The organism is Grimontia indica, from assembly GCF_000333895.2.
Taxonomy (GTDB): Bacteria; Pseudomonadota; Gammaproteobacteria; order Enterobacterales; family Vibrionaceae; genus Enterovibrio; species Enterovibrio indicus.
In genome coordinates this window covers 57,672-115,342 of the sequence record NZ_ANFM02000039.1, presented here as the reverse complement: position 1 = coordinate 115,342, position 57,671 = coordinate 57,672, and the positions used below count along the sequence as shown (strand labels likewise).

46 protein-coding genes (2 of these 46 cut by a window edge) are annotated in these 57,671 nt (G+C 49.5%); 21 read left to right on the top strand and 25 right to left on the bottom strand.

What is annotated here, in order from left to right:
• Positions 1-318, bottom strand: the start of a protein-coding gene (locus D515_RS20495) for a LacI family DNA-binding transcriptional regulator (protein ID WP_002541238.1). Its footprint begins 747 nt before the window's first position; the window shows 318 of its 1,065 coding nt (coding positions 1-318); it begins with the start codon at positions 316-318; its stop codon lies beyond the left edge, outside the window.
• Positions 319-547: 229 nt separating this feature from the next.
• Between D515_RS20495 and D515_RS20490 the strand changes: the two genes are divergently transcribed.
• The 12 genes from D515_RS20490 to D515_RS20435 all read left to right on the top strand — a co-directional run bounded on the left by D515_RS20490 (position 548) and on the right by D515_RS20435 (position 11,518).
• A complete protein-coding gene (locus D515_RS20490; RefSeq protein ID WP_002541236.1) occupies positions 548-769 on the top strand; it encodes a hypothetical protein in 222 nt (73 codons plus the stop codon).
• A 22-nt stretch (positions 770-791) separates the two neighbouring features.
• A complete protein-coding gene (locus tag D515_RS20485; protein ID WP_002541235.1) occupies positions 792-1,946 on the top strand; it encodes a TRAP transporter substrate-binding protein in 1,155 nt (384 codons plus the stop codon).
• A 90-nt stretch (positions 1,947-2,036) separates the two neighbouring features.
• Positions 2,037-2,549: a TRAP transporter small permease gene (locus D515_RS20480; RefSeq protein ID WP_002541234.1), complete on the top strand. Its 513-nt coding sequence runs from the start codon at positions 2,037-2,039 to the stop codon at positions 2,547-2,549.
• A gap of 8 nt (positions 2,550-2,557) precedes the next feature.
• On the top strand, positions 2,558-3,868 hold the full coding sequence (locus tag D515_RS20475) for a TRAP transporter large permease (RefSeq protein ID WP_002541233.1): 1,311 nt from the start codon (positions 2,558-2,560) through the stop codon (positions 3,866-3,868).
• A gap of 86 nt (positions 3,869-3,954) precedes the next feature.
• Positions 3,955-5,259, top strand: coding sequence for a histidinol dehydrogenase (hisD, locus tag D515_RS20470; RefSeq protein WP_002541231.1), 1,305 nt, complete (start codon positions 3,955-3,957; stop codon positions 5,257-5,259).
• A gap of 21 nt (positions 5,260-5,280) precedes the next feature.
• Entirely contained in the window at positions 5,281-6,057 is a 777-nt protein-coding gene (locus D515_RS20465; protein WP_002541229.1) for an SDR family NAD(P)-dependent oxidoreductase, read from the top strand.
• 23 nt (positions 6,058-6,080) lie between these two features.
• Positions 6,081-7,088 carry an alcohol dehydrogenase catalytic domain-containing protein gene (locus D515_RS20460; RefSeq protein ID WP_002541228.1) on the top strand — a complete coding sequence of 336 codons (1,008 nt, stop codon included), beginning with the start codon at positions 6,081-6,083 and terminating at the stop codon, positions 7,086-7,088.
• 107 nt (positions 7,089-7,195) lie between these two features.
• Positions 7,196-7,483, top strand: a complete 288-nt coding sequence (locus D515_RS20455) for a UxaA family hydrolase (RefSeq protein ID WP_002541227.1) — start codon at positions 7,196-7,198, stop codon at positions 7,481-7,483.
• Positions 7,484-7,485: 2 nt separating this feature from the next.
• Positions 7,486-8,655 carry a UxaA family hydrolase gene (locus D515_RS20450; protein ID WP_002541226.1) on the top strand — a complete coding sequence of 390 codons (1,170 nt, stop codon included), beginning with the start codon at positions 7,486-7,488 and terminating at the stop codon, positions 8,653-8,655.
• Between the two features lie 98 nt (positions 8,656-8,753).
• Positions 8,754-9,767 carry an Ldh family oxidoreductase gene (locus D515_RS20445; RefSeq protein WP_002541225.1) on the top strand — a complete coding sequence of 338 codons (1,014 nt, stop codon included), beginning with the start codon at positions 8,754-8,756 and terminating at the stop codon, positions 9,765-9,767.
• A 14-nt stretch (positions 9,768-9,781) separates the two neighbouring features.
• Complete coding sequence (locus D515_RS20440; protein ID WP_002541224.1) at positions 9,782-10,813, top strand: YeiH family protein; 1,032 nt, start codon at positions 9,782-9,784, stop codon at positions 10,811-10,813.
• Between the two features lie 198 nt (positions 10,814-11,011).
• Positions 11,012-11,518: a DUF2199 domain-containing protein gene (locus D515_RS20435; RefSeq protein ID WP_002541223.1), complete on the top strand. Its 507-nt coding sequence runs from the start codon at positions 11,012-11,014 to the stop codon at positions 11,516-11,518.
• 11 nt (positions 11,519-11,529) lie between these two features.
• Here D515_RS20435 and D515_RS20430 read toward each other — a convergent pair whose 3' ends face one another.
• The 6 genes from D515_RS20430 to D515_RS20405 all read right to left on the bottom strand — a co-directional run bounded on the left by D515_RS20430 (position 11,530) and on the right by D515_RS20405 (position 21,591).
• A complete protein-coding gene (locus D515_RS20430) occupies positions 11,530-12,411 on the bottom strand; it encodes a transglutaminase family protein (RefSeq protein ID WP_002541222.1) in 882 nt (293 codons plus the stop codon).
• Entirely contained in the window at positions 12,408-14,975 is a 2,568-nt protein-coding gene (locus D515_RS20425; RefSeq protein WP_002541221.1) for a circularly permuted type 2 ATP-grasp protein, read from the bottom strand. Before D515_RS20425 ends, D515_RS20430 begins: the two co-directional genes overlap by 4 nt.
• Before the next feature lie 69 nt (positions 14,976-15,044).
• Positions 15,045-18,362 (bottom strand): transglutaminase family protein, encoded by a 3,318-nt coding sequence (locus tag D515_RS20420; protein WP_002541220.1) that lies wholly within the window; start codon positions 18,360-18,362, stop codon positions 15,045-15,047.
• Positions 18,359-19,303: an alpha-E domain-containing protein gene (locus D515_RS20415; RefSeq protein ID WP_002541219.1), complete on the bottom strand. Its 945-nt coding sequence runs from the start codon at positions 19,301-19,303 to the stop codon at positions 18,359-18,361. Before D515_RS20415 ends, D515_RS20420 begins: the two co-directional genes overlap by 4 nt.
• Positions 19,303-20,760, bottom strand: a complete 1,458-nt coding sequence (locus tag D515_RS20410; protein WP_002541218.1) for a circularly permuted type 2 ATP-grasp protein — start codon at positions 20,758-20,760, stop codon at positions 19,303-19,305. Before D515_RS20410 ends, D515_RS20415 begins: the two co-directional genes overlap by 1 nt.
• A 441-nt stretch (positions 20,761-21,201) precedes the next feature.
• Positions 21,202-21,591 carry a hypothetical protein gene (locus D515_RS20405; protein WP_002541217.1) on the bottom strand — a complete coding sequence of 130 codons (390 nt, stop codon included), beginning with the start codon at positions 21,589-21,591 and terminating at the stop codon, positions 21,202-21,204.
• 222 nt (positions 21,592-21,813) lie between these two features.
• Between D515_RS20405 and D515_RS20400 the strand changes: the two genes are divergently transcribed.
• The 3 genes from D515_RS20400 to D515_RS20390 all read left to right on the top strand — a co-directional run bounded on the left by D515_RS20400 (position 21,814) and on the right by D515_RS20390 (position 27,331).
• Positions 21,814-24,756: a methyl-accepting chemotaxis protein gene (locus D515_RS20400; RefSeq protein WP_002541216.1), complete on the top strand. Its 2,943-nt coding sequence runs from the start codon at positions 21,814-21,816 to the stop codon at positions 24,754-24,756.
• Positions 24,757-24,841: 85 nt separating this feature from the next.
• Entirely contained in the window at positions 24,842-26,521 is a 1,680-nt protein-coding gene (locus D515_RS20395; protein WP_002541215.1) for an Hsp70 family protein, read from the top strand.
• 273 nt (positions 26,522-26,794) lie between these two features.
• Positions 26,795-27,331 (top strand): hypothetical protein, encoded by a 537-nt coding sequence (locus D515_RS20390; RefSeq protein WP_039850398.1) that lies wholly within the window; start codon positions 26,795-26,797, stop codon positions 27,329-27,331.
• A 114-nt stretch (positions 27,332-27,445) separates the two neighbouring features.
• Here D515_RS20390 and D515_RS20385 read toward each other — a convergent pair whose 3' ends face one another.
• The 5 genes from D515_RS20385 to D515_RS20365 all read right to left on the bottom strand — a co-directional run bounded on the left by D515_RS20385 (position 27,446) and on the right by D515_RS20365 (position 33,716).
• Positions 27,446-30,238, bottom strand: coding sequence for a hypothetical protein (locus D515_RS20385; RefSeq protein ID WP_002541213.1), 2,793 nt, complete (start codon positions 30,236-30,238; stop codon positions 27,446-27,448).
• Entirely contained in the window at positions 30,235-31,014 is a 780-nt protein-coding gene (locus D515_RS20380; protein ID WP_002541212.1) for a DUF1266 domain-containing protein, read from the bottom strand. Before D515_RS20380 ends, D515_RS20385 begins: the two co-directional genes overlap by 4 nt.
• Before the next feature lie 130 nt (positions 31,015-31,144).
• Complete coding sequence (locus tag D515_RS20375) at positions 31,145-31,780, bottom strand: YdcF family protein (protein WP_002541210.1); 636 nt, start codon at positions 31,778-31,780, stop codon at positions 31,145-31,147.
• Positions 31,781-31,879: 99 nt separating this feature from the next.
• Positions 31,880-33,232, bottom strand: a complete 1,353-nt coding sequence (locus tag D515_RS20370; RefSeq protein ID WP_002541209.1) for an ABC1 kinase family protein — start codon at positions 33,230-33,232, stop codon at positions 31,880-31,882.
• A gap of 148 nt (positions 33,233-33,380) precedes the next feature.
• Positions 33,381-33,716: a zinc ribbon domain-containing protein YjdM gene (locus D515_RS20365; protein ID WP_002541208.1), complete on the bottom strand. Its 336-nt coding sequence runs from the start codon at positions 33,714-33,716 to the stop codon at positions 33,381-33,383.
• A gap of 481 nt (positions 33,717-34,197) precedes the next feature.
• Here D515_RS20365 and D515_RS20360 point away from each other — a divergent pair, with 481 nt between their 5' ends.
• Positions 34,198-35,832, top strand: a complete 1,635-nt coding sequence (locus D515_RS20360) for a methyl-accepting chemotaxis protein (RefSeq protein WP_002541207.1) — start codon at positions 34,198-34,200, stop codon at positions 35,830-35,832.
• A 332-nt stretch (positions 35,833-36,164) separates the two neighbouring features.
• The gene (locus tag D515_RS20355) at positions 36,165-38,111 is read left to right on the top strand and encodes an EAL domain-containing protein (protein WP_239644003.1); all 1,947 of its coding nucleotides are present in this window, start codon (positions 36,165-36,167) and stop codon (positions 38,109-38,111) included.
• Here D515_RS20355 and D515_RS20350 read toward each other — a convergent pair.
• The 5 genes from D515_RS20350 to D515_RS20330 form a co-directional block, all read right to left on the bottom strand.
• Positions 38,108-38,728, bottom strand: coding sequence for an HAD family hydrolase (locus tag D515_RS20350; RefSeq protein ID WP_002541205.1), 621 nt, complete (start codon positions 38,726-38,728; stop codon positions 38,108-38,110). The two genes, D515_RS20355 and D515_RS20350, sit on opposite strands and share 4 nt — an antisense overlap.
• Positions 38,729-38,731: 3 nt before the next feature.
• A complete protein-coding gene (locus D515_RS20345; RefSeq protein ID WP_002541204.1) occupies positions 38,732-39,247 on the bottom strand; it encodes a GNAT family N-acetyltransferase in 516 nt (171 codons plus the stop codon).
• A 29-nt stretch (positions 39,248-39,276) separates the two neighbouring features.
• Positions 39,277-39,600 (bottom strand): hypothetical protein, encoded by a 324-nt coding sequence (locus D515_RS20340; protein ID WP_152442407.1) that lies wholly within the window; start codon positions 39,598-39,600, stop codon positions 39,277-39,279.
• A 5-nt stretch (positions 39,601-39,605) separates the two neighbouring features.
• Entirely contained in the window at positions 39,606-39,935 is a 330-nt protein-coding gene (locus D515_RS26035; protein ID WP_002541202.1) for a hypothetical protein, read from the bottom strand.
• Between the two features lie 150 nt (positions 39,936-40,085).
• Entirely contained in the window at positions 40,086-41,228 is a 1,143-nt protein-coding gene (locus tag D515_RS20330; RefSeq protein WP_002541201.1) for a patatin-like phospholipase family protein, read from the bottom strand.
• A gap of 289 nt (positions 41,229-41,517) precedes the next feature.
• On the opposite strand from D515_RS20330, the gene speB reads away from it, so the two are divergent.
• Complete coding sequence (gene speB / locus D515_RS20325) at positions 41,518-42,432, top strand: agmatinase (RefSeq protein WP_002541199.1); 915 nt, start codon at positions 41,518-41,520, stop codon at positions 42,430-42,432.
• A gap of 20 nt (positions 42,433-42,452) precedes the next feature.
• Here the strand turns inward: speB and D515_RS20320 are convergent, their stop codons facing one another.
• The gene (locus D515_RS20320) at positions 42,453-43,340 is read right to left on the bottom strand and encodes an alpha/beta fold hydrolase (RefSeq protein ID WP_002541198.1); all 888 of its coding nucleotides are present in this window, start codon (positions 43,338-43,340) and stop codon (positions 42,453-42,455) included.
• A gap of 189 nt (positions 43,341-43,529) precedes the next feature.
• Here D515_RS20320 and D515_RS20315 point away from each other — a divergent pair, with 189 nt between their 5' ends.
• Both D515_RS20315 and D515_RS20310 read left to right on the top strand, forming a co-directional pair.
• On the top strand, positions 43,530-44,006 hold the full coding sequence (locus tag D515_RS20315; RefSeq protein WP_002541197.1) for a 2-thiouracil desulfurase family protein: 477 nt from the start codon (positions 43,530-43,532) through the stop codon (positions 44,004-44,006).
• Between the two features lie 307 nt (positions 44,007-44,313).
• The gene (locus D515_RS20310) at positions 44,314-45,336 is read left to right on the top strand and encodes a LacI family DNA-binding transcriptional regulator (protein WP_002541195.1); all 1,023 of its coding nucleotides are present in this window, start codon (positions 44,314-44,316) and stop codon (positions 45,334-45,336) included.
• A gap of 74 nt (positions 45,337-45,410) precedes the next feature.
• On the opposite strand, the gene D515_RS20305 is transcribed toward D515_RS20310, so the two are convergent.
• The 6 genes from D515_RS20305 to D515_RS20280 form a co-directional block, all read right to left on the bottom strand.
• Positions 45,411-48,869, bottom strand: coding sequence for a hypothetical protein (locus D515_RS20305; RefSeq protein WP_002541194.1), 3,459 nt, complete (start codon positions 48,867-48,869; stop codon positions 45,411-45,413).
• A 118-nt stretch (positions 48,870-48,987) separates the two neighbouring features.
• On the bottom strand, positions 48,988-49,956 hold the full coding sequence (locus D515_RS20300; protein WP_039850396.1) for an ABC transporter ATP-binding protein: 969 nt from the start codon (positions 49,954-49,956) through the stop codon (positions 48,988-48,990).
• A gap of 14 nt (positions 49,957-49,970) precedes the next feature.
• Positions 49,971-50,924: an ABC transporter ATP-binding protein gene (locus tag D515_RS20295; protein ID WP_002541193.1), complete on the bottom strand. Its 954-nt coding sequence runs from the start codon at positions 50,922-50,924 to the stop codon at positions 49,971-49,973.
• A complete protein-coding gene (locus D515_RS20290; protein WP_420835379.1) occupies positions 50,924-51,853 on the bottom strand; it encodes an ABC transporter permease in 930 nt (309 codons plus the stop codon). The genes D515_RS20295 and D515_RS20290 overlap by 1 nt, the downstream gene beginning before the upstream one ends.
• Before the next feature lie 53 nt (positions 51,854-51,906).
• Positions 51,907-52,881, bottom strand: coding sequence for an ABC transporter permease (locus tag D515_RS20285; protein ID WP_039850395.1), 975 nt, complete (start codon positions 52,879-52,881; stop codon positions 51,907-51,909).
• A 40-nt stretch (positions 52,882-52,921) separates the two neighbouring features.
• A complete protein-coding gene (locus D515_RS20280; RefSeq protein ID WP_002541191.1) occupies positions 52,922-54,556 on the bottom strand; it encodes an ABC transporter substrate-binding protein in 1,635 nt (544 codons plus the stop codon).
• Positions 54,557-55,394: 838 nt separating this feature from the next.
• Here D515_RS20280 and D515_RS20275 point away from each other — a divergent pair.
• Positions 55,395-56,093, top strand: a complete 699-nt coding sequence (locus D515_RS20275; RefSeq protein ID WP_039850394.1) for a hypothetical protein — start codon at positions 55,395-55,397, stop codon at positions 56,091-56,093.
• Positions 56,094-56,162: 69 nt separating this feature from the next.
• Here the strand turns inward: D515_RS20275 and D515_RS25770 are convergent, their stop codons facing one another.
• Positions 56,163-57,671, bottom strand: partial view of a glycoside hydrolase family 17 protein gene (locus D515_RS25770; RefSeq protein WP_152442406.1) — the final stretch only. Its footprint extends 5,718 nt past the window's final position; only the last 1,509 of its 7,227 coding nucleotides appear in the window; its start codon lies off the right edge, out of view — the gene reads right to left on this strand; it ends in the stop codon at positions 56,163-56,165.

Sequence of the window (57,671 nt, the reverse complement as noted above, 5' to 3'; positions counted from 1 at the left end):
TTTTTCCTGCAACCTACGTTGAAAAGCCTGAATACCTTCCGCAAAGATCGCGTTGTCTAAGGTGGGGACGATAACACCGATGGTTCGCGAACGTTGTGAGGCCAGCGCTTGAGCAGCACCATGGGGAATATAGCCAAGTGATTCAATCGCCGACCGAATCAAGGCGCCCCGCTTCTCACTCACAGACGTAGGGTTTGCCAAATAGCGGGATACCGTCGCCGTCGACACCCCTGCTGCAATCGCAACATCTTCCGCCGTTGGCGCATCTGACGGTCGTTTTTGTAAGCGCTTACGCGCTGATTGAGTCTCTTTTGTCATAGAAAGTTATATCGTTGACTCACTTTTGGGATTTATAAACCGCAACTTACCTAATTATAGCGTTACACAAAAATTTTACCGCCAAAAACTTGACAGTCGTTCGGCCTCTCTTCTATCTTCACAATGTAAGCGCTTACATTTAACAATCATTTTACAAGATTGGTGAGTGCTATAACTACAAAATGGCGACTGCAAGCCAACACGACTGATAACAGCGAGGCAATGCAACATGACGTTAAGGAAACGCTACATACTACCCGCGGTGCTTTTTTCACTCTATTTCCTCAATGTGATTGCCACCAAATTTCAGATCGCTTCTGGGTCCACATCCATAGTTCGTGTCGGTGATGTCGGGGAGTTCCTTTTACTTCTCCTTGCTTCACTGACTTTCGTCGTCGCTATGTTGTCAGCCGAAAAGGAAGCTGATGGCCGTGCGACAGAATTACGATAAAAAGCAGAAAGGAAGTAGATATATGTCTGTTCACCATAAGGATGACTCCCCACAAAGTGCAGAGCGTCGCCGTTTCCTGGAAATTGCAAAAAAAGCAGGTTTTACGGCAGCTGTCGTCGCAGGTGCCTCGGGGGCCTTGTTGACCTCAACCACCGCACACGCTGCGGCTAATGAAGAAAAAGAACGACAGAAGCGAGCTAAATACACCATGACGATTGCTACGGCATACATCATTGGTGCATCCCGCAGCTACCCTATCATGCAGCTGGATTTCAAAGAAAACATCCAGAACATGACCAACGGTGAAGTTTACGTAAAACTGGCACCGGGTGGTCAACTGGGTGCGGGTGGCGCATTAGCGCAAAAAGTACAGGCAGGTACCATTCAGGCCGCGCAACACTCTCTCTCTAACTTTGCACCGTTTGCACCTGCTGTCGATCTCATCAACATCCCTTACTGGTGTGGTGAGAACCAGAAGTTCGTCAATCTGGTAACGTCTGACGCTTGGAAGAACGAAATCCACCCGAAAGTAGAGGCGAAAGGCTTCAAACCGCTTTGGTATGTGGTGATCGACCCACGCGTTGTCGCGATTCGTAATGGTCTTGAAGGTCCAATCAAAACCCCAGATCAAATGGAAGGCATCAAATTCCGTGTACCGGGTTCGAAAATCCTTCAGCAGTTCTACCGTCTGTTGGGCGCAAACCCGACGCCAGTTGCCTGGGGTGAAACACCGTCAGCAATCAAACAAGGCGTGGCAGATGCCCTTGACCCTTCGGTAGAAGCGCTGAATGTCTTCGGCTTCAAGGATGTGCTTTCCTGGGTCACCTTCAACCGCTCAGTACCAGACTCACAAGTCTTCTCTTGTAACTTAGAGTGGTTTAACAGCCTACCGGGCCACATTCAGGAAGGTATTGAGTTCGCCAGTGAAGTCACCTCGTTGCAAAACTTGGCAAAAGTCCCTGCTGCACGTGCCTATGCCATGGCTGAACTGAGCCGTGCTGGTGTGCAGTTCTATGCGCCAACTGATGACGAAATGAAGTTGTGGGCTGACAAAGCCGGACACCAGCTACCCGCTTGGGAATCGTTCAAAAACGAACTTGCCGGCTCTAAAGCGGCATTCGACAAGCTGCTCGCAGCGGCGAACGAAAACAAAGGTCCATTCGTTCACGACGTTTAATAGCTGAGTAAACCGCCATTTGGGTGGACGTTTCTCCTAGCGCACCCAAATGGCTCCCACTCTCTCTGAAACGGACGTTGGACGAACGCAATGAATTTCTTAAAACAAATCGACGAAAACGGTGAGCGCTGGTTGCTGTTGTTCTTCTACACCACCATCGTCATTACCATCGCCATGGAAGTACTGAGACGCTTTGTCTTCAGCTATTCCTCCATTTGGGGCGAAGAAGTTGCAAGGTATGCCTTTATTTATCTGGCGTGGGTCGGTGCATCCGCGGCCGTAAAAGAGCGCGCGCACATACGTATTGATGTCTTGCTGCATTACCTGCCCAACCGAGGCAAGGCAGCCATTTATCTGCTTGGGGATGTCGCCACACTGGTTGTCGCATTATTCGCGCTCTATTGGTCAATCCACCCTATTGAAATATCAATGAAATTTGGGTCTGTGACCCATGGTTTGGGGATCAGTCAGGCTTGGTTTCTTGCCGCTGTTCCGCTGGGATTCTCCATGATGATATTCCGACTGATGCAGTCTATGCGCCGGGATATCCGCAGCCTCACACAGAATACGCCTGTGTTCGAAGGCAACAAGCTGTTTGATTAGGAGGTCTCATGCTGAATTATTACTCGCAACAGGTCTCCGTCGATCTTGGCTGGGAATTCTATGGCCCTGTTATTGCCATGCTGGTACTCATCGCACTTGCGGTACCGGTATGGGTATCACTGGGTTTGGGCTCAATAGCCCTCTTATTTATCACCGAAGTGCTACCTCTGTCCTTGTTTGGTGAATCTCTGTTCGACGGTATTGATGCCTTCGCGCTGATTGCCGTCCCACTTTTTATCCTGACAGGTGATGTTCTGGTGAGAACCGGTCTCTCGAACAAGCTCCTTGACGTGGCAGAAGCCAGTGTTGGTGGCGCGAGAGCAGGTTTTGGTAGTGCAACTGTTTTAGGCTGTGGTTTCTTCGCCTGTATCTCAGGTTCGGATGCGGCAGGTGCAGCAGCAGTAGGCCGAATGACCATTGACCGTCTGGTGGCGCAGGGTTATCCAAAGCCTTATGCCTGTGCGCTGGTCGCGGCAGGTGCCTGTACTGGCATCCTGATCCCGCCGTCAATTGCTTACATCATTATCGGTCTGGTGTTGGGTATTTCCGCGTCGACGCTGTTCTTGGCGGCCGCAGTACCGGGCGTGATGGTCATGTTCGCCATCATGATGACTAACGTGGTAATGAACCGTATCTACGGTTATGAGAACGCCAGACAAGGCTTCTCAATCAAGCGCTGGTTTTCTGTAGTGGTTGATGCGCGCTATGCCCTGTTAGTACCTGTCATCATCCTTGGTGGTATTTACTCAGGTGTGTTCACTCCAACAGAAGCAGCCGCAGTGGCTGTGGTTATCACCATCATTATCGGTCTTTTCCAGGGCACGCTGAAAATCAGCGATTTCCCAAAAATGTTGGAAAGTTCAGCCAAAGTAAACGGCGTCATTCTGCCCATTATTGCGCTGAGCCTGCCATTGGCACAGACTCTGGCTGCGCTCGATGTACCACAGGCTTTCGTGGAAACCATGACATCGTTTACCGATAGTCGCACAGCACTGATTCTGATCATGATTGGTATTTTGATCATCTCAGGCTGCTTTATGGAAACCACGCCAAACATTCTGATTTTATCGCCAATCCTGCTGCCACTGGCACGTGAGATCGGCATGGAAGATGTGCAGTTCTGCATCATGATGGTTACCGCACTGGGTGTCGGCTTCATCACACCGCCACTTGGGCTGAACCTCTTTGTTGTATCCGGATTAACGGGGACCTCGGTTCTGAAGATTGCCGCGCGATCGGGGCCCTACGTCATATCCATGTTAACGGTGGTATTGCTACTGGCATTTATCCCCGAATTGTCGCTCTGGGCACTCGACTAACCCAACGTATCTAACCCTTCCCTGGCTTGTTGCCGACAAGCCAGACAGGGAAGTTGCGCCCAAAATTTAACGAGGAAATTATCGACATGGCTGTTAAGTATCTGAAAAAAGCAGAAAAAACTGCTGCAACAGGTGAAGACGATGTTCGCGCAATCGTGGCGGACATGCTCAAGGATATCGAGCAGGGTGGAGAAGAAACCTGCATCGAGTACACACGTAAATTCGACAACTGGCATGGCGACATTGTCGTCTCTCAGGAAGACATCGACGCGGCAGCAGCGAAAGTACCAGAGCAATTGAAGAAGGATATTCAATTTGCCTATGAGCGCGTTCGCGACTTCGCTCAGGCACAGTTAGACAGCTTGAGTGAATTTGAAACTGAACTTTCGCCGGGCTTGTTTGCAGGTCAGCGTTTGATCCCTATGCAAGCCGCAGGCTGTTATGTGCCAGGTGGCCGCTACTCACACATTGCATCAGCAATTATGTCTGTGACCACTGCAAAAGTGGCGGGCGTTGACCATGTTATAGCGTGTTCACCTCCGGGCCGTGAAGGCGGTATCCATCCTGCCATTCTTTACACCCTAAGCCTGTGTGGTGCTGACACCATCCTGAACTTGGGTGGCGTCCAAGGCATCGCTGCCATGGCATTCGGTCAGTTCACTGGCCACCCGGCCGACATTCTTGTTGGTCCGGGTAACCAGTTCGTTGCTGAAGCCAAACGCCAGCTTTATGGCCGTGTGGGTATCGACATGTTCGCAGGGCCTTCTGAAGTCATGGTGATTGCAGACGCAGACGCCGATCCAGAACTGGTCGCTGTGGATTTAGTGGGTCAGGCAGAGCACGGTCCTAATACCCCGGCTTGGCTGCTAACGGACTCAGAAGAGTTGGCTGAGAAAGTCATGAAACGTCTGCCTGAGTTAATTGCAGATCTGCCAGAGCTCAACAGCAAATCAGCAGAAGCTGCATGGCGTGATTATGGCGAAGTCATTCTTGTCGACACCAAAGAAGAAGCCGTAAAAGTCAGCGACGAATACGCCTCTGAGCACCTCGAAGTACACGCTGAAGATCTGGATTGGTGGCTGCAAAACCTGCGCAACTACGGCTCCCTCTTCCTTGGCGAAGAAACCAATGTGGCATTTGGCGATAAAACTTCTGGGCCAAACCACATCCTGCCAACCAAAGGCGCTGCCAAGTACACCGGCGGCCTGAGTGCGGGCAAGTTCATCAAGGTGGTGACCTATCAGCGCTCCACAAAGGAAGCGAGCAAAGATGTGGCACAGGTGACTGCGCGTATTTCCCGCCTTGAAGGCATGGAAGCACACGCGAAAACCGGTGATGCACGACTCGCGAAATACTTCCCTGATGAGCAGTTCAACCTGCAGCCAGAGTAAGTAAAACGAAGAGGGACTGAGATGACGGGCAGCATGATAAATCAACTATTCAACCTTGAAGGTCAAGTCGCATTGGTGACGGGAGCGGGTTCCGGTATCGGACAACGCATGGCTTATGCCCTCGCCAAAGCGGGCGCAAAAGTGGTGCTCTCCGGACGCCACGCAGAAACACTGGCACAAACGGCGGTCGCCATTGCCGGTGAAGGCGGAGACGCCGCCATCGAAACCGTTGACCTTAACAAGCGCGAAACGCTGCCCCGATTCATTGAAAAGGTGTCATCACACTTCGGCGCGCCAGACATTCTGGTGAATGCCGCTGGCGTCAACCTGCGCCAACCAGCCGATGACATCACGCTGGAAAGTTGGGACATGACATTAAACCTCAATCTGTCTGTTCCCTTCTTTCTCGCCAAAGCCTGCTTGCCAGGCATGCGGGAAAAAGGCCGTGGAAAAATCATCAATATCGGCTCGCTGCAAAGCTATCGCGCCTTTGCCAATTCAATTCCCTATGGCGCATCAAAAGGTGGTGTGGCGCAGCTGACAAGGGCAATGGCGGAAGCCTGGTCAAAGGAAGGCATTACCACCAATGCTATTGCACCTGGGTTCTTCCAAACACCACTGACAGAAAAAGTGTTCAGTGACGATTCCCTCTCCAAGCACCACGCATCAATGACAGCGGTTGGGCGCAATGGAGAGCTGAGCGACTTCGATGGACTGACGGTGTTTTTGGCATCCAAAGCCTCGGATTACATCTCAGGTCAGATGATTTCTCTTGATGGCGGTTACACCGCGAAATAGGCAAGCAGTAAGGAATAACAATCATGGATATGAAAGCGCTGGTTTACACAGGTCCAAACCAAATGACCTACCGAAACGAGGAAATGCCGACACCACGTGAAGACGAAGTGCTGGTCGAGATCCGTGCTGTCGGAATTTGTGGGTCTGACTTGCACGCTTACCTCGGCCACGACGAGCGCCGCCCTGCCCCGCTGATCCTCGGGCATGAAGGAGCAGGCATCGTCCACGGTGGTGAATGGGACCAAAAAGCTGTGGTCATCAATCCACTGGTCAGCTGTGGAAAATGCGATTACTGCCTGACAGGCCATACGAACCAATGCCAATCGCGAGAGATCATTTCCATGCCGCCTCGTGAAGGCGCATTCGCCGAATTTATTGCGATTCCCAAACGCAATCTGGTGCTAGTACCGGATGGCATGTCACTCAGCACAGCATCACTGGTTGAACCTATCGCCACGGGCTGGCACGCCGTCACCAAAGGCGCAGAGCTCAGCAAACGTCCTTTGGTGGAAAGCAAAGCATTGGTTTATGGCGGTGGTGCCGTTGGGCTTGCAGCCGCGCTTTCTCTTGCTGCACAAGGCTGCAAACAAATCTATCTGGCAGAAACCAATGCCCTACGCCGTGAAACCGTGGAAAAGGCCAATGTCGCCACTGTTTTCGATCCGCTGACCGATCAGGTCGTCGGCGAGAACACCATGGATCTCGTCGTGGATTGCGTGGGCAACAAACACACACGAATGGGTGCATCAGCGGCGGTTAAACCCGGTGGCGTGATCATTCATGTGGGACTGCAAGACAGTCTGGAAGGACTGGATGTTCGTAAGTTCACCCTTCAGGAAGTCACCTTCGCAGGCAGTTACACCTACACCATGCAGGACTTCAAAGCGACGCTAGAAGCCATGCATAACGGTGCGCTTGGCGCACTGGACTGGATTCAGGAGCGCCCGCTTAGTGATGGAGCGAACGCTTTTGACGATTTACTTAACGGACGTATCGCCGCTGCAAAAGTGGTGCTGCTCCCCGAAGGGTAAACAAACACCGAGGCAAGGTTGGTGAACCAGATTGCCCAAGCTGTATGCCAGCCACGCCAAGGATATATGGAAGTAAGTTTTAAACCTTGATTCAAAAGGAGATGAAAATGCAAGCACCGGACTTTCTCGTCCATGACTCGTCTGACACTGTCGGCGTGATTGTGGTCGAGGGCCTCGAAGCAGGCCAAACGCTAACCGGATGGGTGATGGACACAGATGCCACCATCGAAGTACTCGCGCTGGACGCAATCCCTCTCGGCCACAAAGTGGCGCTGAGCGACATTAAAGACGGCGACACCATTCTCAAGTATGACAACGATATCGGTAAAGCTGTCGCAGACATCGCGAAAGGCGGTCACGTACACGTACACAATGTGAAAACCAAGAGGTGGTAACCATGAGCAAATACACATTTATGGGCTACCGCCGCGAAAATGGCCGTGTCGGTGTGCGCAATCACGTCATCATTCTGCCATTGGACGATCTGTCTAACGCAGCATGTGAAGCTGTTGCTAACAACATCAAAGGCACTCTGGCGCTGCCACACCCGTATGGCCGCCTGCAATTTGGTGAAGATTTGGAGCTGCACTTCCGTACCCTGATTGGTACAGGTTGCAACCCGAACGTGGCTGCGGTTGTGGTTATCGGTATCGAACCGGGCTGGACCAGCCGTGTGGTTGAAGGCATCAAAGCTTCTGGCAAGCCTGTACAAGGCTTTGCGATTGAGCAAAACGGTGACATCAACACGATTGCTGCCGCTTCCCGCGTAGCGAAAGAATACGTTCATTACGCGAGCGAACTGACCCGCGAAGAGTGCGACGTGAGCGAGCTGTGGGTTTCAATGAAGTGTGGCGAATCTGACACCACATCTGGTCTGGCAGCGAACCCAACCGTGGGTAACCTGTGTGACAAGTTCTCAGCAGAGGGCGCAACGCTGTGTTTCGGTGAAACATCAGAGCTGACCGGTGCAGAGCAAATCTGTAAGACCCGTGCAGTGAGCCCGGAAGTTGGACAGAAGTTCCTGGACACTTGGCAGGCATACATGGACGAAGTTATCGAACCACACAAAACGTCTGACCTGTCTGACAGCCAGCCAACCAAAGGCAACATCGAAGGCGGCCTGACCACCATCGAAGAGAAGGCGTTTGGTAACTACCAGAAGATCGGTAAAACCACGCAGTTCGTTGATGTTCTGACCCCAGCAGAGCGCCCAGAAGCAGGCCCAGGTCTGTACTTCATGGATACCTCTTCTGCGGCGGCAGAGTGTGTGACGCTGCAGGCAGCTGCAGGCTTCGCGGTTCACCTGTTCCCAACAGGGCAAGGCAACGTCATTGGTAACCCTATTGTGCCGGTTATCAAAATCACTGCGAACCCACGTACCGTGCGTACTATGGGTGAGCACATCGACGTGGACGTTTCTGGCATTCTGCGCCGTGAGCTGAATCTCGACACGGCGGGTGATGCGCTGATCGACATGACGCTGCGCACCGCAAATGGCCGTGCAACGGCAGCGGAAGCGCTTGGTCACCGCGAGTTCGTTCTGACCAAACTGTATCGAAGCGCATAAGCATTTCGCTTATTCGGCGCGGCAATCATTTGATACAGCAAGACCGACGCTGGGGAAACCCAGCGTCCTTTTCCTTACCCCAATCGCAGGAGCCAGTTATGCCTGTGTTTATCGACCCTTCGGAAGCTAAATCCCTGACCGCACAAGCGCTGGAAAACGCTGGCGTTTCGTCAGCTAATGCCAAATCTGTCGCCAATGCCTTGATTCAGGCTGAAATCGATGGTCAATCAGGTCACGGACTCGCCCGTCTTGCGGCCTACATTGAGCAGGTAAAATGCGGAAAAGTGATGGGTGATGCGACCCCTAAGGTGGATACCCCAAAACCCGCAGTTTGTCATATCAATGCAGAACTCGGTTTTGCCTTTCCTGCTATGGACAAGCTCGTATCCCTGCTTCCCGCCATGGCAAAAGCCCAAGGTATTGCGTTAGCCACAGTGAATCGATCGCACCATTTTGGACAGGCCGGATTTCACGCAGAGCGAATCGCCAAACAAGGTTGTATCGCCTTAGTGTTTTCAAACAGCCCGAGCGCTATTGCGCCTTGGGGTGGAAAAAAAGCCCTCTTTGGCACTAACCCTATCGCATTTGCCTGCCCGCGTGACGGCGCACCGCCGCTGGTCATTGACATGAGCTTGAGCAAAGTAGCCCGAGGTAAAGTGTTAGTCGCTAGAAAGAATGGCGAATCTATTCCAGAAGGTTGGGCGATTGATGCCCAAGGCAGGCCCACTACCGATGCCGATGCTGCTGTAAAAGGCTCCATGCTACCGATTGGTGATGCCAAAGGGGCAGCTTTAGCGCTGATGGTAGAGATTCTCTCGGCAAGCCTCACCAGCGCGCTTTATGGCTTTGAAGCTTCAAACTTCTTCGATACCGAGGGAGAGCCGCCCGCAATCGGTCACGCCGTCATTGCCATCGACACTTCTGTTTCTGGAACACAATTTGCTGAACGCCTTGAGTTACTCCTCAACACCATGTGTGAGCAGGAGGGTGTTCGCTTGCCCGGACAACGTCGAATTGTCCGCCGTGAACGCGTGCTCAAAGAAGGGTTACACCTCTCCGATGCCACCATAAAAGGACTGCGGGAATTAGCTCAACTATCAAATAATCAATAACATGGAAGTTATTCATGCAATCACAATTAAAACAACGTCTCCCTAATTGGCAATCACTGAGCCAAAGTGCCCGTACCCTTGCGCCTGGTCTTTTACTTTCCGTCACCGTTGCTGCTGCAGCCACCTTTCTCGCTGCACATTATGGTGCACCGCAAATGCTGTTTGCCCTTTTGCTGGGCATTGCGTTTCACTTTCTCGCTGATGATTCCAAGTGTCAGGCAGGCGTAGAGTTTGCCGCCAAAAAAGTACTCCGATTTGGCGTGGCGTTACTTGGTCTTCGCATCACGGTGGAAGAAATGACTTCTCTCGGCTGGGAAGTGTTGGTCTGGGTAGCGCTTGGTATTGCGCTCACTATTTCTATCGGCATGTTAGTGGCGAAAATTCTCGGCCGCCGCATTCAGTTTGGTGTGTTGACGGGTGGCTCAGTCGCTATCTGTGGCGCATCTGCTGCGCTGGCCATTTCGGCCGTTCTACCCAAACACCCGTTCAGTGAGCGCAACACGCTGTTCACGGTTATCGCGGTCACCGCATTCAGCACCATTGCTATGGTCATCTACCCCATCTTCGTTAACCTTTTAGGCTTTGATGACCGACTGGCTGGTATTTTCATCGGCGGGACCATTCACGACGTCGCACAGGTTGTTGGTGCGGGCTATTCTATTTCCCCACAAGCCGGTGAGTTCGCCACCATCACTAAACTGCTGCGCGTGGCGTTACTGGTTCCCGTGATTCTGGTGATTTCCCTTTACTTCCGAAGCCACCCCGACAAAGACAGTGAGAAAGCCGATATCCCACTGCTTCCGTTTTTCGTTGTCGGCTTCTGTATTTGTGTCGCCATTAACAGCGCTCATATCCTGCCGGTTGGCGTGACCAACACCCTATCAGGACTCTCATCCTGGTGTCTGGTTTCGGCAGTTGCTGCCTTGGGGATTAAAACCTCTGTGAAGAAGCTCTTCACCATCGGCTACGAGCCGATTCTGATGGTGGTGATTGAAACTGTCGCCATTGCAGCTTGGGTATTAGTTGGGATTTATTGGTTCTTCTAGCAGCCCATAAAATCTAAATCCCAATCTTGCTGTAACTTCCTTCAACGTAATCTGCACATAATGTCTTCTGTACGGTGCAGAAAACGTTGAAGGAAATCAGTTTTGACGTTGGCGACTTTTTTAAAAACGTATGACCGCTAAGATCTGATATTAGATACTTTTAAGTAAATCCGGAGATACTTGGGATGGGAATTTGATATGGCCGGTATATTCAGTTTTAAGTGTTCAAGCTGCGAAGAAATACATGAAGGCTCTCCAAGCTTCGCGTATCGTGCACCTGACCCTTGGCTTGATCAACCAGAAGAAGTTAGAGAAGCAGGTAAGCTGGGAGATGACCTCTGCTACTACAAAGATGAAGACGGTTACCACTATTTCGCAAGGGTCATTTTAGAGATCCCAATTCATGGCGCGACAGACCCTTTTATGTGGGGAGTGTGGGTATCTCTTAGCGAAAAGAGTTACGACCACTACATTGCCACTTGGGACGAACCCGAAGATGGCATGGGGTATTTTGGATGGTTCTGCAATCGCCTCCCTTATTATGAAAGCACTCATTCTCTTGCCACCGATGTGGCACCACAACCCGATGGACAACGACCCACCTTAACTTTGCATGAAACCAAACATGAGCTTTATGAAGACTTTACTCATGGCATCAGCATCGAAAAAGCCCAGAAAATTGCTGAGATCTGCATGCATGGTTGAGTGGCCTGTAACTAAATCCTCACCACATCCACAGCCACGCTTAGGCTGTGGATGTCACCACCTTCAAATACCACACCTTGTAGCGGTGTGATATCAGCATAATCCCTGCCCCATCCTGTCACGATATGTTGGTCGCTAGCGATCAGGTTGTTCGTCGGATCGAACTCCACCCAGCCCACATCAGGGACGAAAATCGCGAACCAGGCGTGAGAGGCATCTGCGCCCACAAGCCTTTCCTGTCCAGGAGGCGGCAAAGTTTCGATGTAACCGCTCATATAGCGAGCAGCGAGACCCACCGAGCGTAGGCAGCCAATCGCGAGTTGGGCGTAGTCCTGACAAACGCCGCGCTTTTGCTCCAGCACTTGCTCTGGTGGCGTGGTGACATCCGTCGCAGCGGGATCGAAGGTGAATTCATTGAAGATTTTGCTGGTCAACGCCATGGTGGCTTTCAGCACGGGTTGATCGTCTTGAAACAACTCATCAACGAAAGCAGCAAGATTGTCCGAACGCTGGATTTGTGCTGAATCCGACACAAACTCACTCGCCATTCTGGCTTCCTCGTTCTCTGTACGTTTTAGAATATTCCTCAACTCGCCGCAGGTTAGCGCGTGAGTATCAATCATTTCGCTCCATGGCGTCGGCTGAACATCCAGATAACTGACAACGTCAATCGTCAATGTCTGGTGCGGTTCCTGAATCGAGAAGTAAAACGTCTTGTTGCCGTAGTAATCCACACCTTCGTTTTGGTAAACAGGCGAAGGCGTCACATTCAGCCAGTGGTTATAACAACGCTGATTATCAGTATCGCGCGGCACAAGGTGCGCCATGTTGTAGCAAAGCGTCACAGGCGCACTGTAGGAGTAGGTTGTTTTATGTTGGACCCGGAATTTCATACGTCCAATTTCCATTTAGGTTTGATGAGCTGTTGCGGTCCAGCGGTGTGGTCGAAGTACTTGTCTGCGATGAGTGATGTGAACTGTTCCAGATTCGCACTGACGCTGTTCAATTGCGCTTCAAGCGCTTCGCGTCGATTGTCTTCGTTAGCTGTTGATAGCGCATTGAGGTCGACCTGTTGAATGTCACTCAGGGTTTTGAGGATCACGCGGTTTTCAGGTGTCCAGCCACCCGGAACGTAAGACTGATGCTTAGGTAACATGTCGAGGAATTCGCGAAGCCTTTCGATTTGGTACACCAGCGCCCTTGGGTTGGTGCGGTCAATCATCAGCAGATCGAGACCAAAAGGCACTCGCGCTTTAGTGCGGTATCTGCGACGGAATGAGATCAGCGCTTCCACGCTCAGTAATACCGACTCCAACACCTGTTGTTGCGGCAGGCTTGGCAACTGCTCCACCAGCGTGGATTTCAACAAGGTAACGGTCTGAATCGCACGCTCTGTGCGTTGCCCCATTTGCAGGAACAACCAGTCGTGTCCACGCAACATACTTTCATTGCTTAAACCGGAAAGCGCCAGCAGCGACGTGACCAATCCGTCCAACGACTCCTCCGGTGCTTCCGGTAAACCATTCATGAAAGCACGGTCGATTTCGTAGAGGTTGTCACGCAGGCGGTTAAGGATGATGCGGGTATCCGCCGACAGACGTTCCCTCACCTGCTCGCCACAAGCCAGCATCGCCAAGAGGTTTGACTTGATGGAACCGACACGATTGCCACTGGTCACCAAGTCTGCCAGTTCACCTTCTGGACTTTCGAGAAGGTCTTCATCACCTTCCGTGAAGCCCGGTAAACAGCGGGTTTGCAGAGAAACCGCTTTTAGCAACGTATCCCGGCTTTCAGTCTCCAGAAGCTCCAAACCACTTAGCTGCTTGAACACCACCCGGATAAGGCGAATGCTCATTTCTGCGCGTTCGGCGTAACGACCAAACCAGAAGAAGTTATCGACCACACGGCTAGGCAGGTTGCCTTCCTGCACAAGTTCAAAGCCCGCACGCTCTAGCAATGACTGGTGAGTGTGGTCAGGTTTGTCTGCGGTAATCCAGAAGTCTTTGCTGCGGGAACCAGAAAGGTGGGTGACGACATAATCATCCTGCGCATCCGCCACACGGCTCAAACCGCCCGGCATCACTGCATAGCTTTCCCCATCTGCCACACTGAACGCTTTCAAGAGGCTTGGACGGCTTTCCAGCGAACCGTCACACCAAACAGGGATCAATGAACCCGGCACATAACTTTGCGCCACATAGTTATTCGGATTTTCACGGATCTTCGCCAGAATGACCTGCTTTCCCGCTTCGTCGAGGCTGTGACCATAAACAGACATGCCTTGGGAGCGACGGTACGCGGGTTTAATAATCAAGGAATCCAGATGGGTTTCAACGTATGCCAACGCATCTGGATGACCACACCAATAAGAAGCAACGTTCTCGAGCTTCAATGGCTCATTGAGGTAAAACTCACACAGCTTTGGCAGGAAAGACATCAAGGCTGGCGATTCCAACACAGCGCTACCTAGCGGGTTCGCCAGAATCACATTCCCGCTGCGTACCGCTTCCAACAACCCTGGAATCCCATACATAGAAAAGGCACTGAGTTCGACCTGATCACAGTCGTTATCGTCTGTTCGACGCAGAATCACATCCACGGGTGATAGGCCGTTGATAGACTTCAACCAGACTTTCCCGTTTCGGACAGTTAAATCCCCGCCTTGCACCAAGGGATAGCCTAAGTAGTTCGCGAGATAAGTATGTTCGTAATAGCTGCTGCTGGAAGAACCTGGTGTGAGAACCACAATCTTCGGGTCATCGGTTTTGTGAGCGGCCAGCTCTGTCAGCGTATTTCGCAGCGTTTGGAAGAAACTCGAGTGGCGTTTTACATAACTGTGGCGGAAGATTTTGGAGTGAACGCGGGAAATCACCGAACGGTTTTCCAGCGCATACCCCATTCCTGCTGGCGTCTGCGTCTGGTCACCAATCGCCACAAAGTGACCGGAACTGTCGCGGATTAAATCCGTCGCTTGCAGGATAAGGTGTTTTTCGCCCGGCATACGGATGCCGTAACACTCCCGAATAAAATCAGGGTGACTAAAGACAATTTCAGGCGGGATGATGCCTTCTTTGATCAGCCGTTGTTCACCGTATATGTCCTTCAGGATGCGGTTAAACAACTCCGCTCGCTGGCTAAGTCCGGCTTCAACCTGTTGCCATGCCTCAGCGTCGATCACATTGGGGAGAATATCCAGCGACCAGACATCTGGCGACAAGGGATCGTTTTTCAGATCGTACGTCGCCCCATCATCACGCAGAATACGCTGCGCGCGGCGATGCAGTTCGTCTAACCTTTCGGCGCGAAGCCCGGAAAAATGGGAGAGAATCGGCTCCCAATGCGCACGGACTTTTTTGTTCCCTTCGTAAACTTCATCAAAGGCGTCTCCATTGCCTTGCTGAAGATAAGTGAGGGGCGAAACCGCCCCTTCAAGCTCAGTATCTGAGTCATTCATCATTGTTGTTTTAGAAACCTTCCTGTTTTCTTCGTAACGAAGGATACCTCATTCAAACTAACAGTCGGGAATTCAGCTCACTCTAGTGTTCCGTTTTCTCAAATCTAAGGTATTCGGATACTCAAAGCTCACCTCCTCCTTCTGAGGAGACATAGGCTTGGCAACCTCTTCATTCGGATAGAACCTACGCAATGCATCAAAGGCTGGAGGCGGCATCAGCGGCCCCTGCGTAAAGCCATCGTCATTGAAACGCGTAATACGGCGTCCTTCCGCTTCGTTGCCATTCACCGGGAAGGTATCGTAGTTACGTCCACCTGGGTGACTGACATGGTAGGTACAACCACCGACCGACAAACCGTTCCAGGTATCCACCAAATCAAAAACCAAAGGCGCATCCACACCCAATGTCGGGTGAAGCGCGGAAGGTGGTGACCAAGCACGATAACGCACAGCAGCAACAAACTCCCCTTGTCTGCCTGTCGGGCGAAGCGGCACACGGCGACCATTACAGGTCAGCATATAACGCGAGTCTGTGAGTCCACTCAGTTTGATCTGAATACGCTCGACCGACGAATCCACATACCTGCTGGTACCGGATTGAGTCACTTCTTCGCCCAATACATGCCAGGGTTCTATCGCCCAGCGGATTTCGATTTCCATATCATCCAGCTGTAATCGACCGTAATGCGGGAACCTGAATTCTTCAAACGGCGCGAGCCATTCCAGCTTGAACGGGAAACCATGCTGCTGAAGATCGTCCACCACCTCTTTGATGTCTTCCCACACAAAGTGCGGCATCATGAATTTATCGTGAAGCGAGGTGCCCCAGCGCACCAATGGCTTGTGATACGGCGCTTTCCAGAACCTCGCAGCCAGACAGCGAATCAGCAGGTTTTGTACCAGAGACATGCGTGCATGAGGCGGCATTTCAAACCCGCGGAATTCGAGCAGCCCTTGTCGTCCACTCGCTGTACCTGCAGCATAAAGCTTGTCGATACAGAACTCCGCGCGGTGAGTATTACCGGTAATGTCCACCAGCAGGTTTCGCATTAGTCTGTCTGCGAGCCAAGGTTGGTCGACCAAGCCATCAGGGAAGTTCTGGAAGGCGATTTCCATCTCATACAAGGCTTCATCACGCCCTTCATCTGCACGCGGTGCCTGACTGGTTGGGCCGATAAACATGCCAGAGAACAAGTAAGAAAGCCCCGGATGATGCTGCCAATAGTTGACGAAGCTGCGCAGCAAATCCGGACGGCGCAGAAACGGACTGTCAGCAGGCGTGACGCCACCCAAAGTAATATGGTTCCCGCCCCCGGTTCCTGTATGGCGACCATCCAACATGAACTTTTCTGCGCCAAGGCGACATTCATGGGCGGCCTGATACAAGGTTTCGGTATTCTCAACCAGCTCGTTCCAGCTACGGGAAGGATGAATATTCACTTCAATCACACCCGGGTCTGGCGTGATCAGGAACTTCTGTAAACGGTGATCTTTCGGAGGCTCATAGCCTTCAATCACCACCGGCAATTCCAGCTTCTTCGCCGTTTCTTCGACGTGATGAATCAGTTCAACATACTCTTCCAGCGTGTTCATCGGCGGCATAAACACATGCAGCCTGCCATGCCTTGGTTCCACACAAATCGCGGTGCGAACCACACTGACATACCGCTTTGGTGCATCCGCATCTTCCGGTGAGATATTTTCTTGAGAGTAAACAGGCAGCTCTTCTCGCGGTTCAAACGGATCACGTTCTGGAATGATTTCTTCCGGCGTCGTAGCGGGTAAAGATTCGAGCGGAAGGCGGAACCCCATTGGGCTATCGCCCGGTACCAAGGTGATCACGTCAGAACGCATCGGCCATTTGGAGCTGTACCAGCCCGAACCGGAATGGGCGATGGGCAGGATATAGCCCGTCACGCTCTCTAAGCCTTTGCTGAGTATGTTGGCAAGGCGGCGTCTTTCGAGATCATCCGTGAGTTTGGCTTTCTTCGGGTTCACGCCATCCGGCAAACCCCGCTCCAGCCAAAGATAATAGAGCGAGTCTTCAAAGCTTGGCTGAACAAACATAGAAGACAGCCCCAAGGATTGACTCAGTGTTTTACTGAAACGCTCTGCGTCTTGAATGTCATGCCCATAATCTTTATCGACGCGGGCAAGCAATGCCGGATCGCGCCACAGCGCTTCACCATCAGTGCGCCAGAAACAACCCAGCGCCCAGCGCGGAAGCTCCTCACCGGGATACCACTTGCCCTGCCCATAATGCAGCATGGCGTGAGTGGCGAATTCATCTTTCAAGCGAATCAGCAGATCTTTTGCCAGACGCAGTTTGTCGTCACCCAGTGCTTTGGTGTTCCACTGGTCCGAATCCATATCATCAACAGAGACAAACGTCGGCTCACCGCCCATGGTCAGGCGCACATCTCCTGCTTCCAGCTCAGCATCTACTGCATTTCCCAGCGCTTTGATGTTTTCCCATTCATCATCGCTATAAGGTTTGGTGACCCGAGGGTCTTCATGGATGCGCGTGACCGTATTGCTGTAATCAAAGGTGACTTCACATTTGTCTGTGCCACCTGTAATTGGCGCAGCGGAGATGGGATCTGCGGTACAAGCCAGTGGAATGTGCCCTTCTCCGGCAAGCAGACCACTGGTTGGATCCAGTCCTACCCAGCCTGCACCAGGCAAATAGACTTCACACCAGGCGTGGAGATCGGTGAAGTCTTCTTCAGGGCCAGAAGGGCCATCAAGGGCTTTCACATCAGCAGTAAGCTGAACCAAGTATCCCGAGGCAAAACGCGCCGCCAATCCTAATCGGCGAAGGATTTGCACCAACAGCCATGAGGTATCACGGCAGGAACCTTTCTTCAGCGTCAGTGTTTCCTGACAGGTTTGCACGCCCGGTTCAAGGCGAATGCCATAGCTGATTTCATTTGCCAGTTGGCTGTTTAAGCCAACAAGGAAATTAACGATTGGCGTTTCACTCCGGTCAATCGCCGCCATCCATTTATCAAGCTCAGGGCAATCTTCGGATGTTTTCAGATACGGCGAGAGCTCTTCGAGTAACAGCGCATCATATTTGAACGGGTAATGCTCGGCGTATTCCTCAATAAAGAAGTCGAAGGGATTAATGACCGTCATATCGGCGATCACTTCCACTTCAAATTCCAACTTGCGCGTCTTCTCAGGGAACACCAAGCGCGCCTGATAGTTACCAAACGGGTCTTGCTGCCAGTTGATAAAATGATCTTCCGGCGTGACTTTCAGAGAGTAAGCATGAATGTGGGTACGCGAATGAGGCGCAGGCCTCAGCCGCAGAATATGCGGCGAGACATGGACATCGCGATCAAACTCGTACGACGTTTTATGTTGGATCGCAACGCGAATTGTCATGCAGCCTCTCCGTGTTTGAAATCAAACCAGGTATCGCGGATCTGGCTTTGCAGATCGATAAGCGCCAACTGGATATCATTGAGATACTCACTGAGAGACAGGTTGATATCGTCCTCGCTTTCCACCTCGTAGGTTTTGGCTCGCAGCGCTTCCGCAGACTCAGCAACCGCTTCATAGCGTGGCAGGTAAGTCGACGCGGTTTTGATTTGGCGCAGGCAGAATTTCAGCGAACGTGGAAAGTTTTGGTCACCCAGCAGGAACTGACACGCCACCACACTATCTATGCCCGTTTTCATGGTGCGCTGACAGGTCAAATAGCCACTTTGCGATTTCAGTACCTTCGACCAAATGGCTTGGTCCAATACCACTTTCTCTTCGGGCAAGGCGTTGACGGAGATGATGACCGCTGAATCCAGAATGCGCGTGCACATGTCTGCCCTTTCGGTATAGCGCCCCATCACATTAAAGCTCCAGCTTTCGTCACGGCTCATTGTGTCTGCCAGCAATCCATTGATTTTTTGGCAACTCTCGATGATCGCATTCAGATAGGCGTGGCGATTCGAGCGGTTGATGCCTTGCTGAATGTTGTTCTTTGCGTACTGGCAAAGCTCGTTGATCAGCTCCCACATTTCTTCCGGAACTACGTCACGCGTGGTGCGGATGTTTTCTTTCACCATTAGCAAGGAAGACAACAACGAACTTGGGTTATCTTCTTTCGCCAGCAGAAAGCGCATGACGTTTTTCTCACCCTGATCTTTATAGATAGCGCCGAATTCTTCGACGCAGCCATTTATTTCAATCAGGTTGTACCAAGAAACTTTCACGTCGCGTGGCAGATCAAACAACACTTCATCGTACACGCTCACCAAGCGGGCGATGTTCTCTACGCGCTCCAGATAGCGCGCACTCCAAAACAGGCGTTCTGCAACTCTCGATAGCATCACTTCGCTCCTTTTGTTCTAACAATCCATGTGTCTTTACTGCCGCCACCTTGTGACGAGTTGACCACCAGCGAGCCTTTCTTCATGGCGACGCGGGTTAATCCACCGGTAGTGACATAGGTTTTCTTGCTTTGCAGGATGAACGGACGTAAATCGAGATGGCGCGGTTCCAGTTTTCCGCGTCCCACCAGCGTCGGTGCCGTTGAGAGTTTTAAGGTAGGTTGTGCAATGTAATTACGTGGGTTTTCTTGAATCAGTTTGGCAAAGAGTTCCTGATCTTTTTTGGTGGAGTGCGGTCCCACCAGCATGCCATAACCGCCTGATTCATTAGCGGGTTTCACTACCAACTTGTCGAGGTTTGCCAGCACATATTCGCGCTGTTCTTTGTCTTCACACAGGAAGGTTTCCACATTCGGCAGAATCGGCTCTTCATTGAGGTAGTAACGAATCAATTCCGGCACGTAGGCATAAACCACTTTGTCGTCTGCCACACCTGCGCCCGGAGCATTAGCCAGCGCTACGTTTCCGGCTTTCCATGCACGCATCAAGCCCGGCACACCCAGCATAGAGTCTTTGTTGAACACTTCCGGGTCGATAAACTCATCGTCGATACGGCGATAGATGACATCGACACGCTCGGGTCCATGAATGGTTTTCATGTACACGCAGTCGTTGTCGTCGACAAAGAGATCGTTACCCTCCACCAGCTCAGCACCCATTTGTTGGGCAAGGAAAGCATGCTCAAAATACGCGGAGTTATAGATGCCCGGTGTCAGTACGACGATTTCTGGCTGCTTCACTTTGCGCGGCGACAGCGCTTTCAATGTTTGGAAAAGCTCAGACGTGTAAGCGTCGATGGGAAGAATGTCATCATTCTCGAACAACTCCGGCAACACACGTTTAGTGACAGCACGGTTTTCCAGCATATAGGAAACGCCGGACGGAACGCGGAGGTTGTCTTCCAGAACATAGAATTCGCCATCACCCGCGCGCACCAAATCGGTGCCACAAATGTGTGCCCAAACACCGTATGGTGGCGAAACACCGACGCATTCTGGTCTGAAGTTTTTGGATTCTTCGATGATATGAGCGGGGATAATGCCGTCTTTAATGCAGTTTTGATCGTGGTAGAGGTCGTCGATAAAGCGGTTGAGTGCGGTGAGTCGTTGCTTGAGTCCTTTTTCTGCGATGGCCCAATCGTCAGCATCTATGGTTCGGGGAATAATATCGAAAGGCCAGGCCCGGTCTATGTTTCCTTCATCTGTATATACGGTAAAGCTGATGCCCATGTCCTCAATGGTGGCTTCAGCCGCCTGCTTGCGTTTTTCCAGTTCATCCGTTGAAAGATCTTCTAGGTATCTAATCAATCGGTCAGAGGAAACGCGGTAATTTCCTTTACTGTCCACCAGTTCGTCGAAGAACTCTCCACTGTCGTACATCGTCATCAAATCACTCATGGCGGTTCTTCCTTTTTTTGCGATCCACCTATCTGACTCTACGCCCATCCTTATTGTGAAAACTTGACGAATTTCGCGATTTTATTCTGATTTTTTGCATGTTTTTCAAGGCGATCGACTAACCATTTGGACAAAGCACTTAGCAAAAGCACACAAGACTCATTAATGAATCACTTTTGTCGGCATATATAGTCTACACATGAAAGGAATAGGGACTTTCTGATGGCTAAACAAATATGCGCCATTAATCGGCAATAAATGACAAATAACGCCCTTATCATCGGGCGAACAAAGTCAGATATTTTAGGATATTAGTTGACCGAAAACGTTTTAGGAGAGAGGTTCTGCCCCAATAAGGTGCAATTAAGTTGGCTTTTACTGCCATTCTTTCAATTGTTCATTTTTTAATCAGTTTACCGCCATTTCCCTGCAAAGAGGCATTTAATCTTTCACGGGCAATCTGGACTGGATTTCCTTCATCAAGCCTTCCGGGTCTCGGTAGGCATAATAATTCACCACAATACGTTTCTCGCCAGCAGAAATGACAATAGAAAAGTCATTCGATTTAGAGCTTGTGACCTCACGCCAGTGAATTCGATTTTTACCCTTCTCAACATACTCGTCGGTCACACGGGTATTTTTCGAATCAAACACCCAGAACAAAGAAACAAAAATGCCGACAAACGCCAGAAAACCATACAAGGCATTCATCCAAATGCTATGCTCTTCGCCCCCCAGCACTAACTGCAGGTTTAGCACGCCAAATGTCATGCCCAACATCAGGATGACGAAGGAAAGTGGCTTGTTCAGAATCGCGTAATTCTTGTCCATGTCGGAAGATTTTTCACTCACTGATAAAAACTCTCAATTTGAATCTATCCATAAGACCGCGCATGTTACTGAAAATTCATTAACTATTGTGCCTGTCTAATTACACAGTAGCGGGTTTTCTTCCTACACTCTTAACAATGCGACACTGATTTGACTCGGAGGGGGCGACCTGTGCTCGAAAATTGGAAACGACAATTTGAGGATTATGCACTCGTAAAGAAGATGACCGTCATCCTCTGTTTGATTGGTCTGGTACCCACCATCATTACAGCGTTTATCGGTCTCTACAGCTCGTCCAATTCCATCGAACAGCAGAAAAGTGAATCCCTTCAAGCCATTGCTCAGTTAAAGGCAGATTCGGTCGAGCTTTACTTTCAAAACTCCAACGCAGTATTAAAAAGCATTGCCCAAAATCCGCTGACAGTGAACGCCATTACGCCTTTTCTGGAAGCCTTTCGCGAGTATCCAGAAGAAAGCACCCAGCAAAAGATGCAAGAACTCGCAGCGTTTTATGAAGATGGCTTTGCCAAGACCTATCAATTTGAAACAGACTCGACATTAGAGACCGACGCACTGATGGAAGGCGCCAACGCGACCATGATTGCGTTGCAGCATGCCTACATTGTGAAGAATCACTACCCCATAGGACAGAAAGACCAGCTCCGTCAGGCTGGGCGTACTCCCTACGATGAAGCCCATAAGCGGTTTCATCCCACTTTCCGCCAGTACCTGAGTAACTTCGGCTTTTACGACATTTTCCTCGTGAGCCTCTCTTCCGGTGACGTGGTCTACTCCGTTTTCAAAGAGATCGACTTCGCATCCAATCTGATTGAAGGTCCTTATGCGAACTCCGGTTTGGGCGAGGTGTACCGTACACTCAAAAGCAAACTGCTTAATGGCGAGCAAGTCGACACCGTCTTTCATGACTATAGCCAGTACCTGCCATCTTACGATGCGCCAGCTGCGTTCTCAGCCACACCTGTGTATGTGAATGGCGTGCCTAAAGCCGCGTTGATTGTTCAATTGCCACTTGGGCAGATCAGCACTGTGATGAGCAAAGGCTATGGACTGGGTGCCACGGGAGAATCTTATATCGTCGGCGCTGACCGCAAACTGCGTTCAGACACCTTTCTTAGCGAAGACATGACGGTCGAATCTGCGTTTCGAGATAACAAAACCATCAATACAGTAGCGATCGAAACGGCGCTTAGCAGCCAATCTCAGGTTCCTGATACCGCGATTCATGGATTGAATTACCGCGATCACGATGTCTTTACCGTGTTCAGAAAAATACAGATTGGTGATAACGCAGATTGGGTGATCATCGTAGAACAGGATGTCAGCGAAGCCTTGGAAGCCATCACTGGCCTGCAACTTATTTATCTTGTAGTCGCACTGGTGCTTATCGCTTTGGTGCTATTTTCTGCCAAACACTTTGGCCAACTTATTGCCAGGCCGATTCAAGAACTTTCGGCTTTTATTCTTGGTCTTCGTCAAAGCTGGCGTTTTTCTGATCGCGCCAATGTGCACAGCAAAGATGAAACCGGACAGGCAGCTGAGGCGCTCAACACCATGCTGGCGTCTTTAGACACTGCCGTCGGCAGCATTTCCAACACCATGGAAGGCCTTTCTGAAGGCGACTTCTCACAGCGCGTGAACTCCGACATGGCTGGCGATTTGCAGAAACTCAAACTCAGTATCAATGAATTCGCCAGCGAAATTGAAGTCACCGTGAAAGGCATTGGTAACGTGATGGCGAAAATCGAACAAGGTGATTTCAGCTCTCAAGTGACTACAGATGCCAAAGGGCAACTCGATGTACTGAAAACACAGGTGAACAGTTCAGCCCGCGCCACTGCTGCATTTATCAAAGACGCCAAGCTGGTGATGTCATCCCTTGAGGTCGGTGACTACAGCAAACGCATCACCACGCCTGCCGCCGGAGAGCTTGCTTCCCTTAAAGAGTCCATCAACCAATCTATTGCCAATACAGAAGGCTTCATCGTTAACATCTGCGGCGTGATGGAATCTATTAGCCAAGGGAAATTCGGACAAACGGCGTCGATTGAAGCTGCAGGTAAACTGGACGAATTGAAAACAGCGGTGAACCGCGCCTCAACCTCCATTAACGGGGTCATTGCCAATATTGTCACCGTCATGGCCCAGGTGTCAGAAGGTGATTTTTCGGCTCGATGCCAGACAGAAGGTGTCTCGGGCGATTTGCTCGAATTGGCAAACGCAGTGAATCAATCAGCCACCAACATTGATGACACCCTCGCCCACACTCAACAGATATTGGAAAAGCTGTCCAAAGGTGATTTGACTGAAACCTTCGACCATAAAGTGACTGGCGATTACCAGAAGCTGAAATCAGGCATTAACGACACCATCATTAGCCTGGCGTATATGGTGCAAGAGATTCAAACGTCTGCCTCAACCGCCACCAACAAATCAGAAGAAACCAATGCTGAGGTGTCGGATCTGAATCGTCAATTAGATGCGCAAGTCAAAGGCTTGAAAGATGTCACGCTGCGCATGGCGGCGATGCGCAGCAATATTGAAGAAACATTGGATCACGCCAAAGTCTCCGTTTCTGTCTCCCAAACGGCACTGGACCACGCCCATGAGAGCGAAGTGCTGGTGAAAGAAGTGGAAGATGCGATGAAGTCCATCACGGATTCCAGCCGTAAAATGCAGGTCATCATCGAAACCATCGAAGGGATCGCGTTCCAGACCAACCTTCTTGCACTCAATGCCAGTGTAGAAGCCGCAAGAGCTGGCGAGCAAGGACGTGGATTCTCTGTGGTAGCCGGTGAGGTGAGAAATCTGGCCCAACGCTCCGCTGATGCAGCGAAAGAGATTTCATCATTGATTAAAGAGTCTGATAACCGTGTCGCGTTGGGCGCGGAGAAGGTGAATCTGTCCGGTGAGTTGCTATCAAAAATCACCCAATCGAATAGCGAAGTCTGTGCCAATTTTGAACGGGTGAACATCTCTATCAAAGCGCAGTTTGACCGCGTCAGGGAAGCCTCAGAAGGGGTGACTGGTGTGGGTGACAACATTCAACAATGCGCGCGTATTTTGAATCGCATCAACAGCAATATGGATGGGGTAAACGAACAAGCTGAAAACCTCAACCGTATGATTGGTCGATTTAATTATTAGACCCTCAAGTCTCGATATCGATCATTTAAGCCGGAAAATTCTGCTGTTACCCTGTGCAGAGTAACGATGGACATGGATGTACAGGATGACAGCTCCAAACGAATTGGCGATCGGCATTGATTTAGGCACCACCAACAGCGCGATTGCTGTTTGGCGAAATGGAAACGCTGAACTGATCCCCAATGCCCTTGGCCACTTCCTCACCCCTTCAGTTGTCAGTATCGACGACAGCGGACAGGTGTTGGTGGGTGATGCTGCGCACTCTCGTTTGGTGACCCGCCCTCAGGAAACCGCTGCTGCTTTTAAACGTTACGTTGGCTCCGACAAGCAATACCAACTCGGCAAACAGCGTTACACGCCCACAGAGCTTTGTGCACTCATCCTGCGTTCACTCAAAGCGGATGCGGAAGCGTTTCTCGGTCATGCCATCAGCGAAGTCGTTATCTCCGTTCCCGCTTACTTCAGCGATCAACAACGCAAACAGGTTCACCTCGCTGCAGAACTGGCTGATCTGATTGCTGTTCGCCTGATCAACGAACCCACTGCTGCCTGTCTTGCATACAGCCTTCACGAATCTCATGAACGCCGGTTTCTTGTTTTCGATCTTGGCGGTGGTACCTTTGATGTCACCGTGGTGGAGCATGCTGACGGTTTTGTTGATGTGCGCGCCTCTGCTGGCGATAACCGTCTTGGTGGTGAAGACTTCACCCGCAAGCTAGCTGATTATGTCATCGATAAAGTCAAAACCGATGACGGTGATATTGCCCTGAATGACATGGCAAAGATCATCAGCGCCAGTGAAAGCGCCAAGAAAATCGGCGAAGGCGACGTTGTCATTAACCTGCCGGAACCCTTTGCCCAGTCAATGTCACTCACCCCATTCATGCTTGATGAAATCTGGAAGGAGACCATGTTGCGACTCTCCCAGCCACTTCGTCAGGCATTGAGCGATGCGCGTATTACACCGGAAGATATTGATGAGCTGATTTTTGTTGGCGGTGCCACGAGACTGCGTCAGGTTCAACAACTCGCCACTCGTTTGATTGGACGTTTCGGAAAGATTTCCATCGACCCTGACTTGGTCGTTGCTATGGGCGCTGCCACTCAAGCGGCGTGCCGTTTGCGCGATGAAGCGGTCGAGGAAATTGTGCTGACAGATGTCTCCCCTTTCAGCCTCGGCATCGCTTCAAACCGCAATGGTCAGGTGGATGTATTCAGCCCAATCATTGAGCGCAATACCGTCATCCCTACTTCCCGTGTTGAGCGTTACTACACCACCACTGATAACCAAACAGTCGTAAGAATTGCGGTCTATCAGGGTGAGCGCTACTGGGTTCGCGAGAATATCTTCATCAACGAATTTGAAGTGACCGTGCCAGAAAACAAAGCGGGCGAAGAAGCGATTGATGTACGTTTCAGTTATGACATCAATGGTCTGTTGGAAGTGGATGTGACAGTGCTGTCGACACAGAAAACCACTCAGAAGATCATCGACCGCACCCCTGTTGGCATGAGTGAAGACGACAAGGCCGCCAGCCGCGAACGCCTCGCCATGCTAAAAGTCCACCCTCGCGACAAACTGCCTAACATTGCGATGTCAGAAAAGCTCAACCGCCTCTACGAAGAAAAGCTCGCAGAAGAACGCCAGTTGGTAGAGGAGCTTATTGTTGCCTTCACACAGGCTTTGAATAGCCAGGATGAGCGCATCATTCGCGAAGCGAGAGAGTCGGTTGATAAGCAGTTAAAGGTTCTGGGATTTAGTTGAGTGGGTGACTTTTATTCAAAATACACTCCGAGTTTCTCTCCGAGGATCTTATCTCATATTCACTATTACCGCTAAAATTATGAAATCACTCTTAAGTGTAAAGTAATTAAATCACCCAGTCTCACAATTTATCCATTGCAAATACTTTGAGATCACTTTTCACTTGAAATAAACGCTACTTGGTCAAGTATCAATTAGTGCTTTACCAAATTTAAAGCTAGTAAGTTAAACCAACTAGCTCATACTTCACTACATAACGAAATGGGAAACCTAATGAAAATTCCTCTAAAAAGCATTTATTTATCTTTATTCTCTTTGGTATTAATCGCGGGATGTAGCAGTAGTCAAAAAGCGCCTTCAGTTGATACAACAGAAAAGTTTCAAATCAAAGAGATATCTCTTAAGTTAGTTGAACGTGTGACTCCAGAAATTACATATCATACTGCCAATGAAATTGAAAATAGGGTTTCGAGTGATATCAAAGATCAGTTAAAAAAGGCCAACCTAATATCTTCAGATCCTACAATGAACACTTTGAAAATAACAATGACTTATCATAGAAGATTTGCAGGTGATCAAACGCCATTTCCATCTGACTCCCTAATTTATCCTAATTTCGATTATGACATAGAAATTTATGATGGAAATGATTTGCTAACAACTATCTCTAAGAGAAACCTCACATATAGCGGGGGGTTTAAAATGAATTTAGAAGTGCTAGGCGGTTCATTAAGAAGTAAAGAAGATGAGATAGTATTTTTCAACGCTCTATCAAACACTATTATTGATAGAATTAAAAGCCTGAACTAAAAAGCGTCAAAATAGTAAGGAGAAGCTCTGACTTCGCATTTATACTTCATCAGCTTCTCCTTTTTGAGTAAATCCCACATTGACTCCAACTTATGCCCAATTGGTTTCCATTCTCTAATCCTTAAACCCCAACACTTTCCTCATATTGATCTCCCTTCTTGCCACCACTTTTCTATCCCAACCTCCCCGGGAGTAAAGATCATTCAGCCCATTGGCTGTCATGTAGTGGGTAATAACATTGACGAAAGCGAGGAAGACTGAGCGGAATATGATGGCCGCCAGCAAGGTGAATACGCTGTAAAACAAATATTTCTTCCTGTTGCCTTTGGTGATGATAGGACGTGAAACCTGCCAAGCTAAAAGGCTGTGGGTGATGAACAGAAAGATGACCATGCCTCCCAACGTTTCTTGAGAGACGTCAAATCCCGCCATTACAGTCATTGGGAAAACAAATACCCAGGCCGCAAAGAAAACGAACGAGAGAAACTTCAACTTGGTTTTGCTGTAAGTTGCCGCCTTCTCGCCTTTCTCAGCGATGTCTTTCTCTAGCTTCTGACGATACATTTCGTCAAGGAACTCAACGGCTACGTCCGTGGTTTCCCGCTGAAGTTCAGTTTGCTTTTTACGCCTGTCTGCCAGTGCTTTGAGCGAAGCCATGTTGTATCCATCTCCCTCCAGCCCTAAGTGCAGTTGGGTGAGAAGAATGCACATGGGATAATGGAAGTCTTTCGCTTCGTCTTCTGGTGAATGTTCTTCAAACTCTTCAGGTGGCGCAAACCAAGCCCTGTTTGTGGTGATCATCGCATGAATAAACTCTGGTTTGTCGTAATGGTAGGTCTCTTTCGCCAACCCTTTTTCTTGCTTTAATCGGATAAGAGTTTGTTGTTGCCAGTCCACCACCACGTGGAAATGCGGATTTGCATCCAGGTTGGCAGCAACCAGGTTCCAAAAGACAATCGCCTCGTCAAAATGCTCCTCGGCCAATAGACGGGATAGCGCGATAGTGGCGCTAAGATCACGCGCTTTAGCCCTTTCCATTAAGGTATCGATACTCTCACTTTCAATCAGTAACGACACTTGGCTATCGACCACCAGGCGATAGACAAACTGTTCAGGGAATTGGTTAAAAGCATCGATACTCTCGGGCAGATAGTCATAAGGCTTGGCGGCAAAAGGCAGAATGAGCGAAATCGGCCCGCTAAGTTGCCGTTCAGGCAGTGGTGGCAAGGTATCCATTACCGGTTGCTTGAGTGCCCCACCTGCTCCGAGGTGGGAAAAGAACATCAGCGCCCAGTCAAAAACGCCCTCAAACGCAGTTTTCTGCCATACACTGGTAATCTCATACTGCGGGTTGGCACTTCGATAGAAACAGAGTGAATCAGCATAGTAAGGATACATATTGCTTTCATGGAGCTCTTCCATGACCAAGACTTCCGCTTGCTCCAACTGTCGATACCAAGTGTCAGGCAGCAAAGGATGGCGACGAATACACTCGAGCCAATCATCCTTGGATAGTGAACTTAGCTCCTCCATGGTCAGGGCTTCTTGTGAGAAGAAGGCGTCGGTTTCATAGTGCGCCAATTTTTGCTGTAGCGTTTCAGAACCACCCTGCGTTTCCATCACTTCTTTTAAGCATTGCTGCGCGAGAAGAATGGCGACACGTTCACTGCCATTTCCCAATGCGTCCAATTCCTGCTTTAGCGCTTGCTTGAGCGAATTCATCCATGCCCAGCTGCCGGAGTGCGCCGCCCATAGTACTTTGACGACCAGCACTAAAGATCCCTCTGCGCCAGTAAAATCGAGTCTGTGGCTAATCGCATTATTGTCATGCCCTACAAGCTGGCCACAAAGCCAGTCATACATCAGCTTTTCTGGGGCGCTTTCAGGTACCTCTAACAATTTTCGCTCATTGCGCCAGAATACAGGCGGCAGCGGGTTCCAGCGCTGACGCAAACATGCCAATACCAAGGCCAATAAGCGATCATGACTGAGTGCGGAGAAATACTGCAGATCGGCGGCCTCAGACCACGCCTTCAGTGAAAGGAATTTTCCCGTCACCGCTTCGATCGCTGTTGAGTGACCGGTAAGCTTGGCTGCCTCCGCAATCACCTCCCATTGAGCGAGCGTGAGGGTTTCTGCGGGGCGTTCAATGAGGTCAGACACCAACAAGGCCTCGACAACTGACGATGACGCTGTTTTTATAGCGACATGCGCTTTAAGAAGGCTGATTTGAACATTGAGCAGATTCGGTATGACAAACGTCAGCGGCTGCTGCAGGTGATAGTGCAACGCATCCACTTGCCCACGTGACAGCGCAATATGAAGAGGACGCAAAAAGCTCAGTACAGCCCTTTGTTCCGGTGCACTCAGCTGAGTCAGCTCTTCGAGGGAGACGGACAGGGGAAACTGTCGCCATTCATCGAGAAACTCACCCAGTTCAACTTGCTGTTGGTCCCCGTTCAGCAAGAGATTCCAACTTAAACCGTGCCAAAGCACATCAATGATCGCGGGGGGCAACCAGCGGTTTGCTAATACCAGAGTTACAGCGTCGTCTGAGATCTTCTGCTGCTCATCGATTTGCAGCATCTGTCCGGTTTCTGTCCAGACTTTCCAGCTCGTCAATTCCATCCGCTTTGACGCATCTTGAAGCATTGCTTTCAACGCGCTGATGTGCGGGTGTTCTGTCGCTGTTTCTGGGTTTTCGGGGGCGGATTCCCTGTTGGTTTCTCCATTGTCATTAACGCCGTCTTTCAGCCATTGAAGAATATTTTCATACGCTTCGCGTACCCGCTTGAATCCTTCTGGATCGTCTTCTGGGTGATGTTGGCGAAGCTTGACGCGATAGGCCTTCTTGATGACGGATTCATCTTGCGTAGGTTCGAGTTCGAGGGTTTCCCACATGTTCATGATTGTGTCTCCCCTTCCTCTTCACTCAACAACGCACGAAGTGATTCCGGCTGAGGAACCACTGGCAGCGCGATGTTCCATTCCAAAGCGGGAATGGGACAGTCTTTGTCTTGCTCAAGGCTTTGAAAGAAATTGCTGAATCCGATATAGAAACCGTTATTGAGCAGGTATTTGACGTTGTCGATATCTTCATCTTGATCGTTGATATATTCCCAATAGTTGCGACCAAAAATGAAGCTCTGACTGTATTGTTCCCAGCTTGAAAAGTGCTTTTGAATTTGAAGACAGAAATAGTTGAGCAGGAAGGCAAATTCTTCTTGGGTTACTTTGCCCGCACTGAATCCAGCGCGGGTAAGAAAAGAGCCACGGCAAAAATCCCACGCTTTAAAACCGGCAATACCAACATGGCGGTAAGCCGCATCGAGATACTGCATTTCAGCCTTAGCGACCTCATTCTGTACACTGTCGATACGTTGTTGCCATTCATTGGCGCTCATGCAGGCGCGGCGCCCGAATTCTCCTTCCCAGACATCACCGTGAACTTCCCCCATTGCGAGCCGGTGGATCATCTGGTGCCATTCACGGCGGGTTTCAATCCCCCAGCTATCAGCAAAGCTTTTTCCCCACGCCTCCAGATCCTCTGCATCGCGTTTTAGGGTGGGTAAGTCGTAGTCATATTCGCCACGGTTATAGCTAATTTGGGGAGCAGTTATCGCCAGCCACCATTGGCAATGGGGCAAGGAAAAGTCGAATGTGTAAGGAGTTTGCGCTGTCATCCTGAGCCTGCTTTTCTTAATTGCTTCATGCAATTAGCTCAGGATGACGTTTTCGGGCGTCAAAGTGTAGTGAGATGGATCAGGTTATCGGGCATTGAGCAGTTTGGCTCCGTTTAAGTGTTCCCTTGTCTCACCAAAGTCCCGCTTTCTTAATCTCGTTATAGGCGGACATAACGTCATCAGGAATCACTTGTTCAATCTGAAAACCCTGGGCTGGGTAATCCTTAATGCGCTCGAAATCACTCACTGTGGCTTCAACAACGTGATCAAACGGAAGATCTGCCGTCGGATATTCCAGGAACGGGATAGGCGGGGATGTACAAACAACGCTTTCTACGTCATCAGGCCACTGTTTTAGAAACGTCGCGTAAGCCCTACGCTCCATAAAAGGCTTTTGCACCAGAATGAAACGACTGAACGTTAATCCTTTCTTTGACAACACCTCATGTGACAGCGTCACGTTTTCACCTGTATTGGTGGCTTGGCTTTCCAGCAGTATTGCTCTGTCTGGCACACCTTCATCACGCAAAATCTCGGCAAACGTTTCGGCTTCCGATTTTTCGAAAACGTCTTCAGTAAACCTGCCTCTTCCCCCGGACACCAGTACGTAAGGTGCCATTCCTCGACGGTAAAGATCGGCGGCGTGCTCAGCGACTCTCAAATCATTGCTGCACAATACAAACAGGCAGTCTGCGGGCTTAACTTCATGCCCCATAAGGTGGTAATTCCAGATGGTTTCAAGATGTTGATATAGACGTGCAGGCATTTCAGTATTCCCAGATAACGATGTATGGATACCAATACTCCTAACGCCCTTTCATTTCAAAGCAATGACACGCATTTTCTGAAATTCGGTAGCGAATGGTTAATTCGCCATCACTTTTGCAAGCTCAGACTCTGATTCCCAAGCAAACGGGGCAAATAGTTCAGGCAAATCGACGCTCACGCCAAGACGCGCTGCGAGCAAGTACAAACCGCCGATTTTCCGGTGGAGGAAAAGTGCATCCACGGGTGGTGTGTGCCAATATCCTTGCTCGGTGCTCAGTGCCATGCCGGCATCATGAATGCGCTTGGCAAGATCGCTTTTGCCGAAATCATAGGGCCCGTTATGGCGCAGAGGCTCACAGGCCGTCATCACCAAATTCACCACAGCGTCTTTTTGTTCTGGGAAGATATGCTCACTGAAAAAGCCAATTTGGGACATGGCATCTGCCACCCCTTCCCTGTCGTTGTGCATCGCTGACGTCAGCAGCTTTTGGTAGCCCTTGCTTATTGTGTCTGAATACAAACGGGTTGCGCCAAAATCCAACAAGACGATTTTTCCGGTTTCGCGCTGGTACAGGTAATTGGCAAAGTTAGGATCGGTCTGAACACGTTGGAAGTCGAACACTTCGCGGAACAACAAGGTAAACAGATTCGAAACCAGCTCGGTTTTCTGCGTATCTGGCAAATCACCGAGGTTTTCAATCTGTTCGCCCTGTTCGTAACTCATGGTCAATATCGACGACGTGGTCAAAGCATCATTGATTGAAGGCACGACGAATCGATCATCCTCTTTCAACAGCTCACCAAACACCTTGGCATGTTCGGCTTCCAGTTGATAATCCGCTTCGGCGTGAAGTTGTTTTTTAGCTTCTTCAAGCAGGCTTTTGTAATCGACTTCTTTAGGCACTAGCCCTGTCAGGCGAAGCAGTGTGACAACATTATCGACATCGCTGCTGATGCTTTTCTTCACGCCAGGATACTGCACCTTTACCGCCCGTTCTGAACCATCGTCGTCATAAGCGAAATGTACCTGACCAATTGACGCTGCAGCGACAGGCTTGAATTTAAAGGAAAGGAAGTGTTTCTGCCAATCAGTGCCCCACTCGCTCGCCAATACATCAGCAAGTTGCTTTGCAGGCATTGGCGCGGCGTCAGAACGCAGTCGGGCGAGGATATCGGTGAGTTCTTTTGGCAAAGCATCACCCGCATCCATACTCAACAACTGGCCAACTTTCATTGCTGCGCCACGAAGCTGGGCAAGCTGATCGGTAATATTGGAAATGTTCTTTGGAGTCAGCAGCAGGTCTTTGGCTTTCGGGCGCTTGCCTGCAATCAATTGCTTGGCACCTTCTGCCGCCATGTTGGTCGCTACTTTGGTGACTACAGAGCCAAACATACCGACTCTGCTCATTCGGTTGGTAGGCACCTTTTTACCATCGTCGTACTCAGCCACGATATGCGTCCTTTTTGTTGTTTTTCCTTGAACCAGTACGAACCGAACAGAGAATCGTTCACTGGGCATCTTCATGTTGTTTGGGTATAAACCCAAGATATAAAAAAACCGCGCTAAAAAGCGCGGTTCTTTCAGGGTCAGTGAGGGTTTAAACCTTCTTCACGAACTCAGACTTCAGCTTCATTGCGCCGATGCCGTCGATTTTACAATCGATATCGTGGTCACCGTCTACCAGACGGATGTTTTTCACTTTAGTACCCACTTTAACAACCAGTGACGATCCTTTCACTTTCAGGTCTTTGATCACGGTGACAGTGTCGCCGTCCTGAAGAACATTGCCGTTAGAGTCTTTAATTACCTTTGTCTCTTCTGCATCTGCAGATGCATCCTGAGACCACTCGTGACCACACTCAGGGCAAACGAACAATGCGCCGTCTTCGTAAGTGTATTCAGAGTTACATTGTGGGCAATTTGGTAAAGACATGATTGATCACCTCGGTAAGGATGGAGAATACCAATTGGACTAAATCGTCAGTCCGATTGGTACAAAGAGGCGCTAGTCTAAACCAAACCCCTAGCTTCGCATATAGCGAAACGTGATAAGCACACACTTTTTCCGGGTTTAAGATTATTTAGCCTTTTACGTGCAACAGTTAGGTGAAAATCGAGCCACACTATTGCCTACAGCGGCATAACTGAACGATCCATTTCCTTACATTTAAATGCATCGGATCACATTTCAGAAAAATGTTAATTCGTCACAATAAATTCATTCCGGCTATGAATTTACAAGTCAAAAGCCCGCAGCCCTTTGTCTATCTAGTCAGACAGAATGCCATATTATTCCTGTGACATTTTTGCAACATATTCAGCAATTTTGACAGCAAGCAAATGTGAAACAAGTTGCTAGAATCATTTTTGATAAAGCCCATTATTTTAAACACTTAGTCTTTAGGGAGAGAGACATGAACGCCTTGTCCATCAGGCAACGTTTATCGTTGATCATCGTGATTGCCCTGCTGTCTTTGGTTTCAGTCACCACCATCTCGCTGATCATCAAGCGAGATAACATGCTCGAAGAGCGAAAAAATCAGATTCAGGTATTGGTAGAAACTGCCGAGAGTCTGGTTACCCGCCTATACCAAAAGTCCCAGACTGGAGAGATTTCGGTTGAAGAAGCACAGCAACGGGCGATCACAGCCATGGATGCGATGCGCTACGGCACCAATGGTTATTTCATGATTTATGACATGAAGTCCACCATGGTGCACCACCCTATTGCGAGCAACCTGATTGGTAAAGATCTCGCCGACCTTCAAGATGTTAACGGTGTTTACATCATCGCGGAACAAGTGAAAAAAGCCAGAAATGGCGGTGGGTTCGTAACCTATCACTGGAAGAAAGCCGGGGCCGACGAAACACCTTACCCAAAAATTGCTTACTCTCTGCCGTTCAAACCTTGGGGATGGGTGCTCAACACTGGATTGTATGTGGATGATGTTGATGCCATTTTCTTCGAAGATGTGCGCAAGATGCTGCTGATCGTGGCGGCGGTGGCTTTGGTATTAGCGGGCATTTCATTCACGATTGCCCGAAGCATCACCACACCTTTGAGTACGTTGCAGCGCCAGTTCCAGAATGCTGAGAGAAACCTGGATCTCACCGTGCGCTCACGCCTGAAAGGCAAAAACGAAATCACGGATCTTGGCCGTGCATTCAACAACCTGATGAATGCGTTTGAAGAAACGCTGACAGGGATTGCGCAAGGTGCCAACCAACTCAACAGCGAAGTGACCAAACTGGAAACCTTGTCCAATCACATCGTTGGTGCGTCTACTCAGCAATCAGAAGATACTGGGAGCATCGCGGCCTTGGTGGAAGAATTTGCCGCCAGCATCAATACCATTTCCCATGATGCTGACAAGATGAAGTCACTGTCGAATGAGAATGGTGCTCAGGCTCAGCAAGGCGCCAATACCATGCAGTTGACCATCAGCAATATGGATCAGATGTCTGAGAAATCTCAGCGTTCAAGTTCAGCAGTGGCAGAACTCGACCAGCACTCGAAAGAGATTGAAGGCATTATCAGCGTGATTAACGATGTCGCTGAACAAACCAACCTTCTTGCCTTGAATGCCGCGATTGAAGCAGCACGCGCTGGCGATCAGGGGCGTGGGTTTGCTGTTGTGGCCGATGAAGTGCGTAACCTTGCGGTTCGTACCTCTGATTCCACCAAACAAATTGCTTCAACGATTCAAGAGCTCAGAAGCGGCATTGAAACCACTGTCAGTCATATTGAAGACAGTGTCTCTGTGGTCAGCGATAATATGTCGCAAACTCACTCGGCAGAACAATCTGTACGCGAAATGCATCAGAAATCCATGGATCTCATCAATATCATTGAAGAGGTCTCACGCTCATTGCATGAACAAACCATCGCAAATCAGGAGTTAGCGCGCCGTATTCAGGGCATTGCCGATATGGCCGCCAACAACCATGAATCAGCGGCCGACGTTCAGGGCTCAGCCCGTGAAGTCAATGATTTGGTAGGCAAGTTCAGAAGCTCAGTGAGTCGTTTCAAGGTATCCAGCGCCATCTAACCATGTAAGCCCTTTTCTCCCTGCCCGCCCACTGCCGGGCAAGAGAACGAACAAAGCCCCATTACGGGGCTTTGTTCGTTTTTTCCTTAGGTGTTTTTAACTATACCCAAACGCCCTGAAAATGCAGGATTCAGGTTTTTTAGGTATGAAACATTCTCTCAGTCTCTAAAGCTGCACATATCACCACAATCATTGGCGATACCATGAACCAAAATTAATAACCCCGTCGAATATGACCAAAAAATCTTTTGGTGTTACAGGGGGATAATAATCTGTCAGGAGTCTATTCAGTGCTCGCTATGCAAAGAATGTCGGCGTTGAAGATATTCGCAATGAGCTTTCGTGAAGCGGTTTTGGCCCTTCTTCCTTACATGTTTCTTCGTTCACTTTGGATTGTCTTCTATATCATCAATCAGGACATTGGGATATTGGATATAGATACCGCGGACACCCTGTCGAAAATGTTCGATCTGAGTTTCCCGCCGCTTCTCGCCATGTCTTTAGCTTCGCATTTGGCGCTTGGCTTTTCTTATGAGCGGGTCCACGCCACCATTCTCACTGTCCTGTTGTTTTTTAAGTTCTCTGGATTTGTTCAATTGGGCGAAGCCGGGTTGGAACTGACAGACAAATTTGTTTTACCGCAGGCAATCGCAATTCCCATCTTTGTCTGCGTTATGTATGTGCTGCTGAACAAGTACCTGAGAATCACCATTGATCCCAAAGGGATTTTAAACCGCTCGCTGACACGGAATGTCGACGCCACACTGCCATATATCATCGTCTATATTGTGGCGGTGTTCCTGGTACCAAAACTGCATTTGGTCTCTTTTACACCTTTTGTCGAATGGGTTGCCAGTCTCCCCATGCAGCTACAAGCCTTCTCTTACACCGTGTTTATCCACCTTTTCTGGATTACCGGTATCCACGGTGCGGCAGCCTACTACACCTTTTTCGATACGCAGTTCGTTTCGGATATATATGTTTCCAATATCCCTTTCGCTAACTTTTTCGATTTGTTCGTGGTCTATGGCGGCGCTGGCAGTACATGGTCACTTATTCTGGCGTTGTTGCTGTTTTCTAAAAGCTCGCATGGCCGTGCGGTGGCGAAAATTTCCATTCCATTTGCAGTTCTGAATATCAATGAAATCCTGCTTTTTGGTTTACCGGTGATTTATAACCCTGCCCTTGCCATTCCTTTTGTGCTTGTCCCTTTGGTCAATCATGTACTGGCCTACACTTTTCTCTCGTTCATACCAGTAGAAATCCTTAGCGAGCCCATTTCCTGGGTCACACCCATATTTATGAATGCCTGGCTAAAAACAGGTGGGGATGTGATTGCTGTTTTACTACAGATCGCTCTAATCACTCTGGGAGTCGCCATTTACCGCCCCTTTATCAAACATTTTGAAGACAAGAGTAATGAAGGGGTGAGAGACGCATTAATCCGGAAGTTGCGCCTTAACTCAAATGTACTCTCGTCTTCTGATGTACTGCTAAACGAAGCGCAACTCAACTTTGACAAAAAACTCGATAAAGTTAATGCCCACATGAAACAACTGATTGAGGGGGAATTGGTCTTGTTCTATCAACCTCAATACAACCTGAAAACGGGTCAATTGATCGGTATGGAAGCCTTACTTCGGCTGAAAAAAGGTGACCGTTTTTATGGACCTTCATTTTTGGAAGACTTCAACGATGCTGGATTAAGCCTACCTATCGACCGCTGGGTGCTTGATCAACTCAGTTTCGACTTACAAGACTGGCAGGAAAGAGGAATGTTGACACACAAAGTCAGCATGAACATGACAGTAGATGCACTTTTAGACCAGGACTATATCAACTTATTCATTACACATTTGAAAGGCTTGCCCGTCGTGGTTGAGCTGACTGAGTCCAGCTATATTCAGAACCAAAGCAAAGCACAGAACGTCATTAACCGATTAAGAAAAGAAGGGTTCAGCGTGGCCATTGACGACTTTGGTTCGGGTTATTCCAGCCTCTCAATGCTGGCGAACCTCAATGCCGATTTCGTTAAGTTGGACCGCCAATTTCTGGAAAATACTTCGAGCGAATCGGGGCAAGTGCTTTACCGTCACATCAGTCAGGCATTGGAGGAAATGCACTATACGGTCATTGCAGAAGGCGTCGAAAACGATACAGAAATTTCCCTGGTGTCAGAATGCAATATCGATATTGCTCAAGGGTATTATTATCATCAGGCACTGAGTAAGACGGATATTGAGCAGGTAATGAAGGGCAGCAAGTTAGCGAGCAACTAATTACTGCTCGATTTCCCGCTACCTGTAGCCAAAGGTTTGCCACACATCACTTTCTTGTCTGCCAAGTCCAGCATGGGCAGGTCTTCATCCGTGTCGCCGTAAGCAAAAACCATGCTGTAACTGGAAAGATCAACTGCATCTTTCACAGCGATAGCCTTGTTTTCGCAGCTACAATCTCCCTTCACGTATCGGCCTGTGAACCTACCATTTTTAACTTCCATGGTGCTGCAAAGCAGCTTGATACCTTGTTTCTGGCAAAAGTGCTGAAGGTAGATATTCAGCGTGGCAGACACCAAATAAACGTCGTCACTGTTGGCCTTATGCTCAGCGAGCATTTCCATCGAATCAGGCCTTAATACGGTTGTCAGATACTCGTCAGCAAAGCGCTTGGCAATCAGATCAACGTCTGCTTCCCGGCGATGCCAAAACGCAACGTATGCAAGTACTGGGCGTGTTTTTCTGGCAGGAAGAAGGCCAAGCTTGTATAGCAAAATAACTGGCCAAACCAACGCAAAACCTATCGCGAGCCGACGTTTTGGGGTCGCGTAGAAAAGAAACGCGGTGAAGGTATCTTCCGTGGTGATGGTGCCATCAAAATCAAAAAGCGCTAAGTTCATCGGTTAAAATGGCAGCCCCAACAGCTTTACGTCGCCTGATGGCCAGACTTTGTTCAGGCTTTTCGCCATGGTTTTTCCAGCCAATATCCACCCATTTTCCGGGTTATGCATGAGGACATTTGTCGTCGTTTCATAGCCGCTGGAGCTGTAAATCTCTGCTTCCCCAAACAACAACGCAAAATCATCTCCTGCGGCCAATCTATGCTGGTGCACTTCTTTGAGTATCTGCTTGACCAGCCCCTGGCCACGAAATGCCGGATTGACACAAACTTCCGCAATACCCGCAATGAAATACTCAATTCCATCAATAGACACCTGTTTTTCGTGGACGGCAATATGCGCAGCGAGTTCATCCCCTTCCCAAGCCATATATCGGTGTTGAGGCATTTCTTTGTAGTAACGGTGTTGGGCAAAATGCTCTGAATCATTATTGTTTAGAAAACTCTTGCTGAGTAATGCTCGAATTTTCGCATCAATGGATGCATTAACCTCAGAGTCAGGGAGATATTGAATGCGCATAATACACCTTTAAGCATGTCTGATGCAGGTTACTCTATCTTATTGATTTTGCGGTTTCTACGTTGCAGGAGGGTTGAAACAAGATTGACTTGTAAGAACCCGTAAATAAGTTGAGTCGAAAGAATAAGGGGAAAGACCCAAGTAGGGAGATCAGTATCGACAAACGAAACAAGTACGGACGGCAAGCCAAGTAAAAGCAAACTGACAGCAACAATTGTTGTTAATCCGTAATCAAACAGGTTCCAGTCTGATTTGAACCCCAAACCTAACACCACACCCAGCGCCAGATACCAGAGAAAAATGACGGTAATAAAGTGCACCAAACTCAAGAGAAGACGTTTTGAAAGTGACAAGCAATTCACCACTCACGCCAGTTTTCAGTGATGTCTTCTTCTACACTGTGCCCTGCCTGAGCGACAACATAGAATATCAGCTCACAAATACCTTCACGCTGATCGGTTTCTATCAGGCATTCACCGCATTGTTTGTTCAAGTCGTTCAATGCCAGAACCAAAGCTTTCACTTGCACATCCACCCAAGATCTATCCGCTTTTTTGCCTGACAACATCACGTTACCGGCAAAGGTATTGAGCAGTTCACCGCAGTATTCGACCTGTGACAGCTGATACGGAGGATTGTCATCATTTGCAATGAACTCCGCCATCCAATAAAGGATGCTTTCGCGCATCGATTCGACTTCCTTATCCAAGGCCTAATATTCCTTTTATTGCAGTGTCTGGTAATTAGTATGCCCCGGGAAGAAAAGAAGGAATGTTTAGTCATCAAGACTGGAAGGTAGAAATCCAGCGGGTACATTTGTCCCGCTGGTTGAGTTTTTCTAGGAAGCTTTGTCGAGCTTATTGCTTTCCACTTTATTGCCTTCTACCCAACATCCTTCAAACTGGCGTTGGTGGAAATGACAGGGTAAACCTTCATTAGGTTGTGTCCATGGAGACTCTTCCAGTGCCTGTCTCATGTCGTTATAGCCGCATTCGCGGCGTAAGCGGATAGAACGGCGGGAGAACTCCGCATCGCTGAGTGGAATGTGCCCCTGCAGCGGATCGAAAGTGATGTGTACGATATCTATCTTATTGCCGACTTTCAGTGTCGTCACATCCGGTACTTGCGCGCTGCCTACCAGTTCTGGGGAGGTTTTCAGCACATGGTCGAGATTGCGTTTGGCAATCAAAGCTTCTACGTGCTCGCTGGTACGGCTGGCATATTGAATTTCCTTCTCGCGCCACAGCACTTCACTCATGGTTTTCGGCAACTCTCCATTCGCGTTCCAAAGGTCGACCATGAAAATCAGCAGTTCATCATCGCCCGCCAGATCCAAAATGCCATTCACTGGTGTGTTCGAAACTACACCGCCATCCCAGAAGTATTCTTCCCCAATCTGAGTGGCAGGGAAGCCTGGAGGCAAGGAGCCGCTTGCCACCGCGTGGGCCGGTTCAATTTCGTCTGTTTTGCTGTCAAAGAACACCAGTTCGCCATCTGTCACACGGGTCGCACCGACGGTTAAACGGGTTTTGTTTTGATTGATCAGCTCAAAGTCAGCGAGTTCAGCCAAGGTTTTGAAAAGCGGTGAAGTATCGTAGAAACTGGTTGCCGCTTCACCCGGAGGGGCGAGCCAAGGATTAATCGGGCGCGGTGTAAAGAAATCTGGCTGACCAAACATCAGTGCTGAAGAAGCACTAATGGTGTTGAATGCCATTGCCAGTGACGTTGGAATATTTGCATCGGTATCTGGACGCGAGATGCGTTCCCAAAAAGCTTCCAGTTTGCCTAATCTGTCTTCGGGCTTATTCCCCGCCAACACCGCTGAATTCAACGCGCCAATAGAAATACCTGCAAACCAGTCTGGCTCAAACCCCGCTTCTTTCATCGCTTCATAAGCACCAATATGATACGCCCCTAGAGCGCCGCCACCTTGCAGCACCAAACAAACTTTAGGCTTCTTGTTGCGTCTTGTTGTTGCCATGTCCCTGTCTCCTGTGATTTGAATTGACTTCTTTATAGACCAGTAAATTGGGCATTGGCATGACGTTTTTTATTTGTTCAGGGACAAGCACGGAGCGGTCACAGTTTGTGTTTAATGCTTACACCCAGACAATCTGAAGATGCAGGATTCAACAAGCCGCTTCGATTGTAAGTTCACAAACTTTTCGGTGAATTGTTCGCTGATGCAGAAAATAGACATAGGCATTTGCCCCACCTGCTAATTTGTAGAAATAATGACCAAACAATCATTAGCCACGAGAGAAGCTGGTATGGAAGACGTATTTTCAAGAAAAGATGATTCATTGTATTCCAATCCCTATTCGTTTCTTCGCCTGCCCATGGTTAAAGATCCAAGAGATACCGCCGCCGATGTGGTGGTTTTGGGTATGCCGTATGACATGGCAACAACCGGACGTTCAGGCACGCGTTTAGGGCCTGATGCCATCAGGCGAGCGTCGGTGAATCTCGCGTGGGAAGGGTTTCGCTACCCTTGGCCGTTCGATCTTCGTGAGCGATGCAATATCGTTGATGCCGGAGATTTAATTTTTACCTGTGGTGACAGCGAAGATTTCCTCAATATGGCAACCAGTGCAGCGAATGACATTCTCACCACAGGCAAAGCCATGCTAACTCTGGGCGGAGATCATTTCGTCACCCTTCCTCTGCTTCGCGCACATCACGCCAAGCATGGTGAAATGGCGCTCATTCATTTCGATGCCCATACCGATACATACAGCCAAGGCAGCAAGTACGACCATGGCACCATGTTCTATCACGCGCCCAAAGAGGGGCTGATTGACCCATCAGCTTCAGTACAAATTGGGATCCGGACAGATTACGACAGAGACCACCATGCGTTTAACGTGATTTGTGCGGAAGCCGCCAATGACATGACGCCGGATGAAATCGCCAATCATGTCAAAGCTTTGGTAGGCGGAAAGCCCGCGTACATTACTTTTGATATCGATTGCCTTGATCCCGCCTTTGCCCCCGGCACAGGCACGCCGGTGATAGGTGGAATAACCTCCGATAAAGCATTGAGGATCTTGCGTGGATTGCGCGGTATCAATCTGGTTGGGATGGATGTAGTGGAAGTCAGCCCGCCTTTCGACAATACCGAAATTACAGCGTTAGCCGGGGCGACGATCGCAACTGAGTTGCTCCACCTTTGGGCTTCAAAGTAACCTCGCAGAAGCTTGGGGAATCAGCCAGCATTCCGTTCCTGGCTGACTTCCTGCTCGATGGGATGCGCTTCAATAAAGTGTTCGACATCATGTCGGTATGACTTGTAGAACAGGTTAGGCGCATGCCCACACCCCAGGTAGTAATTTACGGCCATTTCCGGCTGAACTTCCCGCATTTTTTTCACAATGCCTTTGGTGAGCACGTCTGAGTGCAAACCGTGCATCAGCATTAACGGCAAATTCAGGTTCCCAAAATGTCGCCAGAGATTCATCGGCGGAGAGTTGGGATCGTACTGCGCAAGAATGTCCGGGTCGTAGTGCGTAGTGTAGTCGCCATTTTCCAGCCTGCGAACAGAAGCCGAAATCATGGTGTGCCATTGTTCGCAAGTGTGGGGACCAAATGGTTGATATAGCGTTTGGAGATATTGATTGATTTCGTTATACCGACGGAAAGCAATAGGCTCTTGCACATAGTTAACGATTCTTTCCAGCGCTTCTTTCGGTACTTCCGGGCCAATATCGTTAAGCACCAATGTGGTAATCCGAGCACCGAAATCAGGGCTGGACGCGATCAACATGCCAATCAAACCGCCCATACTTGTACCAACCCAATGCACTTTATCGCAACAATAGAAGTCCATCAGTTTCACAGCCATATCAATGTAGTTGGCGTAGCTGTATTCGGTTTTCGGATTATCCGCCCACTGAGAAAGCCCTCGTCCAAGGGTATCAGGTGCAAGCACCCGGTAGCCTTTTGCAGCCAGCTCATCCCCGAGTTCAACGAAATCGATGCTGTTGCGTGCCAAGCCATGCCAGCAAATCACTGTCTCCCCGCCTTCAGGGTTCCATGCACGAACGTGGATTTCGCGTCCGTTGATAATTGGATACTGATGCAGCATTTCAGACATGGTTTGGCTCTCCCTCCGTGTTCCCCTTCGCGTACATCACCATCTATTGGTTTGGATTTCACAGGGGGTAAGACTAATTATTTGACCGATTTCACATTTCCTCAACTCTACTGTGAAAAAAAGTCTGTTTCTCTTTAATCGAGATCCGATACCATCGCCGTTAACGATGTTAAAACCGCATGAACCTCTATGAAAAAAGTGCTGGTCAGCGCCTGTCTAATGGGCCAGAAAGTCCGTTACGACGGCAATGATCTTCTCCAAGAATCTGAAGCATTTCAGCGATTAACTCAGCAGGCGGAAGTGATCACATTCTGTCCTGAAGTCGCAGGTGGCCTTCCTACCCCGCGCCCGCCGGCTGAAATCGATGTTGCCGATGGCGATGCGGTGATTGCCGGTACGGGAAAAGTCATTTCCGTCCAGCAGTTAGATGTGACAGACGCCTTTATCTCCGGTGCCCGTCAAACCCTCGCACTTTGTCAGCAACATGGCATTAAGATCGCCGTGTTAACCGAATCCAGTCCTTCCTGCGGCAGTTCCCTTGTCTATAGCGGCGAGTTTGCTGGCAACAAAATTCCCGGTCATGGTGTGACCACCGCATTACTCAGACAGCACGGCATTAAAGTGTTCAGCCAGTTTTCGATTGAAGACGCTTTGGCTGAACTATAATTATGAAAGCGCTTTCAGTGAAATCGGTGACTCATAATTGAGCACTTCAGTATCAAAAGTGTTAATTACTGAACATTTGTGAGCAATGCAAAGCCTTTCTATTTGGCAATGCGTCGCATTTCGTGGCAAAACTTACCCTATTTGAAAAAATAGCTGCGCCAAATGAATAAAGTTGCGAACTCGACTGACCCTAGATTTATGACGAAGATTCGCTTCCATTAGTCATCACTTAAGAAAGCACTTTCATAGCAATGGAAGGCAATAAAATCACGGCGTGCAACATCAAGTAAATGAAAGGAAGAGCTCGTTGATTACCATTAAAGAAGTGGCAGAGCTGGCGAATGTTTCCCAGTCCACCGTGTCACGGGCATTGAATGGTCACAAGTCGGTGAAGGAAAAAAACCGCGTGAAAGTATTCGATGCCATCGAGAAACTCGGCTATCAGCCTAATGCCTTTGCTCAGGCATTGGCTTCGAACAAGTCGCACAGTATCGGGATGCTGGTAGGTACCTTTGATGGCCCCTACTTTGGCCCCTTGATGCACCATGTTGAAAAAGTCGTTCGTCAGAAGAATTATCACCTCATCATCACCAGTGGCCACGAAAACTATGATGAAGAGCAGGAGTCTATCTGCTTTCTGAATGCGAAAAAGATCGACGGTTTGGTGCTGACTTCAGACATGATGAGCGACGCTGATATTCTGCAGATTGTGGAAAAAACACCAGCAACCATGCTGATGAACCGCTACATCCCTGAAATCTCAGATCAATGTATCTGCATGGACAACGAATGGGGTGGCTATATTGCCACCGAGCATCTGATTAAAAACGGACATCGCCGCATTGGTTGTGTCACCGGTCAGCTCAGCAAGATAGACAGCCGCGAGCGCCTTCAGGGTTATCGCAATGCGCTGGAAAAATATGGCATCGAATACGACCAGAACTTGGTGGTTGAAGGACGATTTGACCACGATGGCAATGACAAAGCAGTTCGCCGTCTGATGGATCGCGACAGCAGTATTACCGGCATTTTCTGTTTGAACGACAGTATCGCACTGGCCGCTTATGGTGTTTGTCATGACCGTGGCATGAAGGTAGGCGAAGACATCTCCATTGTTGGATTCGATAACCACACCTACAGTCAATACATGACGCCAAGCCTCACCACAATCCATTTCCCCTTGGAAGACATGGCGTGTCAGGCTGCCCGTGGTGTTTTGAACATGCTGGAAGGCAAGCCTCTCTCTAACATCAACACCCGTTTGTTCCCTACTCTGATGGAACGCGGCTCAGTGAAAACCCTCTCCACGGCTGAGGTCACTACGGCTTAACAACCGTTGGTACATCAAACCACAGATAAAAAAACAGCCGCATGATGCGGCTGTTTTTGTTTTCGCGATTGTGATTACCCGGCAGGGTTCAGTTTGCCACGCGGTACATCAACAATGATTTGTGCGATTTCACCGGTACGGCTAAATAGCTTCTTACAAACAGATTCCGGCATCTTGTTATCTTCGATGGACAGCACATCACCAGAGGTCAGCGTCACCACGATCTTAGTATTTCCGCTGTCGTTCAAGCGGTAAACAAACGGTACCTGACAGTAAGTAAACGCCAGTTCACCTGCATTCAGCGCAATACTTCTCTGCCCACCTTGCATGTCCACATACGGGAACTCTGCTTCTTTGCTTGAGAACTCGCGTTCAAACAGCAGTGACGGAGAAATGGTGATCGCACCATTTTCCACCAGCACACCGAGTTCACCAAATCGGGTGATGATTTCTTCTTTCACCTGACCTGTCATACCAGGCTGTTGCGCGCCAGCATGCTTTGGTGTGTGTGAGTATGGGTCAACCGGGAATGCGCCGTAATCCGTTGGTGTTTTGTTGAAACCAATCCCTTCACGCACACGGTAGTAGTAATCCGCCAGTTTGCGGGTTTCCGCGCTGTGCGGGTTTTCTTTCCAGCTCGCGAAGTAAACTTCCTGAACCGCCAGCAGCAGCTTGGACACCATGTGCCAGTAGATACAACCCAGGCCTTCATAACCAAACATGGTGCCAGAACGACCGGTGAACTCACGGTGGTTAAACACAGACTCGTACAGTGCCAGCACGTTTTCGTATTGCTCGTCCGACATTTGCGGGTAGTCTGCGCGAACTGAATCCAGCGTTGCTTTTAAGGCACCTGCATTTTCAAACGTAGCGTTGAAGTGGAATACGCCATCAAGGTCTGCGTACACCACTCGCTTGTCGCCACGTTTGTTCATATCACGCAGCAGATCGTTCTTGCGAACCGCTTCCGCTTCGATGCAGTTACGACGGCTGAATCCTGCCAGTTCGCGATCCGGATACAGCATGAAGGATTTCTGGTCTTCACGGTACATCTCACTGTTGAACAGGTTGTCCAGCAGAGATACAGCTTGAGCGCTGCTCAGTGCGCCAGAACTCAGGGCTGCGACCTGACCTTCCAACATTGGGTACAGCGGCAGGGAATCCAATGACTCGCTGTTGTACTGAACCACGTTGTAGGCATTGAACAAACCATCTTCGCGCAAGTTACGCTGAGTACTGCTGTGCAGCAGATCCAAACTGGTGTTCAACAGCGCTTCAATGTCGTGCTTGTTAACCAATGTTTTACCGCTGAAGCCTTGCTGTTGGTAAACCTGATGACGGAAGCGGCTCGCCGCATCCACCAACTCGGTCAGCAACTTGTGTTTGGTCTGGCGAGTGATCGTTTTCTTCTTCACATCAAGCAGCGTTTTGCTCAGGATTTCGCTGGTCTCTTTCAACCAGGTTGCTACTTCATTAGAAATGCGCACTTTTTCCGGTGCTTGTGCAAACAGTGCTTGCATGAACTCAACATAACGACGCATGTAGTACAGCGTTACCATCGACAGACCATTACCTACAATCGCATTATTGGCGTCATTCCACTCTGGACGCTGCGTATTGAGCCAAATACCCCCATCGACGACCCAGTTACCCAGTTTCGACAACAACGGCACCAGCAGCTTCTCAGAGAGGTTGACGAGGTACACTTCTTTGTCTGAATCCAATAGCAGACGACCATCGCTACCGATCATCTCGCTCAGCTTTTCTGTCTTCTCGTGCAGCTCGGTATCAAACGTCACTGTGTCCTTCGGGTTCGAGAACAGCGTGCGTGTGTCTCCGATGCGATATGGCACGTTGGCATAGCTGTAGATTTCACGGGACAGGTTTGCTGTCAGCTGTGCTGGTTCAAAACGTTCAGACCATTCCAGGAACTTCAGCAGGTAGATGATCTGGTGGTCGCCCCAGTAACCGATGTTGCTCCATGGGTCTTCCGGCTCCAGCACTTCCCAGTCGATACCGTCTTTAGTGATGCGGTAAGGGTTGTAACCATCAATCGTTGAGGCATTCACGAATTTTGCGATGAACGAGCGCAGGTAACCCGGATAGCTCAGCGCCAATGCTTCCCAGTTCTGGAAAATATCACGCCAGTTACCCTGATACGCCAGCAGAGGATTGCCTTCCTTGTCTTTCACTTTGATGTCGTAGTGGTTCCAAGGACGGCTTGGGTCACCGTGACGACGACCAAACGTCAATGGCAGGTACTCGTAGCAAAGACGCAGCAACTGAATGTCATCCGCCTGCTCTGCGCGTTTTACCAGCTCTTCATGGGTAAATGTTGCAGGCAGTGCGTCATAAAACGCCTTGTTACGCAGTACCACTTTCTTGTTCGTATTTTCTGCGGTTTGCAACACGTCGTCTTTACGCAGGGTATAGCCTTGCTCAAACACACCGCCACGCATGCTGTTGAACAGCACGTTCGCGTAGTGGTGATTACTGGTGGCCTCTTCTTCCGAGAACTGCCACCCATCGACTGCTGAAATGAGAGAAACCAGCTCTTCGTGGTTTTTCGCACAATCTTGCTCTACCTTTTCTCGCAGTGATTGCTGGTCTTTTTGCTCGTTACGCAAAACAACCACACCTGCGTGATCTTTTTCGATGTCGATAACAAACAGCCAATCGTTAGTTTCGTTCGCTGCCAGATCGATCATTTTGTGGATGAAGTACGCACCACGAACACCGCGTGTCAGCGTTTCGCTTTCAATCACGTCACCACGACGGAAAGCCGGGACTTGCTGGCTGCTGAGCAGCACTTCAACGTCATCGTTGTCAATGCAGAAAACCGTATTTGCAGTTAGCGCTTCTGCAGGGTCTGCACGGTCACTGAGCTTTGCATACATGGTGTAGAGCGCCAGTGTGGTATCTTGAACGCGCTCATTCCATTTGTAGGCATCCACCAACGCACTGCTCTTTTGCAGTGCCACCATTGGCGCACCATTTGGCAGGATGTTCTGTACACCGTCCAGGATTTCAATCTTGCGCGAAGTCCCTGAGAAGTCACTCAGTTCAGCACGGCGCACAAAACCATAGGTGTTGCCACTCTGCCAGGTATATTTGAAGGTCAAGCGCAGTGTTGGGTTAATCTCTTCAAACACCACTTTGTCACCCGTAATATTCTTATAAAGATTACGGATAACGCGGTACTTACCATTGTGCTGTGGATTGAAAGGTTCCCATGTCACGACATCACCCACCTCATCTTCAAGGCGGATGAAGGTTTTCGGGCCGGTGTTTTCAGCATTCTCATGGATCATATCCACTGAGCGGTACGGAAACAGGGCGTTTTCAGGGTTGCCACGGCCTGCTGACAAGCATCCGGTCGACGACGCAAACAACCAGTGATCATTGGCAGACACCACACTCATAAAGAATGCAGGCATTTGATCCACATTCTCGATGCGATAAAAACGTTCGCCATTTACGTCTACGAATTGCCCCTTAACAGGGGTACTTGCCAGTTTAAAACAATGTTCCATATTTCTTGGTTCCTAAAAAGAAAGCGCTTTCTTTTTGATTTCAAAATTTCCCGGTGGGTTTTTCAACCATCACCGGGAGGTCGATAAAAAGTTTACGCTTAGTTAGGGCCTTATAGCCTTAGAGGTGGTGACACCTCGCGTAATGTCCTGGTTTGACTTCCGTCGCTTCAGGCATGGATTGTGTGCACGCTTCCGTCGCAATTGGGCAACGCGAAGCGAACGGACATCCGACACTACTGGGTTTCCACAGCGGTATCTCGCCCTTTTTAACCGATAGATCGCGGCGTCCTGCACGTCCCACTTCCGGCACGGCTGACAGCAGCAATTTCGAGTAAGGGTGCTGGGGTGTCTGCGTCACGCTGTCGCTATCGCCCCACTCCACCATATGACCGACATACATGACGGCCGTTTTTTCTGCAAAATACCGCGCGGTGGCAATATCATGCGTTATGTACATAAAGGCGATCCCGTGTTGCTCTTTGAGATCAGCCATTAAGTTCAGAATGCCCAGACGTACTGAAACGTCCAGCATAGAAATAGGTTCATCGGCCAGAATCACTTCCGGGTCGACAGCAATGGCTCTTGCGATCGCCACACGCTGACGCTGGCCGCCACTCAACTCGTGCGGGAATTTCTCTGCGGTTTCTACCACCGGAGACAAGCCCACCAGTTCGAGCAATTCGTACACTTTCTCCGTCACATTTTGCTTGGTCGCACGCTTGTGGATCAAGAGCGGACGCGCAATGTGATGATGAATATTGTGTACCGGATTCAAGGAGCCAAACGGATCCTGGAAAATCATCTGCACTTGTCGCGCATATTCCAGTTCACCGTTTTCCTTGATGTATTCCGCCAGCGGCTTGCCCTTGAACATAACCGAGCCGCCGGTGTTTTCATAAATACGGGTCAGGATCCGAGCACCGGTACTTTTACCCGAGCCAGACTCTCCCACAATCGCTAACGCTTCCCCTTTCTTCAACTCAAAGGAAACGTCGTTTACCGCACGCATCAAATTGGACTTGGAATGCCCGATGCGAAAATCCATCACCAGGTTTTTAATTTCAAGAAGGTTCTCTTTGCTTTCCATTTTAAGCTCCTTCATTAAACCAGATGACACGCGACCTGATGCTCAGGCGCGATAAGTTTTAACTGCGGATCCTGCTCAGTGCAGGGCGCAAAACACTTGCTGCAACGTTCCTGAAAATTACACCCTTGTGGTGTATTCAACAGGTTCACCGGATTACCCGGAATCCCGTACAAACGCTCTTTCGGACCATGAATGGTTGGAAACGAAGAGAGCAACCCTTGTGTGTAAGGATGCTGCGGCGCTCCGAACACGGTTTGCGCATCGCCCAGTTCAATCATGTTGCCCGCATACATCACGCCGATACGGTCAGCAATTTCGCCCATCAGACTCAAGTCATGGCTGATGAACAGAATGGAAAAACCGAACTTTGCTTTAAGATCATAAAGCTCGTTCAGGATTTCCCTTTCAACGACAACATCCAATGCCGTCGTTGGCTCATCCATGATGATGAGCTTTGGTTCCAACGCCAGCGCCACTGCAATCACCACGCGCTGTCGCATACCGCCACTCAACTGGTGCGGAAACGCTGACAGACGATCCGGGTGAATCCCTACAACTTGCAGCAGCTCTGCCGCTTTTTCTGTCGCCTGTTTCAACGACACTTTTTTGTGCGCCAGAATCACATCTGTCAGCTGTTCACCAATGGTGATCACAGGGTTGAGAGAGTTCATCGCACTTTGAAAAACCACTGACACTTCATTCCAACGGAATGTGCGCAGCTGTTTATCATTCATCTTCAGCACGTCTTCGCCTTTGTAGAGGATTTCACCCTCTGAGATCAGCGCAGGCGCTTTATGAAGACGCGATATCGCAAACGCCAATGTGCTCTTTCCGCAGCCAGATTCGCCAGCAATACCCAGCGTTTCACCTTCGGCAATGCTCACACTGACATTGTTCACTGCTCGTGCCACGCCATTAGGCGACACGTAATCCACACAGAGGTTGTTAATTTCGAGCAAGTTTGCCATTACAACCCCCTTTTCTCGTCTGCCGCTTTTTTCAGTTTGCGCCAGAGCTTCATGTGTGGACCAGTTTTGAGTTTCGGATTACTGACCTGATCAATCGACATATTGATCAGCGCCAGTGCGCCACCGGTGATAGCCAGTGCCAAAGCCGGCACCATCATTTCCCACCAAGCGCCCGTGTAGAGTGCCGACGACGTTTGAGCCCAATAGAGCATGGAGCCCCAGCTCACTTCTGTCGCGTCACCCAGGCCTAAAAAACCCAACCCTGCTTCGGAGCCCATAGCGTAGATGACGGCACCCAAGAATCCGCCGAACACAATGGAAACAAGGTTGGGTAAAATCTCGACCAAAATAATACGCAGTTTCGATTCACCCATGACTTCTGCAGCCAGAATGAATTCTTTGTTGCGAATTGCCATGGTTTGCGCGCGAATCACGCGTGCGCCCCAAGGCCAGGAGGTCACCCCAAGTAAAATCGTTATCACCAATGAGCCCACTTGCCCCAGAAACGCCGCCAGGACGATCAATAAGGGGAGCTGTGGAAACACCAAGAACACATTGGTTAAAAAATTCAGTCTTTCATCAATTTTGCCGCCAAAGTAGCCAGCAGACACACCCACTGCCACCGCAATGCCCATCGCAATCAAGCCAGCAAACAGCGAAACAGTCAGCGTTTTACGCGCGCCATAAAGCACTTGGCTGTAAACATCACGCCCGCTTCGCGTCGTGCCCATCAAGTGCTTCTCACTCGGCGGCTGGTGTGGACGTGCAACACGTTTTTCCGCTGAATATGGTGCCAACACGTTGGCAAATATCGCCCCGACCAACACCATGGTCAGCAGCAAGGTGCCAAGAATTGCTGGCGGGTTGCCATAGAAAAAGGCGTAAATACTTTTGCCAGCACGCTTTATCGCTCCGCCTTTGTTTGGCATTTTCACTGGTTTGTTCTGGCTCGATTCCATCGTCTTATCCATGTGCCCGCTCCTTAATTCGCAATGCGCGGGTCAAGCCAGACATACAGCAAGTCGGCGATGAAATTCGCGGTGAGCACAGCGGTCACCAATATCAACAAGATGGCCTGAATTAGCGGATAATCCCGCGCCACAATGCCTTTCAATAAAATGTTGCCCAGCCCCTGATAGTTGAACACCACTTCGGTCATGATCGAACCAGCAAAGGAAAAACCAATCGCCATCGCGACTGCAGTCGCCACAGGCAATATCGCGTTACGCCCAGCGTAGCGGTACATCACACGGGTACTGCTCAAACCCTTGGCTTCCGCCATGGTCACGTAGTCTTCACCAAGCACATTAATCATGGCGTTACGCATGTTGAACACCCATGCAGCAATACCAACAACCACCATTGAACCGACCGGCAAGATCGCGTGTTTCAGCACGCTGCCGATAAATTCAAGATTGAACCCCGGATCCAGCGACGGGTCGTAGGTGTAAGCAATCGGCAGCAAATCCCATTTAATCCCGAACAGGTAAAACAGGAACAAGGCAGTCACCACGTAAGGGAAGTTACTGAGAAACGCCAATACAGGCGGTACCACTTGCCCGACAAAACCCGTGCGGCGGTAAGAGGCATAAGTGCCAATCGACACACCAATAATCAACGCCACGATCAGAGAGCCAAGCGCGAGGAACAAAGTCCAAGGCAGTGCATTACCAATCACTTCCGATACGCTGATGGGGAACATCAATACTGACGGTCCCAAATCCAGCGTGAACACGCTTTTGATGTACGCCAGATACTGCTCAAAGACGTTGCCATCAAGGAAGCCGTACATTTCACGCACAGCATCCATTTGTGCTGGATCCATTTTCCCTTGCGCCGCAGCAAACAAAGCTTCAACAGGGTCACCAGGCATTAAACGTGGCAACATAAAGTTGAACGTTATCGCGATAAGAAACGCGCAAAAATAGAATATGAATCGCCGAAATAAAAATGCCATCGATTCGCTCCTCAACAGTCCATGAATTCAGCGTATTCGCTTATTTCAGGTGCAGGTTATTGAGGATGATGACGCGCTTACCGCCGTCGTACCAAACTGGCTGAACGTAAGGGTTTTCCTTTGTTGGCCAGCCATCGATTTTCTTGGTGCTGTACTGGAACCAGGTTGGGTTCGAGAACAACGGAATAAATGGCATGTTTTCGGCAGTAAAGACCTGCAGCTTGTCCAAAATCGCTTTTTGTTCTTCCGGCGAACCGGTCTGACCGAAGCTGTCGATCAGCGCATCAATTTCTGGGTCGTTAACACCGTGTCCCGCGTGCCAGCTGTTACCCACGCGCGAAGAAGAGAAGTATTCCTGGTATGCGATGATGGGGTTAGTCGCCACCATTGACCAGTTAATTGCGACGTCATAGTTGCTTTGCTTGAGGTTGCTGTCATAGACCGCCCAATCCACCGTTTTGACGTTCGATTTGATACCGATTTCGTCATAGAACTCGGTGACCATCTGAACCACCTGGATCCAATCAGTCCAGCCATTAACCACCTCGATGTTGAACTCCAGCTTGGAGCCGTCCGGGTTGTCACGGTAGCCGTCCCCATCGACGTCTTTCACACCGGCTTCATCAAGCAGTGCTTTGGCTTTGTCCTGGTTGAATTCGGTCAGAGAAGCATATTGCGCGGAGATGTCTTTATTGATGTTTTGCGCATACAGCTCACCGATACCACCTGCGTTGAAGTTAGCCGTCGGGTAACCGTAAGCTGCGATATCAACAATCAGGTCACGATCCAAAGCCATCGAGAGCGCCTGGCGCACTTTCAGATCGTTGAAAGGCACTTTTTTAGTGTTCAGGTAAAGGTGAATCGCATCGTTCGCTGGATACCAGAAATGGTTGTTGTCTGGGTCACGCTTCACGAACGTGGTTTCAATGTCTGCGATAAAGTTAGAACCCCAGTCCACTTCCCCTTTCATCAGCGCAGGTTGCACCTGAGAGTTATCGTTGTATGAACGGAAGTTCACACAATCCAGATAAGGGCGGCCTTCAAGGTAGTAGTTCGGGTTACGGCAAAGCTCCATCTGCTGCGACTTGAGGAACTTCACTTCTGTCATTGGACCTGTACCGATTGGATTCGGATTAGTGAAGGTGGTGGCGTTTTCCGCTTTTGACCACACCTTCTCAGGCAGAATGTGGTATTTCTCGAGATTCCAGAGGAAGGTGGAATCTGGGTTTGCCAAAGTAAATACCACAGTGCGGTCATCGCTGGCTTCAACAGATTGGAGATTACCACCTGACCAGATGCCTTTTGAATCAAATGCCGGGTTGTCTTTGGCAAGCACGAAGCTGAATACAACATCTTCTGCGCTCAGTGGTGAGCCGTCTGACCATTTCAGACCTTCGCGCATTTTCACTGTGATGGTTTTCAAGTCGTCTGAATAGTCTGCAGATTCTGCAAGGCGGAAATCTGTCTCGCCAGTCATGTTGTTGAACACCATCAGCGGCTCAAACATGATGCCGTGGAAAACATCTTTTGTTGTGTAAGGGTTATAGTTTTCGACAAAACCAGTGGTAATGATCGGTACATTAAGCGTTCCGCCCTGCTTAATGTCAGCGGCCTGAACACCCGCAGTCAGTAACGCACTGCAAACGAGAGAAGCGATGATATTCTTGTTGTGCATCTTGCCGTCCTTTTGTCGTTTTATAATCCGTTTCAATCACTGGAACTGCCCTTACTGCCATTCCAATGAAAACTTATCTAAATCTTTAATTTTTATGAGTGTAGCCAACTACTTTCCGTACGCTTTCTTGTTTAAACCCAAAAGAAAGCGCTTTCTTTGCGATAGATATTAGAAAATCCATCGTTCTCAACAAGCCGTTGTTTACCTTTTTGTAACAATGATCACAAATCCTCACTCATGGAATTATCATGAATATCATAAATGAGACCGGTTGCATCGTTGCAGAATGATGTGTGGTGGTGCTAGCAGGATTTTTGGCAAATAAGACGAGGTCGTTCCTAGCCATGAAACGCTGGAAGCAGCCAACGTTAACTAAAGTAGGAGAACGCTAACCGTTACAGAGGTTCACATGCGTTCATTTTCAACACAGTTCGCCCAAGGCATTGAGAGTGCTTCTAAGCCAGGCTTTTTGTCTAGCAGTCTGACGCGAAAGCGTAGTCCCATTCTTTCCGATTCCCACAACCGCCTTAACACGCGAAGTGACCTTCTCTCAACCCCGACAAAAAGCCTTGGAGACAAGGTAAATACCTCAACATCCACGGAAGAAACAGACGGGTTGATAGATCAAGCATCCGGCGCTTCAACCGCGCCAACAACCACTTCCGCTCCAATAGCGCCCATAACGACGCCAGCAGCACCTGGGGTCGCATCCTCTGGCGTACGAGTCACTTTTCCTCGACACATCAGGCCCAGCACGTCTCCAACAAGTATGCCTGATAGAATCCCACCTCGCGTTGACACGCCGATACAAGTTAATGTGCAAGGGTGGCAAATACCCATGAATGATGTTGCTATCAGTGTCGTCGGTGCTGGCGGTGGCAATGGTTCGTTAACCATCAATGGCAGTGCTAAAGCGCACATCACTGCGAACCAAACTTTGCGATTACGTGGCGTCAATCAAACTGCGGTCGGAAACGCTGGCAAACTCAGGTTAGTAGCGGATTTCTCTGGCAATAGAATTGCCCAAAGCGCACCGTTTTCTGTGTCAGCTATTCCTCAAAACGGCAGCATTTCTTTCAACTCTGTAGCCACAGGTGCACGACGCGGAATCATTGTTAATTTCTCCGTTGAATCTGATTCGAATACGCTTAGCGACCTCAATGAAGCCGAACATTCTGAACAGGTCAAATACGGTTCTGGAAAAGGATGCCTCGCGGGCGCAGGAGCGAGTGCAAATAACTCCTCTTATATGGCAGCCACTACAACGGGACTTACAGACAGGCATAGGACACCTGTTAGCCGTATGACCAGCCCTGGAAGCATAGTGGCCGAGCAGGTATTCACTTTCAACGACAAGCGGACTGGCGCGACTGATATTCCAGCCAGAAATACAGGATTTCGTATTAGCAGAATCGTCACTGAACCCTCAGCAGGCAATTTTGTGATTACAACGTCCAAAGTCGGCGTTGCAACAAAGGCAAAAGGATTTTCCTCTAAGGCTGGGTCTGGCTCTGTGTCGAGAACACAAAACGTTTGATTTTGGGCTTTCACTAAAAAACAAAGGGAGCCAAACGGCTCCCTTATTATTTTATGTTGAAACAACGCATTATTTACTGAAGTAAATGTTGTCAAGGTAGATGTCTACCGCCTGACTACCATCCGCTCGCGCAGCAGAGATAACGATTTGAGCAATGGCATCTCTTGATAAGTCGCCATTTCCACTCGCATCAGTGAAGTCAGCTAACGGAACAGCCAAAGTCACCACATCAGTGCTTGAAGGAACGCTGGTGTATTGAATTGCATTGGTTTCACCATTACCGCCAGCATGGTTAGACAGCTTAATGTTAATCACCTGACCTGCTAACAAAGGATCTACTTTGTATTGCATGTTGAAAGTCGTGAAGCTTGAAGCATCAAACGCCGCCGATGAGAAATCAATACCGGCAAATATTTGACCTGCACCAACTGTCATGACTTTCGCTGGGCTGCCATTAAGCTCGCCATCAATGATACGTGCTGAAGAATCACCCCAGTTAGGGCCCCACTCATTGACAGTGATATCCGTGTAGTCATCACTGAAGATGGAAACAACGTCTCCTGTTGTGTCAGTGCCGCCATCAGTACCACCATCGGTGCCGCCGTCAGTTCCACCATCAGTCGGGGTAGGAGAGATAACAACATTGTCTATCACGTACTGAGAACCGATTCCTGTACCCCAAGCTGGGAACACCATAATCAGGTCTATCGCAGTGAGGTCTAGACCATTGTTTGACAGGTCGCTTAGGTTGAACGAGTAGTTTTTCCAAGTATCCAACTCTGGGAGGCTATCTAGAGCGACTTCGACAAACTCGCTCCCGCCGTTAGATTCAATTTTGAAGTTCCAAACATCAGCTGGTGTTTCACCGGCAGCAATTAGCTTGATATCAAAGGAGATAACGCCTTCTACCATCCAGGCATTCACATCGACTGGCTGAGGATCGGTAGCAACACCTTCACGGGAACTAAAGCCGTTCACTGTCGCATTAACTACCTCGAAGAAGGTCACTTCACCATACTGAGCATCGCTATCAGTGATAACTGGTGGTGTGGTTCCACCACAGCAGTCCCACGCTACCCACTGAGGATTCGCTGCATCGTTGAAGATAACAATTGGCGTGGTGCCAGTTGTTCCACCGTCAGTACCACCATCGGTGCCGCCGTCAGTACCACCATCAGTGCCGCCGTCAGTACCACCATCAGTGCCGCCGTCAGTACCACCATCGGTGCCGCCGTCAGTACCACCATCGGTGCCGCCGTCAGTACCACCATCGGTGCCACCGTCAGTACCACCATCGGTGCCGCCGTCAGTACCACCATCGGTGCCGCCATCAGTACCACCGTCGGTGTTGTTTACGAACGCAATATCAGCCAGTTGAACAGTTCCATTCTCTCCCAATACCATGGCAAAAATGGTCATATCGTCAAAGTCAGGTAATGGAATTTCCATTTGAACCCAACCACCATCCAGAGCAGTACCAGACGAAAGCAAGTAATCATTCGCATTTTCGCCTTGGCTCAGGCTGGTGATAGCAACACGAACTTGCTCAAGATCTGTTTGAACCTTGAACTGCGCATG

What these genes read in the sequence shown, in the direction of transcription:
- D515_RS20420 (WP_002541220.1), bottom strand. Translation starts at nt 18,362, where the DNA reads ATGACAATTCGCGTTGCGATCCAACATAAAACGTCGTACGAGTTTGAT.
- D515_RS20460 (WP_002541228.1), top strand. Translation starts at nt 6,081, where the DNA reads ATGGATATGAAAGCGCTGGTTTACACAGGTCCAAACCAAATGACCTAC.
- D515_RS20425 (WP_002541221.1), bottom strand. Translation starts at nt 14,975, where the DNA reads ATGATGAATGACTCAGATACTGAGCTTGAAGGGGCGGTTTCGCCCCTC.
- D515_RS20380 (WP_002541212.1), bottom strand. Translation starts at nt 31,014, where the DNA reads ATGACAGCGCAAACTCCTTACACATTCGACTTTTCCTTGCCCCATTGC.
- D515_RS20430 (WP_002541222.1), bottom strand. Translation starts at nt 12,411, where the DNA reads ATGAAATTCCGGGTCCAACATAAAACAACCTACTCCTACAGTGCGCCT.
- D515_RS20365 (WP_002541208.1), bottom strand. Translation starts at nt 33,716, where the DNA reads ATGTCTTTACCAAATTGCCCACAATGTAACTCTGAATACACTTACGAA.
- D515_RS20385 (WP_002541213.1), bottom strand. Translation starts at nt 30,238, where the DNA reads ATGAACATGTGGGAAACCCTCGAACTCGAACCTACGCAAGATGAATCC.
- D515_RS20345 (WP_002541204.1), bottom strand. Translation starts at nt 39,247, where the DNA reads ATGCGCATTCAATATCTCCCTGACTCTGAGGTTAATGCATCCATTGAT.
- D515_RS20465 (WP_002541229.1), top strand. Translation starts at nt 5,281, where the DNA reads ATGACGGGCAGCATGATAAATCAACTATTCAACCTTGAAGGTCAAGTC.
- D515_RS20400 (WP_002541216.1), top strand. Translation starts at nt 21,814, where the DNA reads ATGACCGTCATCCTCTGTTTGATTGGTCTGGTACCCACCATCATTACA.
- D515_RS20440 (WP_002541224.1), top strand. Translation starts at nt 9,782, where the DNA reads ATGCAATCACAATTAAAACAACGTCTCCCTAATTGGCAATCACTGAGC.
- D515_RS20295 (WP_002541193.1), bottom strand. Translation starts at nt 50,924, where the DNA reads ATGGCAAACTTGCTCGAAATTAACAACCTCTGTGTGGATTACGTGTCG.
- D515_RS20485 (WP_002541235.1), top strand. Translation starts at nt 792, where the DNA reads ATGTCTGTTCACCATAAGGATGACTCCCCACAAAGTGCAGAGCGTCGC.
- speB (WP_002541199.1), top strand. Translation starts at nt 41,518, where the DNA reads ATGGAAGACGTATTTTCAAGAAAAGATGATTCATTGTATTCCAATCCC.
- D515_RS20455 (WP_002541227.1), top strand. Translation starts at nt 7,196, where the DNA reads ATGCAAGCACCGGACTTTCTCGTCCATGACTCGTCTGACACTGTCGGC.
- D515_RS20450 (WP_002541226.1), top strand. Translation starts at nt 7,486, where the DNA reads ATGAGCAAATACACATTTATGGGCTACCGCCGCGAAAATGGCCGTGTC.
- D515_RS20315 (WP_002541197.1), top strand. Translation starts at nt 43,530, where the DNA reads ATGAAAAAAGTGCTGGTCAGCGCCTGTCTAATGGGCCAGAAAGTCCGT.
- D515_RS20275 (WP_039850394.1), top strand. Translation starts at nt 55,395, where the DNA reads ATGAATGATGTTGCTATCAGTGTCGTCGGTGCTGGCGGTGGCAATGGT.
- D515_RS20415 (WP_002541219.1), bottom strand. Translation starts at nt 19,303, where the DNA reads ATGCTATCGAGAGTTGCAGAACGCCTGTTTTGGAGTGCGCGCTATCTG.
- hisD (WP_002541231.1), top strand. Translation starts at nt 3,955, where the DNA reads ATGGCTGTTAAGTATCTGAAAAAAGCAGAAAAAACTGCTGCAACAGGT.
- D515_RS20285 (WP_039850395.1), bottom strand. Translation starts at nt 52,881, where the DNA reads ATGGCATTTTTATTTCGGCGATTCATATTCTATTTTTGCGCGTTTCTT.
- D515_RS20375 (WP_002541210.1), bottom strand. Translation starts at nt 31,780, where the DNA reads ATGCCTGCACGTCTATATCAACATCTTGAAACCATCTGGAATTACCAC.
- D515_RS20280 (WP_002541191.1), bottom strand. Translation starts at nt 54,556, where the DNA reads ATGCACAACAAGAATATCATCGCTTCTCTCGTTTGCAGTGCGTTACTG.
- D515_RS20410 (WP_002541218.1), bottom strand. Translation starts at nt 20,760, where the DNA reads ATGAGTGATTTGATGACGATGTACGACAGTGGAGAGTTCTTCGACGAA.
- D515_RS20320 (WP_002541198.1), bottom strand. Translation starts at nt 43,340, where the DNA reads ATGTCTGAAATGCTGCATCAGTATCCAATTATCAACGGACGCGAAATC.
- D515_RS20475 (WP_002541233.1), top strand. Translation starts at nt 2,558, where the DNA reads ATGCTGAATTATTACTCGCAACAGGTCTCCGTCGATCTTGGCTGGGAA.
- D515_RS20390 (WP_039850398.1), top strand. Translation starts at nt 26,795, where the DNA reads ATGAAAATTCCTCTAAAAAGCATTTATTTATCTTTATTCTCTTTGGTA.
- D515_RS20290 (WP_420835379.1), bottom strand. Translation starts at nt 51,853, where the DNA reads ATGCCAAACAAAGGCGGAGCGATAAAGCGTGCTGGCAAAAGTATTTAC.
- D515_RS20330 (WP_002541201.1), bottom strand. Translation starts at nt 41,228, where the DNA reads ATGGCAACAACAAGACGCAACAAGAAGCCTAAAGTTTGTTTGGTGCTG.
- D515_RS20360 (WP_002541207.1), top strand. Translation starts at nt 34,198, where the DNA reads ATGAACGCCTTGTCCATCAGGCAACGTTTATCGTTGATCATCGTGATT.
- D515_RS20305 (WP_002541194.1), bottom strand. Translation starts at nt 48,869, where the DNA reads ATGGAACATTGTTTTAAACTGGCAAGTACCCCTGTTAAGGGGCAATTC.
- D515_RS20405 (WP_002541217.1), bottom strand. Translation starts at nt 21,591, where the DNA reads ATGGACAAGAATTACGCGATTCTGAACAAGCCACTTTCCTTCGTCATC.
- D515_RS20490 (WP_002541236.1), top strand. Translation starts at nt 548, where the DNA reads ATGACGTTAAGGAAACGCTACATACTACCCGCGGTGCTTTTTTCACTC.
- D515_RS20300 (WP_039850396.1), bottom strand. Translation starts at nt 49,956, where the DNA reads ATGGAAAGCAAAGAGAACCTTCTTGAAATTAAAAACCTGGTGATGGAT.
- D515_RS20395 (WP_002541215.1), top strand. Translation starts at nt 24,842, where the DNA reads ATGACAGCTCCAAACGAATTGGCGATCGGCATTGATTTAGGCACCACC.
- D515_RS20435 (WP_002541223.1), top strand. Translation starts at nt 11,012, where the DNA reads ATGGCCGGTATATTCAGTTTTAAGTGTTCAAGCTGCGAAGAAATACAT.
- D515_RS20445 (WP_002541225.1), top strand. Translation starts at nt 8,754, where the DNA reads ATGCCTGTGTTTATCGACCCTTCGGAAGCTAAATCCCTGACCGCACAA.
- D515_RS20350 (WP_002541205.1), bottom strand. Translation starts at nt 38,728, where the DNA reads ATGAACTTAGCGCTTTTTGATTTTGATGGCACCATCACCACGGAAGAT.
- D515_RS20480 (WP_002541234.1), top strand. Translation starts at nt 2,037, where the DNA reads ATGAATTTCTTAAAACAAATCGACGAAAACGGTGAGCGCTGGTTGCTG.
- D515_RS26035 (WP_002541202.1), bottom strand. Translation starts at nt 39,935, where the DNA reads ATGCGCGAAAGCATCCTTTATTGGATGGCGGAGTTCATTGCAAATGAT.
- D515_RS20355 (WP_239644003.1), top strand. Translation starts at nt 36,165, where the DNA reads ATGAGCTTTCGTGAAGCGGTTTTGGCCCTTCTTCCTTACATGTTTCTT.